This window comes from Streptococcus infantis (assembly GCF_047464715.1).
GTDB lineage: Bacteria > Bacillota > Bacilli > Lactobacillales > Streptococcaceae > Streptococcus > Streptococcus infantis_S.
In genome coordinates this window covers 1-51,775 of sequence record NZ_JASHBJ010000007.1, presented here as the reverse complement: position 1 = coordinate 51,775, position 51,775 = coordinate 1, and the positions used below count along the sequence as shown (strand labels likewise).

Below are 51,775 nucleotides of genomic sequence, written 5' to 3'. Positions count from 1 at the left end.
TTTTGCAATAATCTAAGTAAGTAGAAATAAGTTTATAATCCATGAAAATCTCCTTCATCAATAATCATGCTATTATAAACTTATTTAGGAGCTTTGTATAGTGATAATAAATAGTTATCGGTAGGAGTGGGAAAAATGGATGATAAAACATGCTTTGTAGTTATGGGTTACGGAGTAAAGAAAATTCCTGGGACGTTGGTGAAGCTAAACTTAGATGATATATATTTTACGTTTATAAAGCCAGTTTTATCACGGAATAATTTGAACTCCATTTACTCCACAAATGCATATCGAGGTGATGAAGTTCCTACTTCTGTAGCTATTAATAAAAATTTCATTACATCTATTTTTTTAGCTGATATAGTAATTGCTGATATAAGTACTCTGAATCAAAATGCAATCTATGAGTTAGGACTTCGTCATGCAATGAAACCTAAGTCTACAATTATTCTTTGTGAGGAAATTACGATTCGCAAATATCCATTTTTTGATATCTCAATGAGTCCACAGATAAGATATCATAGGAAGAAAATATTATCGGATGAAAACTATAGAAAATCCGTTCAGGAACAATTGGAAAAAACTTTAATAGCTTGTTTAAATTCTAATCCAGAATACATTGATAGTCCTGTATTTGATTATAATTTATATAGAATTGAACCATTAATTCAATTGTCAAAAAACGAAGATACAGAAGGCGACTCGATAAGGACTATGATTCAAGAAGCTGAAAATTTGAAGGAAAATATGCAGTTTGAAGAAGCCGAGAAAAAGTATCTTCAGATTTTAAACTTATCTTTTGATGAGGACATATTGTCTCAATACATTTTATGTCGCTATAAAAAGGTTATAACCATAGAAAATCTACTTTCGACCTTATCATACATTGATAAAAAAATAGACTTAACCACCTCTACAAATGAAAACTTGCTAGGTATTGTTGCAGCGATAAATAAGCAAATTTTTGCACTTAATAGAGAATGTAAGTTCTTAGAACAAGCTAGAAGATATTACAAAAATGGTTCAAATTTTGAGAGTGGGAATCTATATTGTGCTAGAAATTACTGTGCTCTTTTATTAAAACAATATCGTATATCTAAGGACATCGAATCAGTAAAAGAATACTATTACTCTGCTGTTCATTTTGCTAAAACTTGCTTAACAGAATTACAATTTCTCAAACGAGAGGAAACTGAGCTCGATGATACTTGGTTTAATGAAAATGTTAAAGATTTGACTTTAATTGCATTTGGTACTGACGAATCAATTATTAAATTTAAGCCTATTACAAAAAGGCAAGAAGAGACTGTTACCTCAGGTCGTAAAGAGCTAAAGGAAGATTATTACGAAACTCTAAAAATAATAAAAGGGAAGTGAGTCAATTTACTCACTTCCCTTTTAAAATCTCTTATCTCTTGATAATTTCCAATAATGTAAACCTAGTGGTGTCAAACGACAAGACTTGCTGTTCATAGCAGCAAAATACATGTGTTCCTCCCCAACAGGTTCGATCAAACCAACACTTTCATATAGTTGCAATTCTTTAAATTTGTCTACATTTGTTTGCTGAGCAAACGGCTCTTTATATTCATGAGTAATATCAGGTGTATTGGTAAATTCAAATGATGGGTCTAATTGAAATTCAGAAGTTGGTTCCACAAAGTAATGATGAAGTTTTCGTAATACCTTTTTGGATACTTTAGCTTCAACAGTTCTGATAGGTAAAAATCCTGTAATATTTGTTTTAAATAGTGGTCTTTGTTCCCACACTCCAAGTGACTGATCTACAAAAGAATATAAACTAGCAGGAGTGATATTTCCGCTAACATCTGCTGCTCCACCTTTTAGAGCCTGAATAAGTAATTCAGTAAATACACCATGACCAGTTATTCCGTCTTCAATGGCAACCTCATCTCGATTGCTAGCTGTTAAAATCGTAACGCCTTTTCCAATAATAGCATCCGGGGAATCTATAGCACTAAAATCTCCTAACTTCCCAGAATAACAACAATCTAAAATGATAATTTTATTCCGACTTTTAGAGATATTCGCTAGTCGAAGTATATCATTCATAGAAATTCCCATATCATAGCCATTAAAATCTGGCGTTACAATTTGACCAGCCATCTCATCTGTTCCATGACCTGAGAAATAAAAAAGTGCAATATCAGATTCTCCCTCTTTAAATAAAGAATGAAGGTCCTCCAATAACTCTGCTTTTGTTTGTACATTACGTTTTAGCTTAACACTGAAATTAGGAGAACCATCCTCGTTTGTCTCTAATAATTTCGCTATCTCCTCTGCATCATTTACACATCCTCTTAATGGAGCCTGAGAATATGCATCAATACCAACAATTAATGCCTTATTTTTTAGCATAAATTGTACCTCACAATTGTTTTATCCATGCGCTAATCATTTCCCAATTCCAATCTACTACAGGAATATAGCCACATTCATTTGGAATCGTTACATCACTATGATTTTTATTACCATAAATTGCAAATAGTGGTATCCCCTCATCAGTAGCACAATTCATTTCCCAAATTTGCCCATTGGCTTGCTTGGTATTCTGAGTGATGATAGAAATCATACCATCACAGCCTCTAATCCTTGTTCTACATCTAGTTTTCCATTGTGAATCCCACGGTTGCTTAACAGACATATCCACAAATTCAAATGGGGAGTTCGTATTTCGTGATTGTCCTTTTAGTAAATCTCGAAGATTTTCATCCTCAATTGCAAAGCTTATAAAGATTCTTTTCATCTAAATTCTCCTAAAAATGTACTCTATCTCATTATACCACTTTAGAAAACGCTTTATACTATTTTTCCTTCAATTTTATTAAATGTTTGCTCTAGGGATTTATTCCAACAGTATATTTCTTTTTCTAAAATATTCTCAAAAAAGAAATCAATTTGTGAAGTGTTTTCTAAAGTAAAATCTGATACAGATACAATTTTTTTATCATCCTTTAAAATGCCATCAATACGTAAATTTTTCTGCTTAATAATTAAAATGGGAATATTATTTGAAATTGCCATAGCACCTTCAATTTGACAGAAAGAACTAGTAATCCATTTTCCATCTAATGATTGTTCTTCGGCTTCAAAAAATTTTTTATTCTTAACTGCGCCTTTTTTTAAAATACCGGATTGAATATATGTATGTCCAAAAGCTAAGATGACCATACCGTAACATCTTTTTATCATTTCATTCAAAACAGTTAGAGATTCATATGGTGAATAATCTTTTGCTTGTAATGTTATACTTTCGATATTGTACTTATCTAAGGTACTTTTTAATTTTTCTATAAAGTACTGTTGTTCTTTAGTAAATGGATTAGGTCTACTCAAAAAAACTCTTATTTTTTTATTATTCACGCCAGATTTCTCCTACCGATAACTATTTATTATCACTAGTATACCATAGATTCATATCTCCAATATGTTTTCGATTATACTTTTCTTACTTTTTTATATTCTCAAAAACTTTTTGAACAGCTTCATAGTACTTTTTCTTCAATAACTAAATATGAGGTATTCTATCCATTAGCAACAACGCACCAAAAATGGTGCGTTTTTATTTTTTATGTTATAATAGAAATAAATAAAAGGAGGAGTTACATGATTGGAGAAAATATAAAAACGTTACGTAAAACACATAAATTAACCCAGCCTGAGTTTGCAAAGATTATTGGTATCTCTCGAAATAGCCTAAGTCGTTATGAAAATGGGACAAGTTCAGTTTCAACAGAATTAATAGATCGTATCTGCAAGGAATTTAATGTTTCTTATATCGATATCGTAGGGGAGGAAAAAATGCTTACACTAGTAGAAGATTATCAGTTAACTCTGAAAATTGAAGTGATTAAAGAACGAGGTGCGAATATCTTAGCGCAACTTTATCGTTTTCAAGATGAACAAGGAATTGCATTTGACGATGCTTCTAATCCTTGGGTTCTAATGAGCGATGATCTTTCTGATTTGATTCACACGAAGATTTATCTTGTTGCAACTTTTGAGGATGTGGAGCGATATAATGGCTATTTGGATGGCATTGAACGTATGCTAGAACAAGCTCGTCATCTGGTGGTGGCTTAATGAAACTAGAAGAATTTAGTCAAGATGATTTTGAACGAGCATCCAAACGACTCCTTCGTTCTTTAACTCGTGGTAAAACAAGCTCATCTCAGCCTAAGGCTATCTTGCTCGGTGGACAGAGTGGTGCTGGTAAGACAACGATTCATCGTGTGAAACAAAGGGAATTTCAAGGTAATATCATTATCATTGATGGAGATAGTTATCGCTCTTTTCATCCGAACTACCTTGACCTACAGGAAAAGTATGGCAAAGATAGTGTGAATTATACCAAAGTATTTGCGGGCCAAATGGTTGAATATCTCGTAGATGAATTGAGTAAACAAGGTTATCATTTGTTAATCGAGGGCACCTTGAGAACAACAGAAGTTCCTAGAAAAACGGCACAATTATTGGCAACTAGAGGATATCAAGTCTCACTTGCACTGATTGCGACCAAGCCAGAATTGTCCTATCTCAGTACTTTGATACGTTATGAGGAGCTCCATGCTTTAGACCCTAGTCAAGCTAGAGCGACTCCCAAAGAACACCATGATGGAATTGTAGAACATTTAGTTGATAACTTACGAGAGTTAGAAAATGACAAAATTTTTAATCAAATTCAAATTTATCAAAGAGACCAATCGTGTGTTTATGATTCGGAAATAGATCAAATCTCAGCAGCAGAAGTTTTACAAGAATGCCTCTTCGGAAAATGGAGTAAGGTGGAGGAAGAGATGTTTAAGATGGGACAGGAACGGTTGAGAGAACTGGGGGAAGTGTGACGGTGGGGAATTAATTTTTACATGGATATTTAGTATACAATATGAGGGGGTAGATAATGGAAATGGTAAATACAATTTTAGGAATAGTTGGCTCGTTGTTTGGTATATATGCTACAGCAATTTCTCTTAAAAATAAGAAAGATATTGAAGTAATTATAAAAAATTCTAATAATAGTCAAAATATAGGTAATAATAGTAGTAATAATGTACAAAATATTGGTGATAGGGGGAAATAGATGGCTAATTCTCAGAGTATTGGAAATCATAGCAATAATAATACTCAAAATTTATACATAACAAATATTGAGCAGCGTCCATTGATCCCAACTGTTATTTTTCAGCTTTTAAAATATGTTGAAGGATTTCACTCTCAAAACGATGAAAAGTTTTTACTTGAACAACCAGCTGAATTAAAGGCAAAACTACAATTTAATAATTCTAGGAGATATATTAGATTATTTAAAGAGGGTCTAGGTAACTATATTTCACTAGAAAAGGTACTAAAAGACGAATTCACAGATAGTCAAAGAGTAGTTGAAAATATAAAGAATATTTTTATGGATCATACTCCTATTGATGCAGAAGGAAATCCGACAGTAGGTAATGGTGATGAATGTTTGAAAAAGATGCATGATGATATCAAAGAAAGAATCGCGAGAGATCCTGATTTTTTATCTAGTCAAATTGATGACCTAGAATTGGATAAATTTATTATTGCACTTCTTCAATATGGAGTCATGGAGTGTCAGATATTATTAAATCCAAATATTTATATGGAGGATAATAATGTTATTACTTGATAAAAATGCGGAGCCCAAAAAGACTATTTTTTATATCTCAGCTATTGTACATGGCTTGATCTTAAAGAAGATAGTTAATATAGAAAGTCTTTATATAGAACTTCAAAAAGAAATTGAAGATGAACTAAATTATGATTTTTTTATTTTAGCACTAGATTTTCTTTTTCTATTAGATAAAATAAGAGTTAATAATGAAGGAGATATTGAGAGTGTTCATTAAATGTTTGAGTATTATCAGTAAAAATACTGATGTTGTATTGAGAAAAATAGAATTTAAAAATGGAATTAATTTTATAGTAGATTCGGAGAAGTCTGACAAGCATAATAAAGTTGGAAAAACAACATGCTTAAAACTACTAGATTTAAGTTTAGGGGCAAAAAGTAAAGATGCCATTTTTAAAGATTACGAAACACAGAGTGTTAATGAACAATTAAGATTGTTCATTGAAAATCAAAAAATCTATACTGATATGGTGTTAATAGATGATTTCAACAATCCTTCTAAAGAAGTTTCTATAAAGACAGAGTTGTTTAACAGAGGTAAGCGGTATATTAATGGTGAGCAAACTTCATATGATGAAGTTAACAAATATTTAAATGAATTATTGTTTGAAAATAGTTCTCAAAAGCCAAGTTTTAGAAGCACAATAAAGTCATTTGTACGGATTTTAATGACTAAGGATAATACTCAATTTTTAAAAGTATTAGATAATTTTTCAAATATTTCGGAATATCGTGCTATATATAATTATTTGTTCGATATTTCAGATCCTAAAAACGATTTAGAACTTGGTAAATTAAAACAGGAATTAAAAAAAATAAAAGGTAAGGAAGAGAATTATAAAAAAACAAATACTATAGGTGATGTTGTAAAAATAAAACAAATTAATGTTGCAATTGATAAAGAAATTGATCGGTTAGAAAAAGAAATAAATGATTTAGTGGATAAAAAAGCATTTGAGAAAAATAGAGTTCATATCAACAATATTAGAAAAAAATACGAGGAGATAAGTCGACAATTAAGTAAAATTGATTTTGACATTTTACAGTTACAAAAATATATCAAAGAGGCTGAGGAGAAATCCCAAAGAATAGTTAATCAAGAACTGGCAAAAGACTTTTTTCAAGAGATTTCAGAATTACTACCTAGTATTACTAAAACTTTTTTGGATTTAGTTGAATTTAATTCCCAATTGAGTAGAAATAAATTGTCTTATTTTAATGATAGAATTCAAGAATTGATAAGAGAAAAGGAAAATAAAGAAAATATATTGACGGAATTGACTGAAAAAAATTCAGAATTCATTTCCTTAGTAGAAGAAAATAAAGTAGATTTATATTATGATAAGTTAAATCAACTAAATGAGTTAAAAATAAAAAAAGTACAAAATGATTCAACAATTATTAGCTTAGAAAACATTGAGGAGCAAAAACAGTCTATAGAAAAAAGACTATCTGAACTGGAGATGACTGTTAAAAATAATGAAGTAGAATACCAGAAAAAAATGGATATTTTTAATAGTTATTTTAAGAGCGTTGCAGGTCGAATAAATAAAGAACAGCCTGTCTTACTTTATAATCCCAAGACAGATGAATTTCCAGTTTCAATTGATCAACTATCTGAAGGTACAAGTACAGGGACTAGAAAGTCCCTTATCGCTGCATACGATATTGCTTATCAACTTTTTGCTAGAAAAATTAATAAAGTAACTCCTAAATTTATTGTACATGATGTTCTTGAGAGTATTGAAGGTGATGATATTAGGGCGTTAGTTGACGAAGTGGAAAGTAATCAAATACAATATATTTCAGCGATTTTAAAAGAAAAGTTGGTATCCTCTGGGATGTCATTGGAGGAACAAAACAAAATGATTATTTTGGAACTTTCTATGAAAGATAGATTGTTTGAAAAATGAAGTGAGTTATTAAATGTTCATTGTTAAGTATTTATAATCTAAATCAGATACCTAAGATTTATTCTAAATTTATATCTATTATAAAATGTACAAAACAATAATAATTCAAATGGTGTGAACTTTTTGGTAAAATCTAGCTCAATTCGTGTATTTTTAGGGTAAAATTCACACCATTTAACTGAAAGTTATTCAAATTAGATGAAATTCTGTTTTCTTTAAATGTGGGAAAACATTGATTTTAAGCGGATATTGAAACTTATTCAAATAAAAGTGTTTCCAACCAGGTCTTAAGAAAGCTCGTAAAGCATCACAATTTAGTAAACGTTAATTCGAAAGAATTACGATACTTACAAAGAGCACCTTTCGGGGTGCTCTTTTTTTTGTTAAAAAGTAAGACTTATCACAAAATTTTTCTTGAGTTATTTTTTATCGACAACTTTTCTCAAATATATGAAATTCATTTGAAATAGAAAAGGGCCTATATTTACAATACTTTTCAAAAGCATCTATTAGTTTGACAGTAATCAAAGGAGTGTTATAATAGAAAAAAAGATAGAAATGAGAGATTGAGTGTGGGGAAAAAACTATTAGGTGTAGTTTCAATACTTCTACTAATGCTTTTGCTTATATTTAATGCAAGTAAAAACAACAATAATACCTATGATAATGAATTTTTAACTTCGTTAGCAAAAGGGTTAGATAAACGTTGGGAGTTTGTTGCCAAAAGGGAGTATGATAAAGAATCACTAAAAAACTATAGAATCTGTGTGGATTATGAACTAAATGAACTTAAGAAATATAAAAATCGAGAGTTCGAAAATCCTGAGTTAAAGAAACTAGCTGACACCTATATTGATGTCCTTAAGAATGAAAAGGAAACGGCAATAAATCGAAAATACTTGGATAGAATCTTTAGAAACGAGTGGAACAAACTCCAACATAAACGTTATGAATTACTTTTAGATATTAATTCAATAAGTGAAATCCCTGTTCAAGATAAAAATAGTTTAAATGATATATTGAGATCCGGTGAAGCTGTTAAAGAATTTAATAGAGTTTACGGAATATTAGTAGATACGTTTGATGCAAAAAACTTTGTTGTTGAAGAAGTTGAAAATGGATCAGAAAAAGAGAAACGATACGTGGGGAATTTTGAAAATACTACAGGTCATCGCATCAATTACATAGATATAAATATTTCTTTTTATGATGAAAATGATAAAATTTATTCTGGTTTTAAGTTTGAAACAAGATATTTATGGGAAAATGGAACTAAACAAAGCTTCGAATTCTCGATTCCAGATTCAGACAAGAGGTTCAAATATTTTAAGGTTAATTTGGGTGAAAACAGTTTTAGGTATAAGTAGCCTTCTTGTTTTATTAGCATAAAAATAATATATTTTCAATAGGTCTTAAGAAAGCTCGTAAAGCATCACAATATAGTAAACGTTAATTCGAAAGAATTACGATACTTACAAAGAGCACCTTTCGAGGTGTTCTTTTTTGTACTTTCTTACTAAATTGGTGCAACATGACAAAGTCAGTTGCCTCAAAACGTTAATCAATACGATACTATCAACATTTACAGACATTCAAGAATTTTCTCTTGGATGTCTTTTTGTTTTAAAAATACAAAATTCCCCCAAACAATATATTTAAATCCAATATTTTGTTCCTTGTATGAGTGTAGTATGATATAATTAAATAAGAATAATTTAAAGGAGTTATGAATGAAAATAGGAAAAGGCATAAATTGGCTTTTGATTTTGTTATGTTCCTTAATCCCTATAGTGCTGATAAGTTCTATCTTCTTCTTTTTTAATCATAAGAAGCAAGATGCAGAAGTAGTGAATACTCCTACAACGGAACAGCGTTCTACTACTAGTACGATAACGACTAGTTCACCAAGTACTAGTTCAACGACTTCCCAAGATAGTATTACTACTACCACGGAGGAGGAAAGATTTTCGACACAAGAAGAGAAAACGAATGCTGAATCACAAAAAATAGATGAGCAAGCCATTCTAAATGGAGATTTCTCTACTCTAGTTGGAACGTGGAGAAATGGACTTGGCCAAGAGTTTACATTCGATAAAAATGGATTAGTAAACAGTGGGAACATTGAGAAAGTGAGCATGGGTAGCCATGGAACTATTGAATTCAGTGTTAGATCTGGTTTTACAGGGTATGGAATGAGTGTTTACCCTGCTGGACTTATTATAGATGGGTTAGATTCTGACTTAAGTAAAAACAGGCTTACTGCTGGTCAAGCTGCTCCAACTAAATCAGAACAAGTTTTTTATAAAGTAGACTAAATAATCAACCATCTCAGAATTAATGAGATGGTTTTCTTCTTTATTTGTAAGTCATTATCATTTTATGAAGATGAAGCAAGTGGGTTTAAAAATAGCTTCCATAGGTGTTTCCAGCTTGTTTAGCAAGATGTTGGAATTTATGAGGACCTTGATGGATATTATTTTTCTTCATAGTATGTTGTGTTATAATGTAGATGCGATATGAATAAATTAAGATAGCTCTGTAAATTCTGTAAATATCACTTTGTGTGAACATGACTACATTTGAATTTATAGAATGATAGGAGGTGGTTTACAATGATAAGTTTAGAGTTGATGTCTGAAGAAAATAGCATAGATGTTTATTCTTTTGAAAAAGAAAATAGAGAGTATTTTGAGCGAAGTTTACCTCCTAGACCAGCTCACTATTTTGATTCAGAAAGTTTTAAAGAAATTACAAGGGAATTGTTAAGGGAACAAGAGAATCATGATGTCTACATGCATCTTATTAGAGATACACAAGGTGTTATGGTTGGAAGAATCAATTTAAGTGTTTTAGGGAAGGATAGAAAAACAGCAGAACTTGGATATAGGATTGGAGAAAATGTTACTAATTTAGGATATGCCAGCGAAGCGGTTAAACTCGTTTTAGAAAAGGCCTTTACTACTTATGGTTTACATAAGATTATTGCGGGGACGGCAACGTACAATCTGGCTTCTCAGAGAGTGCTTTTAAAAAATGGTTTTACCTTTAGTAAAATCATAGAAAATGACTTTCAAATGAATAACGAGTGGATTAATACGGCAGTATTTGAGATAAGGAATCTATAGCATCATCATTACCAGCCGTTTGCCAAACCTCAACATTTCTAGTAGACATTCGTCTACTTTTTTTATATAATAAAACTAAACCAAAATGGTTGAATTTTGAAAACAAAGTCAACCTACGATGAAAACATCACGCTAGGAGGTAAAACATGTACCAACCAGAAAAACTCAAAGCTCGGAGAAAAGAGTTAAAGCTAACACAGAAAGAAATTGCAGAGCAGCTTGGCATTAGTTTTCAGGCTTATTCAGCTTGGGAACGCGGAGTCAAGGAGCCTTCTAAAGAGAAGGTTGCTCAACTAGAAGATCTTTTAAAAGTACCAAAAGGCTATTTCACCCAAATCGAAATTGTCCGTCTCTATAATAGCCTCTCGAACCAAGGGAAAGAAAAGGTGGTAGTCTATGCCCGTAATTTGGCTCAAGAAGAACAAGCCAAGAAGGTGACTGCTATTTCAGAAAAACTCTACGAGTATCACGTCTATGAACGCATGTCGGCTGGTATCGGAGCTTCGGTTTATGATGATCGAAACTTTGATACGGTTTACTTCAATGAAGAATTGGCTCACGATTTTGCTTCATGGGTGTCTGGGGATTCTATGGAACCTAAATATCAAAATGGTTCCGTGGCTCTGATTCGAGAGACAGGATTTGATTATGACGGAGCTGTCTATGCAGTGGTTTGCAATAACCAGACCTATATCAAACGGGTCTACCGTGAAGAAGATGGTCTGCGTCTGGTCTCTATCAATCCTAAATACAAGGATATTCACATTTCTTACGAAGAAGATCCGCGAATTGTGGGCATTATCGTAGGTAATTTTGTACCGATGGAGGGATAGTCTATGGGCTACTTTGATTATTCCAGAGAGCCCAAAAGTGATATTGCCTTTGTTGATATGAAGTCCTTTTATGCCAGTGTTGAGTGTGTGGAAAGAGGACTCCATCCCCTCAAAACCTCCCTTTGTGTCATGAGTCGAGCGGATAATTCTGTTGGGCTGATTCTTGCCTCCTCACCTATGTTCAAAAAGGTCTTTGGGAAAGCAAATGTCGGTCGTGCCTATGACCTGCCCTTTGATATCCAGACGCGTAAATTTTCCTACTACAATGCCAAGAAACAAGGCTTGCGGACAGATCCAGCCTATGTGAAATTTATCGAAGATTGGGCCCAAGTAACCGTGATTGTTCCTCCTCGGATGGATAAGTATATCGCAGTTAATATGGAAATCCAAGGAATCTTTCAGAACTATGGCAGTCCAGATGATATTTATCCTTATTCAATTGATGAAGGCTTTATTGACCTAACTAGTTCGCTCAATTATTTTGTCCCAGACCAGCAGATTTCTCGTAAAGATAAGCTGGATATGCTTTCGGCTCGTATTCAGAGGGATATTTGGCGACAGACAGGGATTTACTCGACGGTCGGCATGTCGAATGCCAATCCTCTGCTTGCTAAGTTGGCCTTGGATAATGAAGCCAAGCGAACACCAACCATGCGAGCTAACTGGTCTTACCAAGATGTGGAAGATAAGGTTTGGGGTATTTCCAAGATGACTGACTTCTGGGGGATTGGGCGTCGGATGGAGAAGCGCTTGAATGGTTTGGGGGTTCATTCGATTAAGGAATTGGCTAATAGCAATCCTGATATCCTGAAGAAAGAACTTGGTCAAGCTGGACTGCGCCTGTGGTTTCATGCCAATGGGATAGACGAGAGTAATGTTCATAAACCTTATAAAGCCAAATCTCACGGCTTGGGCAATTCACAAATTTTACCGAGAGATTATGTCAAACAGCGAGATATCGAAATTATACTCCGAGAGATGGCGGAGCAGGTGGCTATCAGACTTCGAAGAGCTAGTAAAAAGGCGACAGTGGTATCTATTCATCTTGGTTTTTCTAAGCAGGAACAAAAACGTTCCATCCATACCCAGATGAAGATTGAGCCGACCAATAACACCAGTATTTTGGTCAGCTATGTGCTGAAATTATTCCATAGTAAATACACTTCTGGTGCTGTTAGGAGTGTTGCCATCAGTTATTCAGGATTTGTGGATGAATCCTTTGCTTTGATTTCCCTTTTTGATGATGTTGACAAAGTAGAAAAAGAAGAAAGACTCCAGACGGCCATTGATTCTATTCGAGAGCAATTCGGATTTACTTCTCTCTTGAAGGCAACTGCCTTAGAAGATGCGTCTAGAAGTATTGCCAGAAGTAAGCTGATCGGAGGGCATTCTGCTGGAGGGTTAGATGGACTAAAATGATTGATCGTTCTTATTTGCCCTTTCAATCCGCGAGGGACTATCAGGATTCAGGGATGCAGAAGTGGATGGGCTTCTTTTTATCAGAGCATACGACTTCGCTCAGTGAGGAAAAAAATCGTGTGGATTTATCGACAGATTTGAATCCAGTCGAGAAGTTATTGCTGCTTTCCCAGCTCTACGTCGGGCGACTAAAAGGTTGCTTTGTATTTCGAGAAAAAGAAGGCAAAAGCAGGATATTTGGTGAAGTAAGAGAATTGTCTCCTCAAGAAATCTCTGTTAGAACTGATGAGGGTTATAGATTGATAAGGGTAGATGATATTCTCGCAATCCAATTATGTCAGGAGGAAGTTCATGACTAGAAAAGAGCTATACGAAAATAAATTGCAGATGGATTATTTTTCAGATGACTATATCCGATTTGAAGAAGATTTCCAAAAATACTCTGCCATGAATGTGCCTCTGACTTTTCTGATTGACGATATTCTGCGAACCATGGCTATCAATCAAAAGAATTACTTTGTCTTGAACAAGGAAAATGCCAAGGACGGTAGGGAACATCGGTTTTATTTTAGGGTGAAGATGGAAAAAGATTGTCCATGTACTCGAACCTATGCTTATCTTGGGCTTATGCGAAATCATCAGTAAAGACTCTCGTATTAGATAGATGTTGTTGCAATAATAACATCGCAGACAACTATCATTTCCAGCCATTCAAGAGCTATTTCTTGAATGGTTTTTTGTTTGCGGTTTAAAAGTAATTGAGCTATACCAATTTTTATTCTTGACAAGTGAAAGAAACAAGTATATACTGTTTTCACTGATTCTAAAAACAGAAAATCAGACTATACCAATTTCGATAAGGAGAAAGCACAGCTTGTCTGTGTCGTATATACTATGTGTGGAATTGTTGGTGTTGTTGGAAACACAAATGCAACTGATATTTTGATTCAAGGACTTGAAAAACTCGAATACCGTGGTTATGATTCGGCTGGAATTTTTGTTCTAGGTGGTGCTGAAAGCCATCTGGTCAAGGCTGTTGGTCGTATTGCAGAATTGTCTGCCAAGACAGCAGACGTTGAGGGGACAACTGGTATTGGACATACTCGTTGGGCGACTCACGGGAAACCAACAGAAGATAATGCTCACCCACACCGCTCTGAGACAGGACGTTTTGTCTTGGTGCACAATGGTGTGATTGAAAACTATCTTGAAATCAAGGAAGAATACCTTGCAGGTCACCACTTCAAGGGACAAACAGATACAGAAATCGCCGTTCACTTGATTGGAAAATTTGTTGAAGAAGACGGATTGTCAGTACTTGAAGCCTTCAAAAAAGCCCTTCACATCATCCGTGGTTCTTATGCCTTTGCTTTGATCGACTCTGAAAATCCAGATGTCATCTATGTGGCCAAAAACAAATCACCACTTTTGATTGGTCTTGGCGATGGCTACAACATGGTTTGCTCAGACGCCATGGCCATGATTCGTGAAACTAACCAATACATGGAAATCCATGACCAAGAATTAGTAATTGTGAAAGCTGATAGTGTCGATGTTCAAGATTATAATGGGAATAGCCGTGAGCGTGCTAGCTATACAGCTGAGCTTGACTTATCTGATATCGGTAAGGGAACATATCCTTACTACATGCTCAAGGAAATCGACGAGCAACCAACAGTTATGCGTAAGCTCATCCAAGCCTACACAGATGAGGCGGGTCAAGTAGTGGTAGACCCAGCTATTATCAAGGCTGTTCAAGACGCAGACCGTATCTACATCCTTGCTGCTGGAACTTCTTACCATGCAGGATTTGCTTCTAAGAAGATGTTGGAAGAATTGACAGATACGCCCGTTGAACTTGGTATTTCATCTGAGTGGGGTTATGGGATGCCACTTCTCAGCAAGAAACCACTTTTCATTTTTATCAGCCAATCTGGTGAAACAGCTGATAGCCGTCAGGTTTTGGTTAAGGCCAATGAAATGGGAATCCCAAGCTTGACAGTGACAAACGTGCCAGGATCAACGCTGTCACGTGAAGCTAACCATACTATGTTGCTTCATGCAGGCCCTGAAATTGCCGTAGCTTCAACCAAGGCCTATACAGCCCAAATCGCAGCCCTTGCCTTCCTTGCAAAAGCAGTTGGTGAAGCAAATGGCAACGAAAAAGCCAAAGATTTTGACCTAGTTCACGAGTTGTCTATCGTAGCCCAGTCTATAGAATCAACTCTTTCAGAGAAAGAAATGATTGACGCTAAGGTTCGTGACCTTCTTGAAACAACACGCAACGCTTTTTATATCGGACGTGGTCAAGATTACTATGTAGCCATGGAAGCCAGTCTCAAGCTCAAAGAGATTTCTTACATCCAATGTGAAGGCTTTGCGGCTGGAGAACTCAAGCATGGAACAATTGCCTTGATTGAAGATGGAACACCTGTTTTGGCCCTCTTGTCAGACCCAGTCCTTGCCAACCACACTCGTGGGAATATCCAAGAAGTGGCAGCTCGTGGTGCTAAGGTCCTCACCATCGCAGAAGAAAATGTTGCCAAATATACAGACGATATCGTTCTTACGACCGTACACCCTTACCTTTCGCCAATCTCAATGGTCGTACCAACGCAACTAGTCGCTTACTTTGCAACCCTACACCGTGGACTCGATGTGGACAAACCACGTAACCTTGCCAAGTCAGTAACGGTAGAATAACAAAAAAGTCTAGTTTAACTAGACTTTTTTTATTATAAATCTTGCATAGAAATTTTATTAAGTTCGTTGACAACTTGTAGAATAGATAGTCGGCTAATGTTCATGATTCGCTTATTATTAATTTCTTTAATATCAAAATTAGTGATAATAGCGTCATAGTCACTTTGCCTAATTTCTTCGATATTTAGGGTTTCTTTATCCCAAGTTTCATACTGGATGTTATTTGCAGTATGGAATTCGTAGAGAGATATCAAGAATTCTGGATGAGCAAAGTCATACTCACTGAGAACTAAGACTTTGACTTTCTTTTTATGTTCAAACAATTGATCTGTAAGCCCCTCTGCGTGGGTAAATAGGGTGTAGATTAGGTGAGAAAGAGCAGGTATCTTCTCCTTTTGTCCCATAATATTCTTATAGCGCATCATTTCAAAGACTGTTGCTTCATAAAAATTAGGGAAGAATTTTTTAATCTTTCCAAGTGTATAGTCTTTATTTTGTGAAATGATCGATTCGGAGTTGATTTCTCTTCGCTCAAGCAAGGCAGTGTTATGCAGATTCCAAATCAAGGTATCCGTATTTGAAAATTGAACACCAAATCTTCGAGTCAAGTTGTCCAGAATGTCTCGTGCAGCATGATAGGACAAATTAACTTTTTCGTCAGATTGACGAGCAGCTAGAAAGTCTTCGACTGTGAAGAAGAGGCTAGGTTCAGCAAATGGACTGAAGATTTGATAGAGATTTTCCGGATTGATATCAATGTTAAGTCCTTGGGCCAATTCTTGTAACTGATGCTGAAAATCGGGTAGTTGGTCGAAAATAGGATTTAACCAGGAAATGTTTTGTTCTGATAACTGAACGAAATATCCTCTCTTCATTCGGTGCAAATCGACTGTAGCCTGTGTTCTGATTTGGTAAAGATTTTGATATTTTGCAGGGAATTTCGCCAAATTGATGAAGAAAGAGACAAAATTATTTATATTTTCTTCCTTAACCTCCTCAAAGGGCCAGTCCAGAAAATTATAAGCTTCGTGGAAAAATTGGGAGAAGAAAAATCGAATATCTTTTTCATCTCCAATGATAGATATTGGGGTTACCTTGAGCTTAAAGCGGTAAGTTCCATCAAGTGTCTTATTGATATCCGCAATTTTCTTTCGCAAGGAAGGAAGGGAAATATCCAGAGACTGGGCAAGATGCTCATAGGTAAAGGGGCTGTCCAAAAGGAAAAATGCTTTTAAAATTTGAAAATATTCAGACGTCTGTAAAAAATATTGGTAAATTCGCTCAATGCCATTATTTTTCGTATTCACCATCATTATCCCCGCAGTTGAGTGTCGAATATCAAAATCAGGAAAGATTTCACGTAATTCTTTGATATCACTTTTAATGATGCGAGCATTGTGTCCAATGGTTTTAGATAAATCATCTAGGTAAATCCAGTCAGGATTTTCAAACAAATATTCTAAAATCTTTAATTGCCTTTGCTCTTTTTGACTGAGTAATTCTCTCATTTTAATAAACTCCCGAAGTAATGTTAGAATAATTAGAAAAGAAGATAGTCGGAAATCGTCAGCATCATAAAATAAAGTCACCCCTTAAGAGAGATTCGAAATCTATCGAAGAGGGGTGATACTTGATAAGAAGTTCTTACTAGTTTTCAATCTACTTACGATATAAACGGTCGTATTGGTAGTATGGATCAAAGGTTACGTTAATTCCCAATTTACGGAGAACATTCTTATCTTCGTCCGTTAAGATGATCGTAGAATGAGCTTCGCTACCTTTGAGATTTCCGAGTTCTTTCATAGCACGGTCTGCATCAGGATTCTGCATAGCTGTAATTGCAAGAGCGATGAGAATTTCGTTAGAATGAAGACGTGGATTGCGACTACCTAAGTGATTGATTTTCAAACCTTGGATTGGTTTCACCACTTCTGGTTCAATTAACTTGGTTTCAGCATCGATATTAGCTGACTTTTTGATTGCATTAATCACAGCAGCAGCTGTTGGACCAAAGAGTTCCGAGTTCTTACCAGTGACAATTTCACCAGAAGGTAACTCAAGTGCTAGAGCAGGTCCATCTGTTTCTTCAGCTTTTTGTCGAGCGGCAACAGCAACCTTACGGTCAGCTGGCGTGATGCCGAGATCATTCATGAGAAGTTCGATTTTCTTGACAGCAGACTCAGCAACTTTTTCGGCTTTAAAGTCGAGAACTGTTTGGTAGTAGCGACGGATAATCTCTTGTTTTGATGCTTCAATTGCAGCATCGTTATCAGTGATTGCAAAACCAACCATATTTACACCCATGTCAGTTGGAGATGCATAAGGAGATTCACCCAAGATACGTTCGAGCATACGCTTGAGAACAGGGAAAATTTCGATATCACGATTGTAGTTGACTGTAGTTTCTCCATAAGTTTGGAGATGGAATGGGTCAATCATATTGACATCGTCAAGGTCTGCAGTAGCAGCTTCATAGGCTAAATTGACTGGGTGATGCAGTGGAAGGTTCCATACTGGGAAGGTTTCAAACTTAGCATAACCAGATTTGATGCCATTCAGTTGGTCGTGGTACATGTTAGACATACAAGTTGCCAACTTACCTGAACCAGGTCCAGGAGCAGTCACGACAATTAAATTGCGACTAGTTTTGATATAGTCATTTTTCCCCATACCTTCAGGTGAGATGATGTGATCCATATCTGTCGGATATCCCTTGATAGGGTAGTGAAGATAAGAGTCAATCCCATTTTTTGCTAATTGATTACGGAAGGTATCTGCAGCAGGTTGACCGGCGTATTGTGTGATAACAACAGAACCAACAAAGATACCAAGTTCGTTAAATTTATCAATCAAACGTAGCACTTCTTGGTCGTATGAAATACCCAAATCACCACGAGCCTTTGAGTGCTCGATATTGCTAGCGTTAATGGCGATAACAACCTCAACTTGTTCTTTCAACTCTTGTAAGAGTTTGATTTTGTTATCCGGCTCATAGCCAGGAAGGACACGGGCAGCGTGGAAGTCCTCCAACATCTTGCCTCCAAACTCCAAGTATAGCTTGCCGTCAAACTGGTTAATACGCTCCAAAATATGGTCGCGTTGTAAGTTTAGATATTTTTCAGAACTAAAAGCTTGTTTTTTCATTTTTTTACCTCTGTTTTCTATTATATAAAAAAAATAAAAGATAAGAAACTACAGAGTAATAAAAGTAAGAAAAAAGATAGAGCAAACGCTTGCACAAATGATGAAAAAAGTCTATGATGGAGTAAAGTTAAGTTAAAAGAGGTGAAAAGATGCAAGAAAAATGGTGGCATAATGCTGTTGTTTATCAAGTTTATCCAAAAAGTTTCAAGGATAGTAATGGAGATGGGATTGGTGATTTACCTGGAATTACTAGCAAGTTAGATTATTTAGCTAAGCTTGGGATCACAGCAATTTGGCTTTCACCAGTTTATGATAGCCCTATGGATGACAATGGTTATGATATTGCCAATTATCAAGACATCGCTTCTATCTTTGGAACCATGGAAGACATGGACCAGCTGATCGCTGAAGCCGAAAAACGAGATATTCGAATCATCATGGACTTGGTTGTCAATCATACCTCAGACGAGCATGCCTGGTTTATCGAAGCGCGTGAAAATCCTCAAAGTCCCGAACGTGATTACTATATTTGGCGAGATAAACCCAATGATTTAACCTCTACTTTTAGTGGTTCTGCATGGGAATATGATGAAAAATCTGGTCAATACTATCTACACTTTTTCAGTAAGAAACAACCAGACCTCAACTGGGAAAACGAAGAGCTCCGTCATAAAATCTATGAGATGATGAATTTCTGGATTGATAAAGGGATTGGCGGATTCCGTATGGATGTCATTGACATGATTGGGAAGATTCCTGATCAGAAGATTGTCAACAATGGTCCCATGCTTCATCCCTATCTCAAGGAAATGAATCAGGCAACTTTTGGCGACAAAGACCTTTTGACAGTAGGGGAGACTTGGGGGGCAAATCCAGAAGAGGCCAAGAAATATTCGAATCCAGAAGGTCAAGAGTTGTCTATGGTCTTCCAGTTTGAACATATCTGTCTTCAGTATCAGGAAGGACAACCTAAGTGGCACTACCAAAAAGATCTGGATGTCTCTAAGTTGAAGACTATTTTTAATAAATGGCAAACAGAACTCGGAGTGGAAGATGGTTGGAATTCCCTCTTCTGGAACAACCATGACCTTCCACGCATTGTTTCCATTTGGGGGGATGAGGAGCAATACCGTGAAAAATCTGCCAAAACCTTTGCAATCTTACTTCATCTTATGAGAGGGACTCCCTATATCTACCAGGGTGAAGAGATTGGGATGACCAACTATCCGTTTGAAACTCTGGACCAAGTAGAAGATATTGAATCCCTCAACTATGCGCGTGAGGCTCTTGAAAAAGGCGTTCCGATTGAAGAAATCATGGACAGCATTCGTGTGATTGGACGTGACAATGCTCGTACGCCAATGCAGTGGGATTCTACAGATTATGCTGGTTTTTCAAGTGCAAAACCTTGGCTATCAGTCAATCCAAACTATGCGAAGATTAATGTAGAAGAGGCTTTAGCAAATCCAGATTCCATCTTCTATACTTATCAAAAACTAGTTCAGATTCGCAAAGAAAACAGCTGGCTGGTTCAAGCTGACTTTGAATTATTAGAAACGGCTGAGAAAGTCTTTGCCTATATCCGTAAGGACGGGGAACGCCGTTTCCTAGTGGTAGCTAACCTCTCAAATCAAGAACAAGAATTTCACTTTAATGGGGTTCTCAAATCAGTCTTGGTTGCTAACACCGATGTTCCAGACAAACTCGAGCAATTAACACTAGCTCCTTGGGATGCCTTCTGCGTCGAATTGGCCAATTAAACCTAAAAAACTCAAGTATCCAAGATGCTTGAGTTTTTTCTAAAATAAGTGTAGGAATTTCTTTAAAAAATATTATTTTGAATTTTCTAAAAAATTGCATGAAAACCCTTGCTTTTATAAAAAAATAGGGTATAATGGTGAAAAATAGTATTTTAAAGGAGAATACCGATGAAATCGAAAAAGTTGCTCGCAGTAGCAGGGATAACGATGAGTGCAGCTCTTCTTTTGGCAGCTTGTGGCAAGACTGAGAAAAAAGCAGACGCTCCAACAACATTTTCATACGTATATGCCATCGATCCATCAACATTGGATTATAGCGTTACAAGTAAAAGTTCAACATCAGACGTCATCGCTAACTTGGTCGACGGACTCTTGGAAAATGACAAATACGGAAACTTGATTCCATCTCTTGCTGAAGACTGGTCGGTTTCACAAGACGGTTTGACCTACACTTACAAGCTACGTAAAGGTGTCAAATGGTATACTTCTGAAGGGGAAGAGTACGCTGAGGTCAAGGCTCAAGACTTTGTGACTGGTTTGAAGCATGCTGCTGATGGTAAGTCAGATGGCCTAACTCTTATCCAAGATTCTATCAAAGGTTTGGCAGAATATGTCAGTGGTGAAAGCAATGACTTCTCAACAGTTGGAGTTAAAGCAATTGACGACTACACTGTTCAATACACCTTGAACCAGCCAGAAAGCTTCTGGAATTCTAAGGTGACAACAGCGACTATGCTCCCAGTTAATGAAGAATTCCTAAATTCTCAAGGGAAAGATTATGGTGCAGCAACACCTTCAGGTATTCTCTATAATGGCCCATATATTTTGAAGAACTTTACTTCAAAATCTGTGATCGAGTACGAAAAAAATCCAAATTATTGGGATAAAGACAATGTTAAGATTGACCACGTCAAACTTACTTTCTACGATGGATCTGACCAAGAATCATTGATTCGTAGTTTCTCATCAGGAGCCTATACAACAGCTCGTCTCTTCCCAACAAGTTCAAACTTTGATTCAACTAAGCAAGAATACGGGGATAAGATTGTCTATAGCCCGCAAGAAGCGACTAGCTATTACTTTACTTTCAACGTGAATCGCCAGTCTTACAATAAAACAGCTAAGACAGATGAAGCACAAAAGACTTCTACAAAAGAAGCACTTCTCAATAAAAACTTCCGCCAGGCAATCAACTTTGCTCTTGACCGTCATTCTTACTCTGCTCAGATGAATGGTGAAGAAGGAGCGGACAAGATTATCCGTACCAGTCTTGTACCTTATGACTATGTTCAGGTCGGTGAAAAGACTTTCGGTGAATTGGCTCAAGAACAATTGGTAACATACGGAGACCAGTGGAAAGATGTAGCTTTGACAGATGGTAAAGACACTCTTTACAATCCAACAAAAGCAAAAGCTGCTTTTGAAAAAGCCAAGTCAGAATTGCAAGCTAAGGGCGTAAGCTTCCCAATCCATTTGGATATTCCAGTTGAACAAACAGATGTCATTGCTGTTCAACAAACCAATTCCCTCAAACAATCTGTCGAAGCAGCGCTTGGAACTGAAAATGTTGTCATCGATGTGCTTCAAATGACAGACAATGAGAAAATGAGTATTACTTCTCAAGCCAAGGTTCCTTCTCAAAAAGACTATGACTTGAATGGAACTGGTTGGGGACCAGACTATCAAGATCCAGCTACCTATCTCAATATCCTAGATGCTAAGAAGGGTTCTGCCCTTAAACACTTGGGTATTACAAAAGGTAAAGATACAGAAGTCATGGCTCAAGTTGGTCTTGATGAGTACAAGAAACTCTTGGATGATGCAACATCAGAAACAACCGACCTTAACAAACGCTATGAAAAATATGCCAAAGCACAGGCTTGGGTATCTGATAGCTCACTCCTCATCCCTGTAGCGTCTTCAGGAGGTTCTCCTACAGTTAGTCGTACAGTACCATTTTCGAAAGCCTACTCTCAAGTTGGTATCAAGGGAGATCCGTTTGTATTTAAAGGTTTAGAGTTGCAAAATGATATTGTGACCACTAAAGAATACGAAGAAGCTCTCAAAAAATGGCAAAAAGAAAAACTTGAAACAAACGCTAAATATCAAAAAGAGTTAGCCAACCACGTTAAATAATCTTAAACAACGATGAAAGAAATCCTGATTTTATGCGGGATTTCTTTCTTTTTTTTCATATACTGACGAGAGGGCGAATAATTAAATAACTTTACTTTTGGGGCGAAATTTGATAGAATAGATACATGTCATAAAACCTAACATATAAGGAGAGAATGAATCATGAAACTCAAAAAACGACTGATTGGAGCGGGGTTGACGCTTGCCGCGGCGGTCTTATTGACAGCGTGTGGGAAGTCAGCATCAGATGCTAAAACCTACTCGTCAACATTTGGTGCCGATCCAACAACCTTCAACTACATTTTGGATTATTCTGGTGACAATACTAATGTTATTACCAACTTGGTAGATGGTTTGCTTGAAAATGACAATTATGGAAATCTCATTCCTGCTCTTGCAGAAGATTGGAGTGTTTCAAAGGATGGTTTGACTTACACTTATAAACTTCGTCAAGATGCTAAATGGTTCACTGCTGATGGGGAAGAATATGCCCCGATTAAAGCACAAGATTTCGTCACAGGTATCAAATACGCAGCGGACAACAAGAGTCAAGCGCTCGATTTGATTCAAAACTCAATCAAGGGCTTGGATGATTATGTCACAGGCGCAAATACCGACTTTTCAAATGTTGGTGTTAAAGCCTTAGATGACCATACTGTCCAATATACCTTGACACGACCAGAACCATTCTGGAACTCTAAAACTACCAATAGTATCTTGTTCCCTGTCAATGAAGAGTTCTTGGCTTCTAAAGGCAAAGAATTTGGAGAATTAAAACCAGATAGCATTCTCTACAGTGGTCCTTATTTGTTAAAAGAATTTACATCAAAATCATCACTTGAGTATATGAAGAACCCTCATTACTACGACCAAGAAAAAGTGACGATTGAAAAGGTAAAACTAGCTTATGTTGATGGTTCTGACCAAGACATGACAATCCGTAATTTCGAAAGCGGAGCCTACTCGTCTGCTGGTGTCTACCCAAATAGTTCAAACTTTGCTAAGACAAAGGAAAAATACAAGGACAATATCGTCTATAGCTTGCAGGATGCGACTTCTTGGTACTATAATTTTAACGTTAATCGTCAAGCTTACAATCATACAGCTAAGACTAGCGATGAGCAAAAACAAGCTACCCAGGCTGCAATTTTAAATAAAAACTTCCGCCAGGCACTCAACTTTGCAATTGACCGTACAGCCTACTCGGCTCAGTCTAATGGAGAGGAAGCGGCTAAAAACACTCTTCGTAACACACTTGTGCCACCAACTTTCGTGCAAGTAGGTGACAAGACTTTTGGTGAAACAGTCGCATCTAAGTTGGTAAACTACGGTACGCAGTGGTCAAATATGAATCTTGAAGATGCTCAAGACGGCTACTTCAATAAAGAAAAAGCACAAGCTCAGTTTGCAGAGGCTAAAAAAGAATTAGAAGCACAAGGTGTGACCTTCCCAATTCATTTGGACTTGCCTGTAGACCAAGTTAACAAAACCTTGCTTCCAAAGATTCATTCGCTTAAACAATCTGTCGAATCAACTCTTGGGGCAGAAAATGTAGTGATTGATGTCGTTCAAATTTCAACAGAAGACTATGCTAATGCGACATTCCAAGCGCCAACCACAGCTGATCATGACTATGACTTGAACTTGGATGGTTGGTCTGCAGACTACCAAGATCCATCGACTTATCTCAATCCTTTCAATGCTGAGGATGGATTCTATCTCAAGATTTTAGGACTTGATCCAAGCAAGGATGCTGATAAGATTACAAATATCGGATTGGACCAATATACTCAAAAATTGAAAGTGGCAGATGCAGAAAATACAGACGTAGCCAAACGTTATGAAAATTATGCAGACGCACAAGCTTGGCTGATTGATAGTTCGCTATTGCTCCCTGTAAATTCAAATGGTGGTGGGGCTTCAGTAACACGTGTGACACCATTTACACGAGCTTACTCACTTGTCGGAATCAAAGGTACTGGAAGTAACTACAAGTACATGAGATTGCAAACTGAAGTAGTAACAACTGCTCAATTTGACGAAGCTAAAGCCAAATGGGAACAAGAACGTAAAAATTCTGTCGAAAAGAGTCAAAAAGAATTCGAAAGTCACGTTAAATAATAAAAAATAGAGCTTTTTAAGAGCTCTATTTTTTATTATAGTTGTGTTTTGGGAGCGCAAAAGGCATCAAAAACAATTATAAACATAAACAACGAAAATACTTTCTTGAAAGTAAACGTTTCCTTGGCTGGTATGGATAGCCTTGAGAGACAATTTATGATATAATTAACTTAAAATGTTTTGTAGAGGTGTTTCATGAAAAGTAGACGCATTAAAAAAGGTAAATCTAGTAAGTTTCAGCAGAGTTTAAATGTAGGTTTGTTGCTAATCTATGCTGTTCTAGCTTCTTTTTTATTGTTTTTGATTTTTAGATATCAGATTTTAGCGGTCAGTTATTTTAATGTTATCTTGGCAGTAGTCTTAGTGCTCGTAGCTTTATTATCCCTGTTGTTGATAGTTAAGCGCAAAGCCAAGATATTCACTTTGATAGTGCTATTGCTCTCTGTCTTATTCAGCTCTGTAGCTTTGGTAGCTGTAAATCGATTTGTAGGACTTGCCAATCAATTCAATGCAACGTCAAATTATTCAAGCTATTCTATGAGTGTGGCGGTACTGGCAGATAGTGAGATCAATAATGTTTCTCAATTATCCAGTGTAACTGCTCCAACAGGAACAGATGGTGAGAATATTCAAAAATTGATAGATGACATTAAAACAACTCAAAGTAAGGAATTGACAGTTGAGGAAGCTTCTTCTTACCTAGCATCCTATAAGAGTTTGATAAATGGAGAAACCAAAGCGATTGTCTTGAATGGCGTTTTTGAAAATCTAATTGAACAGGAATATCCTGACCATGCTAAAAAGATTAAGAAAATCTATACAAAGGACTTGACCAAGAAGGTGGAAGCACCTAAGGTTGCAACAGGAAATTCTTTCAATGTTTATGTCAGCGGGATTGATACCTATGGTCCGATTAGTTCTGTTTCGCGCTCAGATGTCAATATCATCATGACAGTTAATCAGGATACCAAGAAGATTCTTTTGACGACAACTCCTCGAGATGCCTACGTTCCTATCGCAGATGGCGGGAATAACCAAAACGATAAGTTGACGCATGCGGGTATCTATGGTGTAGATGCTTCTATCCATACCTTAGAAAATCTTTATGGTATCGACTTGAACTACTATGCTCGTCTCAATTTCACCTCTTTCTTGAAGTTGATTGACCTTCTTGGAGGCGTTGATGTCTATAATGACCAAGAGTTTACTGCACATACAAATGGCAAACACTACCCGGTTGGAAATATCCATCTTGATTCAGAACTGGCTTTAGGTTTTGTTCGTGAACGCTACTCCTTGACGAACGGTGATGGGGATCGTGGTCGTAACCAACAAAAAGTTATTGCGGCGATTATTCAGAAATTGACCTCGGCGGAAGCCCTGAAAAACTACGATAGCATCATTCAAAGTTTGCAGGATTCGATCCAGACCAATATGCCACCAGAAACAATGGTTAGCCTTGTAAATACTCAGTTGGCAAGCGGTGGAAAATATACCGTTACCAATCAAGATTTGAAAGGGACTGGACGTATGGGTCTTCCGTCTTACGCTATGCCAGATAGCAATCTTTACATGTTAGAAATTGATCCAACGAGCTTGGAGACTGTTAAGGCGGCCATTAAAGATACAATGGAAGGAAAATAAGATGATTGACATTCATTCGCATATTGTTTTCGATGTTGACGATGGGCCTAAAAATCGAGCTGATAGCAAGGCTCTTCTTGAGGAAGCCTATGCACAAGGTGTTCGAACCATTGTTTCGACCTCTCATCGTCGAAAAGGGATGTTTGAAACACCAGAAGATAAAATTGCAGCTAATTTTAGCGAAGTCAAACAGTTGGCTCAAGAAATTGCACCGGATTTGAATATCGTGTACGGAGCTGAGATTTATTTTTCTAGCGATGCTTTAGAAAAACTTGAGCAAAACATCATCCCAAAACTCAATGGAAGTCGTTATGCTTTGATCGAGTTTAGCATGAATACACCCTACAGAGATATTCATAGCGCATTGACCAAAGTTCTCATGTTAGGGATTACACCAGTGGTTGCTCATATTGAACGTTATCACACCTTGGAAAACGATGAGAAAAAAGTTAGAGAGCTCATCAATATGGGCTGCTATATGCAGATTAATAGTTCGAGTGTATTGAAGCCACGTATTTTCGGAGACACCTACAAGTTTATGAAAAAACGTGCTAGGTATTTTTTGGACAAGGGCTTAGTACATGTAGTGGCTAGCGATATGCACAATTTGGATAATCGTCCACCTTATATGAGAGAAGCTTATGAACTCATTGCTAAAAAATATGGACCAGGAAAAGCTCGTGAGCTTTTTATAACAAATCCATCAAAAATTATAAATGATCAACTTATTTAGGAGAAATGATGAAAGAACAAGAAAAATTTGAAATTGATGTATTTCAATTAGTAAAAGTGCTTTGGAAACGAAAATTCCTCATCGCCTTAGTTGCGCTAGTAGCAGGCGTAACAGCGTTTGCTTATAGCTCGTTTGTGATTAAGCCGCAGTACGCTAGTACCACACGCATCTATGTTGTCAATCGTAACCAAGCAGATAAACCAGGTTTGACTAACCAAGATTTGCAGGCAGGTTCATACTTGGTAAAAGACTACCGTGAAATCATCCTCTCACAGGATGTACTTGAAAAAGTGGTGGCTAATCAAAATTTAACCATTGATGCCAAAACTCTTGGAAAAAAAGTTTCAGTAACAGTTCCTGCAGATACTCGTATCGTATCCATTTCAGTTCGAGATGGCAACCCTGAAGAAGCAAGTCGTATCGCCAACGCTCTACGAGAAGTAGCGGCTCAGAAGATTATTTCAGTAACACGAGTGTCAGATGTGACAACACTTGAGGAAGCAAGACCTGCAACATCTCCGTCTTCACCAAATATTCGTCGAAACACAATGATGGCCACTATAGCGGGTGTAGGAATTGTTATAGTTGTTGTGCTTTTAGTCGAATTGTTGGATGATCGAGTGAAACGTCCAGAAGATATCGAAGAAGTTATGCACATCTCACTTTTAGGTGTTATTCCAAACCTTGAGAAATTAAAGTAAAGAGGGAAATATGGCAAAGTTAGAATTATCACAACAACGATTAAACTCTGTAAAAAAAGCTGAAGAGTATTATAACGCTCTACGTACCAATATCCAGTTGAGTGGGGATGGTCTCAAAGTGATTGCACTTTCTTCGGTTCGACCTGGAGAAGGGAAGTCTACCACTTCAACCAATATTGCCTGGGCTTTCGCGCGTGCAGGTTATAAGACACTTCTTATTGATGCCGATATTCGTAATTCAGTTATGTCAGGTGTCTTCAAATCTCGAGAAAAAATTACCGGTTTGACAGACTACTTATCAGGGACTAAAGATTTATCCCACGGTTTGTGCGAAACAAACGTAGAAAACTTGTTTGTCATTCAATCAGGTGCTGTTTCACCAAACCCAACTGCCCTTCTTCAAAGTGAAAAATTTGAAGCAATGATTGAGACCTTGCGTAAATACTTTGACTTTATCATTGTGGATACTGCTCCTATCGGAGTTGTCATTGATGCGGCCATTATCGTACAAAAATGTGATGCCTCAATCTTGGTGACAGAATCGTCAGCAACAAAACGTAGAGAAGTTCAAAAAGCTAAAGATCAGCTAGAGCAAACAGGAACACCATTCTTAGGAGTTATTCTGAATAAATTTAATATTCAACTTGAAAAATATGGTTCCTACGGATCATATGGGAACTATGGTTCCTATGGGAAAAAATAAGAAAAAGTAAATATTAAAAAGAAGATTATATGAAAAGTAGGTGAAGTTTAAGTGGAGATTAGTGAAGTCTTATACAAAAGTTTTAAGCAACTTGCAGACTTTTTGATTGGATTGGTTGGAACTGTTGTATTAGCCTTTCCAGCTTCCTTGATTATTTTCATCATTTATAAAGCAAAAGGATATAAGGGCAGCATTTTCTTTACTCAGTATCGAGTAGGTTTGAATGGAAAAAAATTCAAAATTATTAAGTTTCGTTCAATGGTTGAGAATGCTGAAGAAATTCTCTTGGCCAATAAAGAGCTGCATCAAAAATATATTGACAATAGCTACAAGTTGCCTCCTAACGAAGATCCGCGCTTAACGATTATTGGGAATTTTATTAGAAAAACGAGTATTGATGAATTTCCTCAGTTTATAAATGTTTTGCGAGGTGAAATGAGCTTTATAGGACCTAGACCAATCCTTGATAAGGAATTAGAAGAATATTCCCAAGAGGAACAGGAACTTTTGCTTTCAGTGAAACCAGGGATAACAGGCATGTGGCAAGTTTCTGGGAGAAGTGAAGTCTATTATCCTGAGCGTTGCGAGATGGAGTTGTACTATCCTAGAAATCAATCTTTTAAATTGGATGTAAAGATATTTTTGCTAACCATTAAGCAAGTTTTGTCAGGAAAAGGGGCTCATTAAATAACAGATATGTTTTGTTAGGATTTTATGATCTGTTGATGAGTTTAAAATGGAATTGATACGAAATCAAATACTGGTAGTCATGTTTTAGAATATTCTTCCGAAGTTATATAATCAGAGTAGTCTATTAGGAACATGGCAAAAGAGTCAACTAGTTTCTTAGGTGAACTCTATGAAACTAGGGTGCGAGTGTTTGATTTCTTTTTTAGAGCAAACAGTTCAATCTAAATGAAGGGGGTTAAAATGACAAAGAATTATAAAATTATCGTGGCAACACACAAGCAATTTACCATGCCTGCTGATACTGATCTTTACCTACCTATCCATGTTGGTAGTGAAGGAAAAGAAAAGTTAGGATACCAATGTGATAATGAAGGAGACAATATTTCAAGTTTGAACCCCTATTATTGCGAATTAACTGGACTTTATTGGGCCTGGAAAAATTTAGAATGTGACTATCTCGGTTTGGTACACTATCGTCGCTATTTCACGGCAAAACGTCACTCATATAGTGAAACGATTGATATGAATGATATTATCCTGTCCAAGGCAGAATTGCAAGATTTGTTAGCAGAAAATGATGTGATCGTTCCTAAAAAACGGAAATATTACATTGAAACACTATACTCACACTACGCACATACACATGATGCCATTCATTTAGACGTGACCCGCCAGATTGTTAGCGAGTTGAGACCGGATTATATCGAGGTTTTTGATCGGGTCATGAAACAGCGCAGTGGTTATATGTTCAATATGTTTATCATGTCCAAAGAAAATGTAGCAGCCTATTGTGAATGGTTGTTCCCGATTATCGATGCTCTCTATAAGAGATTGGATATTAGAGATTATTCTGCTTTTGACGCTAGATTATTTGGTCGTGTCAGCGAACGCTTGTTCAATGTTTGGTTGGCAAAGCAAGATTTGCGGGTAAAAGAGATTCCGTTTATCTATATGGAGAAAATTGACTTGATTCAAAAAGGGAAATCCTTCCTACAAGCAAAATTCTTCGGTAAAAAATATGGACAGAGTTTTTAGATAGGGATAAAAGAAAAAGGATGAAATTAGTAGTAAAAATAAAATCTTTGCCGGAGCTAATGGCTCTTGTTGCCTTAGGAATATTTTTAACGGTTTCGATATTAAATGTGACTTTTTATGCTCGATATATGCCTGGAACAGTTTATAAATTAGCGATAGCTTTCTCAATTTTTCTTTTGTTCGTTAAAGAGATGTTTAAAAGAAAGTACGATTATAGAGCGCTCATTGGATTGTTTGCAACAATTTTAATTTATTTTATCGTAGGGAAAATGACAGCTCTCAGTTCAGAGCTTTCTGTAAGTATATTATTTATTTACGCTTTACGAGATGTTCCCTTTAAGAAGGTGGCGCAAACGTCATTAGTCGTTAGTACGTGTTTATTGTTCTTTATTATTGTCAGTGCAAAAGTTGGAATAATAACGAATTATATAGAAGTTTCTGGGTCTCGAGTACGAAGTTATCTAGGATTTCGTTACGCCTTATTCCCATCAATGTTACTGATGGACATAGTCGCTATTGTGTTTTATTTAAAGCAAAACAAAATCCAATATTGGAAATGGCTACTGTTATCCCTTTCTGTGTACTGGGTATACGATCAAACGGATTCTCGTTTAACATTTTTCAGTTCCTGTATATTGTTGGCATGCAGTTTGCTAATAAAATGGTTCCCTGAGCTATTATCTAAACTAGGATATGTTTTTAAAGCTTTTAAATTGACTTTTATTGTAAATGCAATCATTAGTTTTTGGGTCTCATTTACCTATCTCAATTCAGGTTATTCTTTTATTAATGACCTTCTTTTTAAAGTGAATCATATGTTAGGCGGCCGTCTATACTTAGCAAATAAATCTTTAAATCTGTATGGTTTTGGATTGCTAGGACGACCAGTTGAATGGTACGGTAACGGTCTGACTGTTGAGGGAATTAGAAACTATCAAACCTATCTGTATGTGGACAATTTGTATGTCCAAATTTTACAAAGATTTGGCTTACTCATCCTGGGATTGATGCTCTCAGTCCTAACTTTGACTTTGTCTAAAGTAATTAAGAAACGCCAATGGGTTCTTGCTTTTATTTTGATAATGATGAGTTTTCATTCCATGATTGATGATTTGAATTTCTATCTTCATTACAATATTTTTTGGATATTGGTAGGTACTTTAATCTACCCGGATTATCAGTTTTCTGATGAAAGCGATGAAGAGCTAGGGGAACATTCGTTTGAAAAAATCGTATGATGAAATGGTAAGAAGTATTTAATGAGAACTTAAATGAGCATAGACTGGGAAGATGGTTTAATTTCGATTTATAAAAGGAGAAAAGTATGTCAGATATCAAAATCATTCAAGATAAGATTTTATCTATCTTGAAGGAGTTCATTAGTATTTGCGAAGAAAATAATTTGACCTACTATGCTCTAGGTGGGACCTTGTTAGGAGCGGTACGTCATAAAGGTTTCATACCATGGGATGATGATATAGACATTGGTATGCCAAGAGAAGATTATGAAAAGTTTAAAAAAATAGCTTCAAATGTCTTGCCAGAAAACTACAAGTTTTTAAGTGAAGATACATTAAACTATAAAAAAGCTTTCTCTGTGATTCGAGATGATTCTACAAAAATCATCATGAATTATAGTAAAGAAGAATTGGTAGAAAGTTTGTGGATAGACATTTTTCCGCTAGATGGTATGCCATCTAATGCTTTAAAGAAAAAAATTCATTCTTTGAGATACTTGTACGCAAGGATGATGGTTCAACTCTCACAATTCAATAGTTTGGTGAATCAGAAAAAAGAAAATCGGCCATTCATTGAAAAGATAATTATTGCTTTTGCGAATGCTGTTAATATTGAGAAGATTATTTCATTTACTTGGGCACAGAAAAAATATTTACAAACGATAAAAAAATATTCGTTTGATGAAGCTTACGCAGGAAATTTTGCGGGAGCTTACAAATTAAGAGAGATAGTACCGAGTGATTACTTTGGAGAACCGGTCCTATTACAGTTTGAAGATCTTAAACTTTGTTGTCCTTGCAAACACAAAGAATATCTAACAGCCATTTACGGAGTGGATTATATGCAATTGCCACCAGAAGATAAAAGGGCTCTTCACCACTACGAGATTATATCACTTGGTGAAAATGAAGGGGAAGTGTAGTTTAAAGATGAAAAAAATCGCTTTAGTGAAATGGAGTATCGATAGAACAGATGGAGGACTGAAAGTAGCAACCAGCCTTGCAAATGAATTATCAACTATGTATGAAGTTTATCTTCTCTCGATGATTTCTACAGAAAACAATTTCTTCTCGCTGAAACAATCGGTTCGATATCAAAACTTATCATCAAAGAAAATATCAATGAGTAAAAATTTTCTCGAAGCGGTCAAGTTATTGAGAAACTATCTGAAAGAAGAGAACATTGATATTGTTTTTGGAATCGGAATGAGTATGAATACAGTTGGTGTAGCAAGCACAATTGGTTTGAAAACAAAATTTGTTTCCTGCGATCATACAAATTCTATAGTAGATATTAATACTAAAGTTAAGAAGATACAAAGGTATATTGGAGCGAAATTTGCTGATAAACTCGTGACCCTTACTCAAGAAGACCGTGAAAATTATATAAAAAAATACGGTGTTTCTGATGAAAGAATTTGCTACATCTATAATTGGAAAGAGGATGCTCTTTCAGATGTATCCTATAATAAAAAATCAACTAAAATTGTGACAGTTGGTCGCTTTGATTCCCAAAAAGGATATGATTACCTTGTTCAAGTTGCCAAAAAGGTTTTGTCTGAGAAGTCTGACTGGACCTGGGAAATTTACGGTTCCGGCAATCAAGATGAAGTAGACAAAATCAAGGAACTAATCAAGGAAAATAATTTACAGGATAAGTTATTGATTAAAGGACTTGAAAAAAATCAAGATCTAATATATGGGGATAAAGGGATTTATGTCATGACTTCTCGTTACGAAGGCTTGCCCTTGGTATTGTTAGAAGCTCAGCAATACAATCTTCCTATCGTTAGTTTCTGTTGTCCGACGGGGCCTAGTGAGATTGTCGAAGATGGTGTCAATGGATTTTTGGTAGATTGTTATGATACTGATAAGATGAGTGAAAAGCTTCTCAAATTAATGGAAAATGAAAGCTTGCGACATTCTTTTTCAGCACATGCTAAAGACAATATGGATAAATTTGATAAAAATAGAATACTTAATCAGTGGATTGAATTGATTGAAACGATTTAGGAGATAAAATGAAAGATTGTTTGTTAACAATTGTAATGCCCAGTTATAATATTCAGGACTACCTTTCAAAAGGGATTCAATCCTTTCAACAAGTAGACTCAAAGTACAAAGAAAAATTTGAGGTTTTAATTGTAAACGATGGTAGTACAGATGATACAGAAAAAGTAGCAGAAGAAGTTTTGGGGAAAGATCCTCTACTGAATGGACGAGTAATAACAAAAGAAAATGGTGGACATGGTTCAACCATCAATCGTGGTATCCAAGAAGCAAAAGGGAAATTTTTTAAAGTTATTGACGGGGATGATTGGGTTATTCCGTCAGAATTTGAAAAATTTTTGAATAGTCTTGAAACTATCGATACAGAAATGATTATTACTGATTTTACGGAACAACATGTATATAATAGCACCGCTATCCGAAATGATTTTATTGATAAATATGAAGTTGGTAATATTTATATGGGAATTCCTGATGTGCGAATTCCAATGCATTCAGTTACTTATAAAACATCTATCTTATCGAAAAATAACATTCGATTGAGTGAAAAAACTTTTTACGTTGATATGCAGTACACTCTGTTTCCTTTGGAGTATGTTCATAGTTTTGTCTACTGGAATTACGATGTTTATCAATACTATATTGGAAGGCCTGAACAGAGCATGAATATTGAGAGTATGAAGCGGAATGTCCGTCATCATTTGATTGTAACCAATTCTATCCTAGACTACTATTCTAGAATAAAAGATAATAATGTTTTAGAAAAAGTCGTTGCAGCTGTTCTAGAATATTTGATTAGCTTGCAGGTAGATTTGTCCTGGATGGTTGATGGTTCGGAGAAGCTTTCAAGAGAACTATATAGTAAAATCCAACAAAGTTCTTATGACTATATTCCTACGAAAAGATTTGATAAATTATCTTATCTAAACTATAGAACCAACTATATTCTAGGTTTTATTTTTAGTTCGATTTTGAAGAAGTACTCTAAGAAGAAAGAAAAAGAGAGAGGAATTTAGAATGTTTATCAGCATTGTTGTTCCGGTATACAACGTTGCAGATTATTTGCACTATGCGATAGATAGTCTAATGAAACAGACCTATCAAAACTTTGAAGTAATTCTTGTAAATGACGGTTCAACAGACAATTCTCCTGTGTTATGCGAGGATTATGCAAATCGGTATGAAAATATCCATGTTTTTCACAAAGAAAATGGTGGTTTATCTGACGCACGTAACTTTGGAGTTTCTAAAGCGAGTTCAGATTGGATTTTCTTTTTAGATCCAGATGATTATCTTGAATACTACACGCTTGATTTAATAGTGAAAATACAGGAATTGCACCAAGCGGATTTGATTTCAACCAAGGTAAAAGCGACATCTAAATACAATGATTATAGCTCTTATCAATTTAAGGAATCCGATTATAAAGATCTAAACGTACTTACGAAAGAAAAGGCACTTGAACTGATGTTGGATGATAAGATTGCAACTGTTTCTGCTTGTGCCAAACTCTACCATAGAAGTATCCTGGAGACAGTTCCTTTTCCAGTTGGTAAAATTTATGAAGATTTTTATGTTGTAGGGCAACACCTTGCTCTTGCAGATAAAATTGTGATTAGTCCGCTTGAAACATATAATTATTATCGAAGAGAGGGAAGTATTGTCCGTTCAACATTTACTGAAAAAAGGTACGAATTCTTCGATGCTGTTGCTAAAAATGAAGAAGTAGTTAGGAAAGAATATATTCAAAACGAAGAACTGCTCCAATCATTGCAAGCGAAAAAAATATTAGGTGGTTTTGTAGTGATTGGTGCAAAAGCTGACTCAGGCTTAAAAGATTTTTCAAAAGATAAAGAGTTGTTGAAAGTCGAAATGAGTGAGTTGCTAAAAAATAGTAAGCTATCATGGAAAGTAAAACTAAAATACCTTATTTTTATGTTTAGCCCTAAATTGTATTTGTTGCTACGATAGTATCGTGCATAAAACCAATTTAATTTGCAACAAATATCAAAAAAATTGTAGGAAAGAGGAAATATGATAGAAGCTTTTAGAATAATTGCTCATTGTAAGTCTGTTCGGTCACAATTTCTAATTTCACGGATTGATTATAAATAGGACGGATTGACATGAAAGTATTAAAAAACTACGCCTACAATCTTTCTTATCAATTGTTGGTGATTATACTCCCGATTATTACAACTCCCTATGTGACACGGGTTTTTTCTTCGGATGATTTAGGGACGTATGGTTATTTTAATTCCATCGTTACTTACTTCATCCTCTTAGCGACTCTGGGAGTTGCTAACTATGGAACCAAGGTCATTTCAGGGCATCGCAAGGAAATTGAAAAAAACTTTTGGGGAATCTACTCCCTGCAATTAGGTGCAACTCTTCTTTCTCTAACCTTGTATGGCCTTCTTTGTCTGGCTCTTCCCTTTATGCAAAATCCGGTAGCCTACATTCTAGGCTTGAGTTTAGTTTCTAAAGGTTTAGACATCTCTTGGCTCTTTCAAGGGTTGGAGGATTTTCGAAAGATTACTGTTCGAAACATCACGGTTAAAATCGTTGGGGTTACCTCTATCTTTCTCTTTGTCAAGTCTGCAAATGATCTTTACCTCTATGTTTTTTTACTAACCATATTTGAACTTTTGGGACAACTAAGTATGTGGTTGCCTGCTCGAGAGTTTATCGGTAGACCTCATTTTGACATAGAATATGCTAGGCATCATTTGAAACCCGTCATCTTATTGTTCCTTCCGCAAGTGGCGATTTCCTTGTATGTAACGCTAGATCGTACTATGCTTGGAGCCTTAGCTTCTACAAAAGATGTAGGGATTTATGACCAGGCTCTAAAATTAGTAAATATCCTTCTGACCTTGGTAACTTCCTTGGGAAGCGTTATGTTGCCACGTGTTGCGCATTTATTAGCCACAGGTGATCATAAGGCAGTCAATAAGATGCATGAAATGTCCTTCCTCATTTATAATCTAGTCATTTTTCCAATGATGGCAGGGATCTTGATTGTCAATGATGATTTTGTTCAGTTTTTCCTTGGTCAAGATTTTCAGGATGCACGCTATGCAATTGCAATTATGATTTTCCGTATGTTCTTCATCGGTTGGACCAATATTATGGGAATTCAGATATTGATCCCTCATAACCGAAATAAAGAATTCATGATTTCAACCACGGCTCCTGCAATTATCAGTGTAGGATTGAACTTGTTATTCCTTCCTAAGCTTGGTTATATCGGAGCAGCAATTGTTTCTGTCTTAACAGAGGCGCTAGTGTGGGCAATTCAATTGTTCTTTACCCGCAGATATCTAAAAGAAGTTCCTATTATCGGATCTTTGACAAAAATCATCCTAGCATCAGCTATCATGTATGGTCTTTTGCTTGTTTCAAAAATAGTTATTCATTTTTCACCAACCATAAATGTTCTAGTTTTTGCAGTGCTTGGTGGAATTATCTATCTTTTTGCAATTCTATCTTTGAAAGTGATAGATGTGAAAGAATTAAAACAAATCATTGGGAAAAAATAGAATGCATAAAACTCGGAATATTAATTTAGATTTAATAAAAGTGCTAGCATGTATTGGAGTTGTTTTACTTCATACAACAATGATTGGATTTAAAGACACAGGGTCTTGGAATCTTTTGGCGTATTTATATTACTTAGGCACCTACTCTATACCTCTGTTTTTTATGGTCAATGGTTATTTATTGTTAGGGAAGAGGAATATAACCTATTCCTACATACTGCAGAAAGTCAAATGGATTTTAATAATAGTATCATCATGGACTATTATCGTTTGGCTCTTTAAAAGAGACTTTGCAGTTAATCCAATAAAAAAAATTGTAGGCTCTCTATTACAAAAAGGGGATTTTTCTCAGTTTTGGTTTTTTGGCGCACTAATACTTATTTATTTATGCCTACCTATTTTGAATAAAATTCTGAATTCAAAAAGAAGATATTTACACATTCTATCTTGCCTTATCACTATTGGTTTAATTTTTGAGTTAGCAAATATTATACTTCAAATGCCGTTACAGTCATATGTTATACAAACCTTTAGGTTGTGGACGTGGTTTTTCTACTACCTGTTAGGAGGTTTGCTAGCTCAATTTGATAAAGATTTTATAAAAAATGGGTTTAAGAGATGGATCAAAGTAGCTGCAATACTGTCGCTGTTGATTTCACCAGTAATACTATTTTTCTTAGCAAAAACCATTTACCATAATTTTTTTGCTGAATATTTTTATGATATTCTATTTGTAAAAATTGTAAGTTTAGGAATTTTCCTGACGGTATTGACACTCTCTTTGAAAGAAAATAAAAGCAAATGGATTGTTACACTTTCTAATCAAACAATGGGAGTTTTTATAGTACATACTTATGTTATGAAAGTGTTGGAAAAACTACTTGGGTTTAGTTATACAGGTGCATATTTGCTTTTTCCAATATTCACTTTATGTATAAGTTTAATTGTTGTTAGTCTATTAATGAAAATTCCTTATTTTAATCGAATCGTTAAATTATAAGAAGGAGAATAAAATGTACGATTATCTTATCGTTGGTGCAGGTTTGTCTGGAGCAATCTTCGCACACGAAGCTACAAAACGTGGCAAAAAAGTAAAAGTGATTGACAAGCGTGATCACATCGGTGGAAATATCTATTGTGAAAATGTTGAAGGTATCAATGTTCACAAGTACGGTGCTCACATTTTCCATACTTCAAACAAAAAAGTTTGGGACTATGTCAACCAGTTTGCTGAGTTCAATAACTATATCAACTCACCAATTGCCAACTACAAGGGCAGTCTTTACAATCTTCCCTTTAATATGAATACATTCTACGCTATGTGGGGAACCAAGACTCCTCAAGAAGTTAAGGATAAGATTGCTGAGCAAACGGCTGATATGAAAGACGTTGAGCCTAAAAACTTGGAAGAACAAGCTATCAAGTTGATTGGTCCAGATATCTACGAAAAGTTGATTAAGGGCTATACAGAAAAACAATGGGGGCGCTCTGCTACAGACCTTCCTCCATTTATCATCAAACGTCTTCCAGTTCGTTTGACCTTTGATAACAACTACTTTAATGACCGTTACCAAGGAATTCCAATCGGTGGATACAACATCATCATTGAAAACATGCTAGGTGATGTGGAAGTAGAGCTTGGCGTTGATTTCTTTGCTAATCGTGAAGAACTGGAAGCTTCAGCTGAAAAAGTTGTCTTCACGGGGATGATTGACCAGTACTTTGACTATAAACATGGTGAGTTGGAATATCGTAGCCTTCGATTCGAGCATGAAGTTCTAAATGAAGAAAACTATCAAGGGAATGCCGTGGTTAATTACACAGAACGTGAGATTCCTTACACTCGTATCATCGAACACAAGCACTTCGAGTATGGCACCCAACCAAAGACAGTTATCACTCGTGAATACCCAGCTGATTGGAAACGTGGAGATGAACCATATTACCCAATCAACGATGAAAAGAACAACGCCATGTTTGCTAAGTACCAAAAAGAAGCAGCAAAAAATGACAAGGTTATCTTCTGTGGACGTTTGGCAGACTATAAATACTACGACATGCACGTGGTTATAGAACGTGCTTTGGAAGTTGTTGAGAAAGAATTTTCAAAATAAGAAGCTAGTTTCTAGCTTCTTTTTTCTTTAAGAAAAATGAGACACCTTTAATAAGCCAAGATTGTTTAGTGAAAGTTGGTATTACCCTTGTCATGAAAACAAAAATGAAAATAAATGTAATTAAATAAACAAATTTTGGAAAAAACAGGAACTTTCACATCTGTCTTTCAGATTTTCTGACACTTTTACACTGTTTTTCAGAGAAAAAGATAAAAACAATCACTTGTAATGGAATATTAAAATAATTTTAATGAAAAACCTTCGATAAAGTCACAAAAAATTAGGCACGAATCGGATTTTTGTGATATAATATTCTGTGAATAGCTATGCCTTCTTGTAGCTGTTAAAAAATCAAAGTGTGAAACTTGGAAGATAGAGAGGACGCAATGTAATGACTAGAAATGGTTTCTTTACAGGCTTAGATATTGGAACAAGCTCAATTAAAGTGTTAGTTGCTGAGCTTGTAGATGGTGAAGTAAATGTAATCGGTGTTAGTAACGCCAAAAGTAAAGGTGTCAAGGATGGAATTATCGTTGACATCGAGGCCGCAGCAACGGCTATTAAATCTGCTATTTCTCAAGCAGAAGAAAAAGCAGGAATTTCAATCAAATCAGTAAATGTTGGACTTCCAGCAAACTTGCTGCAAGTGGAACCAACTCAGGGAATGATTCCTGTAACATCAGATACAAAAGAAATTACAGATCAAGATGTTGAGAATGTTGTCAAATCAGCTTTGACAAAGAGCATGACACCTGATCGTGAAGTGATTACATTTGTGCCAGAAGAATTTGTAGTAGACGGCTTCCAAGGTATTCGTGACCCTCGTGGTATGATGGGTGTTCGTTTGGAAATGCGTGGACTTCTCTATACAGGTCCAAGAACCATTCTTCACAACCTTCGTAAAACTGTAGAACGTGTTGGAGTTCAAGTCGATAACGTGATTATTTCACCACTTGCAATTGTAAACTCTGTTCTTAACGAAGGCGAACGTGAGTTTGGAGCAACAGTTATCGATATGGGTGGTGGCCAAACAAGCGTTGCTACTATCCGTAATCAAGAGCTTCAATACACAAATGTTTACCAAGAAGGTGGCGATTACGTCACTAAAGACATTTCAAAAGTTCTTAAAACTTCTAAGAAAATTGCAGAAGGTTTGAAACTGAACTATGGTGAAGCTTATCCGCAACTTGCAAGCAAAGAAACTTTCCAAGTTGAAGTGATTGGTGAAGTAGAACCTGTTGAAGTTACAGAAGAATACTTGGCTCAAATTATTTCAGCTAGATTGAAACACATCTTTGAACAAATCAAACAAGATTTGGAAAGAAGACATTTGTTGGATTTGCCTGGGGGTATTGCTCTGATTGGTGGAAACGCTATTCTGCCGGGTATCGTTGAGCTTGCCCAAGAAGTACTTGGGGTTCGTGTAAAACTTTACGTTCCAAACCAAGTGGGTATCCGCAATCCTGCATTTGCTCATGTGATTAGTTTGTCTGAATTTGCTGGAAGCCTTACAGAAATTAATGTTTTGGCTCAAAGAGCTATCAGAGGAGATCAAGTTTTGCGTCAACAACCGATTGATTTCAGAACTTCAAGTCAGGAAAAACCTGCAACTTCTCAACGTTCAGTGTTTGGTACAACTCCAACTGAATCAGCAGAACCAACTTATACTGCTGACTCAGCAACTTCAAATCAATCAGAAGAAAAACCAAAATTGACTGAGCGATTCCGTAGCTTAATCGGAAGCATGTTTGATGAATAGGATAGAGGGATAAAATATGACATTTTCATTTGATACAGCAGCAGCACAAGGTGCAGTAATTAAAGTAATTGGTGTCGGTGGTGGCGGAGGAAACGCCATCAACCGCATGGTTGACGAAGGTGTTTCAGGTGTTGAGTTCATCGCAGCCAACACAGATGTACAAGCCTTGAGCAGTACAAAAGCTGAAACAGTTATCCAACTTGGTCCAAAATTAACTCGTGGGCTTGGTGCTGGAGGACAACCTGAAGTTGGTCGCAAGGCTGCTGAGGAAAGCGAAGAAGTTCTAACTGAAGCTATCAGTGGAGCAGATATGGTCTTCATCACTGCTGGTATGGGTGGTGGATCTGGTACAGGTGCTGCACCAGTTATCGCTCGTATCGCTAAAGGTTTAGGTGCTTTGACTGTCGGTGTTGTGACACGTCCATTCGGTTTCGAAGGAAGCAAACGTGGTCAATTCGCAGTTGAAGGAATCAATGAACTTCGTGAACACGTTGATACTCTCTTGATTATTTCAAACAACAACTTATTAGAAATTGTTGACAAGAAAACTCCTCTTCTTGAAGCTTTGTCTGAAGCAGATAACGTTCTTCGCCAAGGTGTTCAAGGAATTACAGATTTGATTACAAATCCTGGTTTGATCAACTTGGACTTTGCAGACGTGAAGACAGTAATGGCAAACAAAGGAAATGCCCTTATGGGTATCGGTATCGGTAGCGGAGAAGAACGCGTTATTGAAGCGGCTCGTAAAGCTATCTACTCACCACTTCTTGAAACAACTATTGATGGAGCAGAAGATGTTATTGTTAACGTAACTGGTGGTTTGGATATGACTTTGATTGAAGCAGAAGAAGCTTCTGAAATCGTCAACCAAGCTGCTGGACATGGTGTAAACATCTGGCTCGGTACTTCTATTGATGAATCTATGAAAGATGAAATCCGTGTAACTGTTGTTGCAACTGGAGTTCGTCAAGATGCAGTCGAAAAAGTTGTAGCGCCACAACCAAGACAAGCGTCATTCCGTGAACCAGTAAGAACTGCTCACACTCACACTTATGACCGTCATTTTGATTTGGCTGAAACAGCTGAACTTCCAACTCCTTCACAACGTCAAACTGAAGCTCCTAAAGCATCGGCTTTTGGTGATTGGGACTTGAGACGTGATTCAATTGTTCGTCAAGGTGAATCAGTCGTATCTCCAGTTGAACGTTTCGAAGCACCATCTTCTGACGAAGATGAGTTGGAAACACCACCATTCTTTAAAAACCGTTAATAGAGATGGATTTAAAAGAAAATACAAATCAGGTATTTCAACAGGTTACAAAAGCAATTAAAGAAGCCGGCCGTGAAGACGGTTCGGTTTCTGTAATTGCTGTAACAAAATATGTTGATATTGCAACTGCAGCAAATTTGATTGACCAAGGAGTCAAGCACATTGGTGAAAACCGTGTCGACAAATTTCTTGAGAAGTATCATGCTTTAAGTGATAAAGATGTTACTTGGCACTTGATTGGTAGCTTACAAAGAAGAAAAGTCAAGGATATCATTCCTTTTGTTGATTATTTTCACGCTTTAGATTCTTTGAAATTAGCTCAAGAGATTCATAAACGTGCCAATCGTACGGTTAAATGTTTTTTGCAGGTCAATATTTCTGGGGAGGAAAGCAAGCATGGTTTTTCAAAAGAAGAACTATTGACAGTCTTGCCAGACTTGTCTAGCTTGGATAAAATCGAGTATGTTGGTCTCATGACCATGGCTCCCTTTGAAGCCCAAACAGAAGAGTTGCAAAAAATCTTTAAAGAAACGCAAGAGTTGCAACAATACATTCGTGAACAACAACTCCCCAATATGCCAATGACAGAACTAAGTATGGGAATGAGCCGTGACTATAAAGAAGCGATTCAGTGTGGCTCGACTTTCGTTCGAATTGGTACTGCATTTTTTAAATAGGAAATAATCATGTCATTAAAAGATAAATTTGATAAATTTATAGATTACTTTACAGAAGATGGAGATGAAGTTGCTTCAGAAGTTGTCGCTGCACATTCTGAACGTTCACTAGCTTCAGTTCCTCCAAAGAGAGAATTGCCACAGCAAACTGCTGCTCAAGAATCTTCTCCAGTTGAAGCAAAAGAGAAAAATATTACAAAACTTCATGCACGTCAGCAACAACTGGCAATTGAAAGCCATCGCTCTACTGAAAAAGTAACCATCGATGTTCGTTACCCACGCCGTTACGAAGATGCAACAGATATTGTTGATTTGTTAGCTGGAAACGAAAGTATCTTGATTGACTTCCAATATATGACAGAAGTTCAAGCTCGTCGTTGTTTGGATTACTTGGATGGAGCACGTCATGTCCTTGCTGGAGAGTTAAGAAAAGTTGCGAACACAATGTATCTTTTGACACCAGTAGGTGTTGTGGTAAACATTGAAGATATTCGTTTGCCAGAAGAAGCTCAAAGCGAAGAGTATGACTTCGATATGAAGAGAAATAGAGTACGTTAATGTTTCTAATAATTCGTTTTATCCAAAATGCTACAGATATCTATTCACTGATACTTGTAGCTTTTGCTCTATTATCATGGTTTCCAAATGCCTACAACACTCAGTTGGGAAAATTTTTGGAGACCTTGTGTAAACCAATTCTTGAGCCCCTGAAACGTTTACCACTGCAAATTGCAGGCTTGGATTTCTCAGTTTGGATAGCTCTAATTCTCTTGCGCATGATAAGTCGCTATCTCATCAATTTGTTGGTAGTTTTATGAGTAAAGAACTTTACCAACATTTCGCAACAGAAGATATCCCCTTTATCGACAAGGGTTTGGAGTGGTTAGGACAGGTAGAAGAACATTACGCACCGATTTTATCTCCTTTTATCAATCCTCACCAAGTATTTATCTTGGAGACATTGGGAAACAATAGAGGGGTAAAAACCTTTTCTAGTACTCGTTTTGTATCTTCAGAGTATGCTCGGGTCATTCTAGCGCCGGATTATTTTACGCCAACCTTGGAAGATTTTGAAATGACCTTGCTTGAGATCGTGTATCCCAGCAAGTTTCAGCAACTGACCCATTCAAAGATATTGGGTACAGTTCTCAATCGTCTAGGTATTGACCGAAAGTTATTTGGAGACATTCTGGTAACAGAAGAGAAAGCCCAAATTATTGTCGATCGAAGATTTACCACTCTTTTCCAGGATGGAATTCAAAAGATTTCCAAGTTGCCTGTAAGTTTAGTAGAACGTCCTTTTTCAGATAGGATAGAATCTAAAGACGAGTATCAAGAAAAAGAAGTCTTGGTCTCAAGCCTTCGACTAGATACCTTCTTATCTAGTATATTGAGGTTATCACGTTCGCAAACGACAGCTCTGGTTGAAAAGAAGTTGGTTCAAGTCAACTATCATATAGTTGAAAAATCGGACTATCCGGTAAAAATTGGTGATTTAATCAGTGTCAGACGCTTTGGAAGAATTATCTTACTCAAAGAAAATGGCCAAACCAAAAAAGATAAGAAAAAACTAACAGTCCAACTACTATTAAGTAAGTGAGAAAAAATATGTCGATTACACCACAAGATATTGTTGATAAAGTTTTTTCAACAAAATTCCGAGGCTACGATAAGGAAGAAGTTGACGAATTTTTAGATAAGATTTATATTGACTACGAGGAGTTAGTCCGTTGCAAGGATGAGACAGAACGCTATATCAAAAAACTAGAAGAACGTCTTTCCTATTATACGACTGATATTCCTAAGAGAACAGTAACAAACGAGCAAGAACCAGAAGCAATTAATGATTCTATTTTTTATTAAATAAGTGAGGGGAAATATGCCAATTACATCGTTAGAAATTAAGGATAAAACCTTTGGTGTTCAGTTTAGAGGTTTTAACCGTGAAGAAGTTGATGAATTTTTAGATATTGTTGTTCGTGACTATGAAGATTTAGTTCGTAGCAATCATGAAAAAGATCAACATATCAAAAATTTAGAAGAGCGTCTATCTTATTTTGACGAAATCAAAGATTCGTTGAGTCAGTCAGTTTTGATTGCCCAAGACACAGCTGAACGTGTAAAACAAGCTGCGAGTGACCGTTCTAATAACATCATTAAGCAGGCTGAGCAAGATGCTCAACGTTTACTTGATGAAGCTAAGTATAAAGCCAATGAAATTTTGCGACAAGCTACAGATAATGCTAAAAAAGTTGCTGTGGAAACTGAAGAGTTGAAGAACAAGAGTCGCGTCTTCCACCAACGTTTGAAATCAACAATCGAAAGTCAGTTGGCTATTGTTGATTCATCAGATTGGGAAGAAATTTTGCGTCCGACTGCAACTTATCTTCAAACGAGTGACGAAGCTTTCAAGGAAGTTGTCCAAGAGGTTCTAGGTGAAGATGTATCGTCATACCATGAAGAAGAGCCGATTGACATGACTCGTCAATTCTCTCCAGAAGAAGTTGCAGAACTTCAAGCACGTATTGAAGCAGCTAACAAAGAATTGTTGGAAACGCAACAAAATGCTGAAGAGTCAACTGAAACTGAAGTTGAAGTTCAGCCAGTTGCTGAAACTCCTGTTGAACCATCGCATGAGGAAGGACCTCAAGACGATCCTAACACTCAACAAGAGTCAGTTCTAATTTTATAAGAATCTCATTAGAGAACAAGAATTTATCAAACACATTTCTAGCGAGTAGGAGATGGTGGAAGTCCTACAATCCCTGTTGGTAAATTTATCCTCTCTTAGTATCAAATCTGAAAATAGTAAGATTTGACGTTGCCCACGTTACGGGAAAAGAGGGAAAGAGACTAGGTCTTTTTCCGAACAAAGGTGGTACCACGATTTTCGTCCTTTTTGCGAGTCGTGGTTTTTATATTGTCAATTTACATTAAAGGAGTACTAATGAAACTTAAAGAAACCCTTAATCTTGGGAAAACAGAATTTCCAATGCGTGCCGGACTTCCAACTAAAGAGCCAGTTTGGCAAAAAGAGTGGGAAGAAGCAAAACTCTATCAACGTCGTCAAGAGCTAAATGAAGGAAAACCACATTTCACGCTTCATGATGGCCCTCCATACGCTAACGGAAATATCCACGTAGGACATGCCATGAACAAGATTTCGAAAGATATCATTGTTCGTTCTAAGTCTATGTCAGGATTTTACGCACCATATATCCCAGGTTGGGATACACACGGCCTGCCAATCGAGCAAGTCTTGGCTAAACAAGGTGTTAAACGCAAAGAAATGGACTTGGTTGAGTACTTGAAACTTTGCCGTGAATACGCTCTTTCTCAAGTAGATAAACAACGCGAAGACTTCAAACGTTTAGGTGTTTCTGGTGACTGGGAAAATCCATATGTAACTTTGACGCCTGACTATGAAGCAGCGCAAATTCGCGTCTTTGGTGAAATGGCTAACAAGGGCTACATCTACCGTGGAGCTAAGCCAGTTTACTGGTCATGGTCATCTGAGTCAGCTCTTGCTGAAGCGGAAATTGAATACCATGACTTGGTTTCAACTTCTCTTTACTATGCTAATAAGGTTAAAGATGGCAAAGGCGTCCTTGATACAGATACTTACATTGTTGTTTGGACAACAACTCCATTTACCATCACAGCTTCTCGCGGGTTGACTGTTGGTGCAGATATTGGTTATGTCTTGGTGCAACCAGCTGGTGAAGCTCGTAAGTTTGTAGTTGCTTCAGAATTGTTGAACAGTTTGTCTGAGAAATTCGGTTGGTCGGATGTTCAAGTTTTGGCAACTTACCGTGGACGAGAATTGAACCACATCGTAACAGAGCACCCATGGGATACAGCAGTAGATGAACTCGTTATCCTTGGTGACCACGTTACAACAGATTCTGGTACTGGTATCGTCCATACAGCCCCTGGTTTTGGTGAGGATGACTACAATGTCGGTGTCGCCAATGGGCTTGAAGTTGCTGTGACTGTTAACGAACGCGGGATCATGATGGCCAATGCAGGTGCAGAGTTCGAAGGTCAATTTTATGACAAGGTTGTGCCAACAGTTATTGAAAAACTTGGAAATCTTCTTCTTGCTCAAGAAGAAATCTCTCACTCCTACCCATTTGACTGGCGTACGAAAAAACCAATTATCTGGCGCGCGGTACCTCAATGGTTTGCTTCTGTATCTAAATTCCGCCAAGAAATTTTGGACGAAATTGAAAAAGTGAAGTTCCACTCAGAGTGGGGTAAAGTCCGTCTTTACAATATGATTCGTGACCGTGGTGACTGGGTTATCTCTCGCCAACGTGCTTGGGGTGTGCCTCTTCCAATCTTCTATGCAGAAGACGGAACACCAATCATGACAGCTGAAACCATCGAGCATGTAGCTCAACTCTTTGAAGAACATGGTTCAATCATCTGGTGGGAACGTGATGCCAAAGACCTCTTGCCTGAAGGATTTACCCATCCTGGTTCACCAAATGGTGAATTCAAGAAAGAAACAGACATCATGGATGTATGGTTCGACTCAGGTTCATCATGGAATGGTGTCGTGGTTAACCGTCCAGAACTCAAATATCCAGCAGATCTTTATCTTGAAGGGTCAGACCAATATCGTGGTTGGTTCAACTCATCACTCATCACCTCTGTAGCTAACCATGGTGTGGCACCATACAAACAAATTTTGTCACAAGGTTTTGCCCTTGACGGTAAAGGTGAAAAGATGTCTAAATCACTTGGAAATACCATTGCTCCAAGCGATGTTGAAAAACAATTTGGTGCTGAAATCTTGCGTCTCTGGGTAACCAGTGTTGACTCAAGCAACGATGTGCGTATCTCTATGGATATCTTGAGCCAAGTTTCTGAAACTTACCGTAAGATCCGTAACACTCTTCGTTTCTTGATTGCTAACACATCTGACTTTAATCCAGCTGAGGATGCTGTCGCTTATGAAGAACTTCGTTCTGTTGATAAGTACATGACCATCCGCTTTAACCAACTTGTCAAGACCATTCGTGATGCTTATGCAAACTTCGAATTCTTGACAATCTACAAGGCATTGGTGAACTTTATCAACGTTGATCTATCTGCCTTCTACCTTGACTTTGCCAAAGATGTTGTTTACATTGAAGGAGCTAAGTCACTTGAACGCCGTCAAATGCAAACTGTCTTCTATGACATCCTTGTAAAAATTACCAAACTCTTAACACCAATCCTTCCTCACACTGCGGAAGAAATCTGGTCTTACCTCGAGTTTGAAGCGGAAGAATTTGTTCAATTGTCAGAATTACCAGAAGCTCAAACATTTGCTAACCAAGAGGAAATCTTGGATACCTGGTCAGCCTTCATGGACTTCCGTGGCCAAGCTCAAAAAGCTTTGGAAGAAGCGCGTAACGAAAAAGTCATCGGTAAATCTCTGGAAGCTCACTTGACTGTTTATCCAAATGAAGTGGTGAAAACTCTTCTTGGAGCTGTTGATAGCAATGTAGCACAACTCTTGATTGTCTCTGAATTAACCATCGCAGAAGGACCAGCTCCAGAAGGTGCAGTGGCCTTTGAAGATGTGGCCTTCACAGTTGACCGTGCAGCTGGTGAAGTTTGTGACCGTTGTCGTCGTATCGACCCAAGTACAGCAGAACGTAGCTATAATGCGACCGTCTGTGATCACTGTGCAAACATCGTTGAAGAAAACTTTGCGGACGCAGTGGCAGAAGGATTTGAAGCTAAATAATCCAACAAAAATACAGGAAAAATTCCTGTATTTTTTTTAAAAATAAAAACTTTATTAAAAATATGGTATAATATACCTTATTAAAATAAAAGGAGATATTTATGAAGACAAAAACACTAGCACAAGTAGATGGCTTTATTGGTATTATTGCAGGGGCAATTTTAGCTTTCTTACCAATTTTTATGGTATTTCTTGCAGCCATTTCTGAAGACGAAGATGCTGCAGGGCTAATTTTGGGCATTATTTTCATTGTTTTCTCTTTAGTGAAAATTGCAACCCTCATTCTTGGAATCCTCTCACTTGTCTACTATAAGGATGACAATCGTATTTCACTAGCACCATCGATTCTATTTATCGTTGGATCTGTAGTTGCCTTGATTCCTTTCCTTGGGTGGATTGGTGGAATCGTCCTTGTCATTGGTGGAGCTTTGTACCTAGCAAGCTTGAAACAATTTAGAATTGAAGAATAAATTATTTTTAGGGAAGAGTTCAAGAGCTCTTCTCTTTTTCGTTGATTTTAACTAGCATTTTTGTGAAAAATTGTGTAAAATAGAATAGATAAACGAGGGCGACCTCGAAAAATAAAAGGAGAATCCAACTAATGGTAAAATTGGTTTTTGCTCGCCACGGTGAGTCTGAATGGAACAAAGCTAACCTTTTCACAGGATGGGCTGACGTAGATCTTTCTGAAAAAGGTACTCAACAAGCTATCGATGCTGGTAAATTGATCAAAGAAGCTGGTATTGAATTTGACCAAGCTTACACTTCAGTATTGAAACGTGCTATCAAAACAACTAACCTTGCACTTGAAGCATCTGACCAACTTTGGGTTCCAGTTGAAAAATCATGGCGCTTGAACGAACGTCACTACGGTGGTTTGACTGGTAAAAACAAAGCTGAAGCTGCTGAACAATTTGGTGATGAGCAAGTTCACATCTGGCGTCGTTCATACGATGTATTGCCTCCAGCAATGCCTCGTGATGATGAGTACTCAGCTCATACTGACCGTCGTTACGCTTCACTTGATGACTCAGTAATTCCAGATGCTGAAAACTTGAAAGTGACTTTGGAACGCGCTCTTCCATTCTGGGAAGACAAAATCGCTCCAGCACTTAAAGATGGTAAAAACGTATTCGTAGGTGCACACGGTAACTCAATCCGCGCTCTTGTAAAACACATCAAACAATTGTCAGACGACGAAATCATGGATGTGGAAATCCCTAACTTCCCACCATTGGTATTCGAATTTGACGAAAAATTGAACGTAGTTAAAGAATACTACCTTGGAAAATAATGTAAAATAGAGTCTAGGATTATTCCTAGGCTTTTTTATTTTAAAAATAGGGAAATGCAGAGTGCAATTTAACTTGTCAAAGACAAGGATTCTTGTTATAATAGATAGGATGGAGGCGCTATGGCACTTAAAAAAGCAAGTTTAGCCTGTGCGGTTTGTGGTTCAAGAAACTACTCAATTAAAATTAGTGGGAATCCAAAACCGACTCGCTTAGAAGTAAATAAATTTTGTAAACATTGTGGTAAATACACAACACATCGAGAAACGAGATAGGAGATAAGAATGGGTTTTATTAAGGATATCTTTACACTTCTTAAAGATACAACTTGGCCAACTCGAAAACAAAGTTGGGTAGATTTTAAATCTATCATGGAATACACTGCTTTCTTTGTGGTTATCATTTATATTTTTGACCAGTTAATCGTTAGCGGATTGATTCGATTCATTAACATTTTTTAAGATAGTATAAATAGGCTGAAAGAAGTTTACCATTAAGAAAGGAAAAAAGATGGATAGTTTTGATAAAGGATGGTTTGTCCTACAAACATATTCTGGTTATGAAAATAAAGTAAAAGAAAATCTCTTGCAACGTGCACAAACATACAATATGTTGGATAATATCCTACGTGTGGAAATTCCAACTCAAACTGTGCAAGTTGAGAAAAATGGGAAGAAAAAAGAAGTTGAAGAAAATCGCTTCCCAGGATATGTCCTTGTGGAAATGGTTATGACTGATGAAGCTTGGTTTGTAGTTCGTAATACACCAAACGTTACAGGATTTGTCGGCTCACACGGGAACAGATCTAAACCAACTCCACTTTTGGAACAAGAAATCAGAGATATCTTGGTCTCAATGGGACAAACGGTTCAAGAATTCGATATCAATGTTGAAGTTGGTCAAACAGTTCGAATCATTGATGGTGCCTTTACTGATTACACAGGAAAAATTACTGAAATTGATAATAACAAAGTGAAAATGATTATTTCAATGTTTGGTAATGATACAGTAGCAGAAGTAAACTTGAATCAAATCGCTGAATTGTAATATCAGTTACCGATTAACTTGTGAATCTAGAATCCTGTCAACTAATTTTAAAAAACTAGTTGACAAGATTCTAAAAGTAGGTATAATAGAAAGAGTTGACAAGCTCAAGGTCCGTTGGTCAAGGGGTTAAGACACCGCCTTTTCACGGCGGTAACACGGGTTCGAATCCCGTACGGACTATGGGTGTATTGCGGTTGATGGGAACAGGATATAAAAAAAGTTAAAAAAACCTGTTGACAGAGAAAAATGACTGTGATATACTAATATAGTTGTCGCAAGCGCGACAAAGACCTTTGAAAACTGAACAAGACGAACCAATGTGCAGGGCACTATAACTGAAGTTATAGTACTGAACAATGAAAAAACAATAAATCTGTCAGTGACAGAAATGAGTGAGAACTCAAACTTTTAATGAGAGTTTGATCCTGGCTCAGGACGAACGCTGGCGGCGTGCCTAATACATGCAAGTAGAACGCTGAAGCTTGGTGCTTGCACCGAGCGGATGAGTTGCGAACGGGTGAGTAACGCGTAGGTAACCTGCCTGGTAGCGGGGGATAACTATTGGAAACGATAGCTAATACCGCATAACAGTAGATATCGCATGATATCTACTTGAAAGGTGCAATTGCATCACTACCAGATGGACCTGCGTTGTATTAGCTAGTTGGTGAGGTAACGGCTCACCAAGGCAACGATACATAGCCGACCTGAGAGGGTGATCGGCCACACTGGGACTGAGACACGGCCCAGACTCCTAC

General features: G+C 36.7%; 51 protein-coding genes, 1 tRNA gene and 1 rRNA gene. 48 read left to right on the top strand and 5 right to left on the bottom strand.

Annotated features, from left to right (window positions below):
* The first annotated feature begins 135 nt into the window (after positions 1-135).
* On the top strand, positions 136-1,377 hold the full coding sequence (locus tag QM419_RS08660) for a hypothetical protein (RefSeq protein WP_414278506.1): 1,242 nt from the start codon (positions 136-138) through the stop codon (positions 1,375-1,377).
* Between the two features lie 21 nt (positions 1,378-1,398).
* On the opposite strand, the gene QM419_RS08655 is transcribed toward QM419_RS08660, so the two are convergent.
* The 3 genes from QM419_RS08655 to QM419_RS08645 are packed head-to-tail and all read right to left on the bottom strand — an operon-like array spanning position 1,399 to position 3,384.
* On the bottom strand, positions 1,399-2,379 hold the full coding sequence (locus tag QM419_RS08655) for a caspase family protein (RefSeq protein WP_002892291.1): 981 nt from the start codon (positions 2,377-2,379) through the stop codon (positions 1,399-1,401).
* 10 nt (positions 2,380-2,389) lie between these two features.
* A complete protein-coding gene (locus tag QM419_RS08650; protein ID WP_414278505.1) occupies positions 2,390-2,767 on the bottom strand; it encodes a TIR domain-containing protein in 378 nt (125 codons plus the stop codon).
* Positions 2,768-2,820: 53 nt separating this feature from the next.
* Positions 2,821-3,384 (bottom strand): hypothetical protein, encoded by a 564-nt coding sequence (locus tag QM419_RS08645; protein ID WP_414278504.1) that lies wholly within the window; start codon positions 3,382-3,384, stop codon positions 2,821-2,823.
* A gap of 243 nt (positions 3,385-3,627) precedes the next feature.
* Here QM419_RS08645 and pezA point away from each other — a divergent pair, with 243 nt between their 5' ends.
* The 14 genes from pezA (at position 3,628) to glmS (ending at position 15,661) form a co-directional block, all read left to right on the top strand.
* On the top strand, positions 3,628-4,104 hold the full coding sequence (pezA, locus tag QM419_RS08640) for a type II toxin-antitoxin system antitoxin PezA (protein ID WP_414278503.1): 477 nt from the start codon (positions 3,628-3,630) through the stop codon (positions 4,102-4,104).
* Positions 4,104-4,865 carry a type II toxin-antitoxin system toxin PezT gene (gene pezT / locus QM419_RS08635; protein WP_414278502.1) on the top strand — a complete coding sequence of 254 codons (762 nt, stop codon included), beginning with the start codon at positions 4,104-4,106 and terminating at the stop codon, positions 4,863-4,865. The genes pezA and pezT overlap by 1 nt, the downstream gene beginning before the upstream one ends.
* A 56-nt stretch (positions 4,866-4,921) precedes the next feature.
* The gene (locus QM419_RS08630) at positions 4,922-5,101 is read left to right on the top strand and encodes a hypothetical protein (protein ID WP_414278501.1); all 180 of its coding nucleotides are present in this window, start codon (positions 4,922-4,924) and stop codon (positions 5,099-5,101) included.
* A complete protein-coding gene (locus QM419_RS08625; protein WP_303407538.1) occupies positions 5,102-5,665 on the top strand; it encodes a hypothetical protein in 564 nt (187 codons plus the stop codon).
* The gene (locus QM419_RS08620) at positions 5,652-5,885 is read left to right on the top strand and encodes an ABC-three component system middle component 6 (protein ID WP_000925380.1); all 234 of its coding nucleotides are present in this window, start codon (positions 5,652-5,654) and stop codon (positions 5,883-5,885) included. Before QM419_RS08625 ends, QM419_RS08620 begins: the two co-directional genes overlap by 14 nt.
* Entirely contained in the window at positions 5,875-7,581 is a 1,707-nt protein-coding gene (locus QM419_RS08615) for a hypothetical protein (protein WP_414278500.1), read from the top strand. Before QM419_RS08620 ends, QM419_RS08615 begins: the two co-directional genes overlap by 11 nt.
* Before the next feature lie 572 nt (positions 7,582-8,153).
* Positions 8,154-8,948 (top strand): FxLYD domain-containing protein, encoded by a 795-nt coding sequence (locus tag QM419_RS08610; RefSeq protein WP_414278499.1) that lies wholly within the window; start codon positions 8,154-8,156, stop codon positions 8,946-8,948.
* A 363-nt stretch (positions 8,949-9,311) separates the two neighbouring features.
* The gene (locus QM419_RS08605; protein ID WP_414278498.1) at positions 9,312-9,896 is read left to right on the top strand and encodes a DUF6287 domain-containing protein; all 585 of its coding nucleotides are present in this window, start codon (positions 9,312-9,314) and stop codon (positions 9,894-9,896) included.
* A 297-nt stretch (positions 9,897-10,193) separates the two neighbouring features.
* Entirely contained in the window at positions 10,194-10,706 is a 513-nt protein-coding gene (locus tag QM419_RS08600; protein ID WP_178894601.1) for a GNAT family N-acetyltransferase, read from the top strand.
* 146 nt (positions 10,707-10,852) lie between these two features.
* Positions 10,853-11,539, top strand: coding sequence for an XRE family transcriptional regulator (locus QM419_RS08595; protein WP_178894602.1), 687 nt, complete (start codon positions 10,853-10,855; stop codon positions 11,537-11,539).
* Between the two features lie 3 nt (positions 11,540-11,542).
* A complete protein-coding gene (locus QM419_RS08590) occupies positions 11,543-12,958 on the top strand; it encodes a Y-family DNA polymerase (RefSeq protein ID WP_414278497.1) in 1,416 nt (471 codons plus the stop codon).
* Positions 12,955-13,317 carry a hypothetical protein gene (locus QM419_RS08585; RefSeq protein WP_414278496.1) on the top strand — a complete coding sequence of 121 codons (363 nt, stop codon included), beginning with the start codon at positions 12,955-12,957 and terminating at the stop codon, positions 13,315-13,317. The genes QM419_RS08590 and QM419_RS08585 overlap by 4 nt, the downstream gene beginning before the upstream one ends.
* Positions 13,310-13,603: a DUF5960 family protein gene (locus QM419_RS08580; protein WP_414278495.1), complete on the top strand. Its 294-nt coding sequence runs from the start codon at positions 13,310-13,312 to the stop codon at positions 13,601-13,603. Before QM419_RS08585 ends, QM419_RS08580 begins: the two co-directional genes overlap by 8 nt.
* A 249-nt stretch (positions 13,604-13,852) precedes the next feature.
* Positions 13,853-15,661: a glutamine--fructose-6-phosphate transaminase (isomerizing) gene (glmS, locus tag QM419_RS08575; RefSeq protein WP_414278494.1), complete on the top strand. Its 1,809-nt coding sequence runs from the start codon at positions 13,853-13,855 to the stop codon at positions 15,659-15,661.
* Positions 15,662-15,693: 32 nt separating this feature from the next.
* On the opposite strand, the gene QM419_RS08570 is transcribed toward glmS, so the two are convergent.
* Positions 15,694-17,169 (bottom strand): M protein trans-acting positive regulator PRD domain-containing protein, encoded by a 1,476-nt coding sequence (locus QM419_RS08570; RefSeq protein ID WP_414278493.1) that lies wholly within the window; start codon positions 17,167-17,169, stop codon positions 15,694-15,696.
* Between the two features lie 151 nt (positions 17,170-17,320).
* Positions 17,321-18,805: a DUF1846 domain-containing protein gene (locus QM419_RS08565; RefSeq protein ID WP_006149519.1), complete on the bottom strand. Its 1,485-nt coding sequence runs from the start codon at positions 18,803-18,805 to the stop codon at positions 17,321-17,323.
* A 149-nt stretch (positions 18,806-18,954) separates the two neighbouring features.
* On the opposite strand from QM419_RS08565, the gene QM419_RS08560 reads away from it, so the two are divergent.
* The 33 genes from QM419_RS08560 to QM419_RS08400 all read left to right on the top strand — a co-directional run.
* Complete coding sequence (locus QM419_RS08560) at positions 18,955-20,565, top strand: glycoside hydrolase family 13 protein (RefSeq protein ID WP_414278492.1); 1,611 nt, start codon at positions 18,955-18,957, stop codon at positions 20,563-20,565.
* A gap of 168 nt (positions 20,566-20,733) precedes the next feature.
* Positions 20,734-22,701 carry a peptide ABC transporter substrate-binding protein gene (locus tag QM419_RS08555; RefSeq protein WP_414278491.1) on the top strand — a complete coding sequence of 656 codons (1,968 nt, stop codon included), beginning with the start codon at positions 20,734-20,736 and terminating at the stop codon, positions 22,699-22,701.
* A 162-nt stretch (positions 22,702-22,863) separates the two neighbouring features.
* Positions 22,864-24,822 carry a peptide ABC transporter substrate-binding protein gene (locus tag QM419_RS08550; RefSeq protein WP_414278490.1) on the top strand — a complete coding sequence of 653 codons (1,959 nt, stop codon included), beginning with the start codon at positions 22,864-22,866 and terminating at the stop codon, positions 24,820-24,822.
* Between the two features lie 195 nt (positions 24,823-25,017).
* Positions 25,018-26,466 carry an LCP family protein gene (locus QM419_RS08545; RefSeq protein ID WP_414278489.1) on the top strand — a complete coding sequence of 483 codons (1,449 nt, stop codon included), beginning with the start codon at positions 25,018-25,020 and terminating at the stop codon, positions 26,464-26,466.
* A gap of 1 nt (position 26,467) precedes the next feature.
* On the top strand, positions 26,468-27,199 hold the full coding sequence (gene cps4B / locus QM419_RS08540; RefSeq protein WP_414278488.1) for a capsular polysaccharide biosynthesis protein Cps4B: 732 nt from the start codon (positions 26,468-26,470) through the stop codon (positions 27,197-27,199).
* An 8-nt stretch (positions 27,200-27,207) separates the two neighbouring features.
* Positions 27,208-27,900 carry a CspC family polysaccharide chain length determinant protein gene (locus QM419_RS08535; RefSeq protein ID WP_414278487.1) on the top strand — a complete coding sequence of 231 codons (693 nt, stop codon included), beginning with the start codon at positions 27,208-27,210 and terminating at the stop codon, positions 27,898-27,900.
* A 10-nt stretch (positions 27,901-27,910) separates the two neighbouring features.
* Positions 27,911-28,603: a tyrosine-protein kinase gene (locus QM419_RS08530; protein WP_414278486.1), complete on the top strand. Its 693-nt coding sequence runs from the start codon at positions 27,911-27,913 to the stop codon at positions 28,601-28,603.
* Positions 28,604-28,654: 51 nt separating this feature from the next.
* Positions 28,655-29,290 carry a sugar transferase gene (locus tag QM419_RS08525; RefSeq protein WP_414278485.1) on the top strand — a complete coding sequence of 212 codons (636 nt, stop codon included), beginning with the start codon at positions 28,655-28,657 and terminating at the stop codon, positions 29,288-29,290.
* A 243-nt stretch (positions 29,291-29,533) separates the two neighbouring features.
* Entirely contained in the window at positions 29,534-30,328 is a 795-nt protein-coding gene (locus QM419_RS08520; RefSeq protein ID WP_414278484.1) for a DUF4422 domain-containing protein, read from the top strand.
* 20 nt (positions 30,329-30,348) lie between these two features.
* A complete protein-coding gene (locus QM419_RS08515) occupies positions 30,349-31,566 on the top strand; it encodes a polymerase (RefSeq protein ID WP_414278483.1) in 1,218 nt (405 codons plus the stop codon).
* Positions 31,567-31,652: 86 nt separating this feature from the next.
* A complete protein-coding gene (locus tag QM419_RS08510; protein WP_414278482.1) occupies positions 31,653-32,489 on the top strand; it encodes a LicD family protein in 837 nt (278 codons plus the stop codon).
* A 7-nt stretch (positions 32,490-32,496) separates the two neighbouring features.
* Positions 32,497-33,579 carry a glycosyltransferase family 4 protein gene (locus QM419_RS08505; RefSeq protein ID WP_414278481.1) on the top strand — a complete coding sequence of 361 codons (1,083 nt, stop codon included), beginning with the start codon at positions 32,497-32,499 and terminating at the stop codon, positions 33,577-33,579.
* An 8-nt stretch (positions 33,580-33,587) separates the two neighbouring features.
* On the top strand, positions 33,588-34,592 hold the full coding sequence (locus QM419_RS08500; protein WP_414278480.1) for a glycosyltransferase family 2 protein: 1,005 nt from the start codon (positions 33,588-33,590) through the stop codon (positions 34,590-34,592).
* Between the two features lies 1 nt (position 34,593).
* Positions 34,594-35,547, top strand: coding sequence for a glycosyltransferase family 2 protein (locus QM419_RS08495; RefSeq protein WP_254730808.1), 954 nt, complete (start codon positions 34,594-34,596; stop codon positions 35,545-35,547).
* 155 nt (positions 35,548-35,702) lie between these two features.
* Positions 35,703-37,118, top strand: a complete 1,416-nt coding sequence (locus QM419_RS08490; RefSeq protein ID WP_414278479.1) for a flippase — start codon at positions 35,703-35,705, stop codon at positions 37,116-37,118.
* Position 37,119: 1 nt separating this feature from the next.
* Complete coding sequence (locus QM419_RS08485) at positions 37,120-38,118, top strand: acyltransferase (protein ID WP_414278478.1); 999 nt, start codon at positions 37,120-37,122, stop codon at positions 38,116-38,118.
* Between the two features lie 13 nt (positions 38,119-38,131).
* The gene (gene glf, locus QM419_RS08480) at positions 38,132-39,232 is read left to right on the top strand and encodes a UDP-galactopyranose mutase (protein WP_414278477.1); all 1,101 of its coding nucleotides are present in this window, start codon (positions 38,132-38,134) and stop codon (positions 39,230-39,232) included.
* Between the two features lie 391 nt (positions 39,233-39,623).
* Positions 39,624-40,991, top strand: a complete 1,368-nt coding sequence (gene ftsA, locus QM419_RS08475; RefSeq protein ID WP_414278476.1) for a cell division protein FtsA — start codon at positions 39,624-39,626, stop codon at positions 40,989-40,991.
* A gap of 16 nt (positions 40,992-41,007) precedes the next feature.
* Positions 41,008-42,261: a cell division protein FtsZ gene (ftsZ, locus tag QM419_RS08470; protein ID WP_414278475.1), complete on the top strand. Its 1,254-nt coding sequence runs from the start codon at positions 41,008-41,010 to the stop codon at positions 42,259-42,261.
* 5 nt (positions 42,262-42,266) lie between these two features.
* On the top strand, positions 42,267-42,938 hold the full coding sequence (locus tag QM419_RS08465; RefSeq protein ID WP_414278474.1) for a YggS family pyridoxal phosphate-dependent enzyme: 672 nt from the start codon (positions 42,267-42,269) through the stop codon (positions 42,936-42,938).
* A gap of 9 nt (positions 42,939-42,947) precedes the next feature.
* A complete protein-coding gene (locus QM419_RS08460) occupies positions 42,948-43,496 on the top strand; it encodes a cell division protein SepF (RefSeq protein ID WP_414278473.1) in 549 nt (182 codons plus the stop codon).
* Positions 43,496-43,756: a YggT family protein gene (locus tag QM419_RS08455; RefSeq protein ID WP_006153053.1), complete on the top strand. Its 261-nt coding sequence runs from the start codon at positions 43,496-43,498 to the stop codon at positions 43,754-43,756. Before QM419_RS08460 ends, QM419_RS08455 begins: the two co-directional genes overlap by 1 nt.
* The gene (locus QM419_RS08450) at positions 43,753-44,538 is read left to right on the top strand and encodes an RNA-binding protein (protein ID WP_414278472.1); all 786 of its coding nucleotides are present in this window, start codon (positions 43,753-43,755) and stop codon (positions 44,536-44,538) included. Before QM419_RS08455 ends, QM419_RS08450 begins: the two co-directional genes overlap by 4 nt.
* Positions 44,539-44,546: 8 nt before the next feature.
* Positions 44,547-44,801 carry a DivIVA domain-containing protein gene (locus tag QM419_RS08445; RefSeq protein WP_414278471.1) on the top strand — a complete coding sequence of 85 codons (255 nt, stop codon included), beginning with the start codon at positions 44,547-44,549 and terminating at the stop codon, positions 44,799-44,801.
* A 16-nt stretch (positions 44,802-44,817) separates the two neighbouring features.
* Entirely contained in the window at positions 44,818-45,630 is an 813-nt protein-coding gene (locus tag QM419_RS08440; protein ID WP_414278470.1) for a DivIVA domain-containing protein, read from the top strand.
* Positions 45,631-45,885: 255 nt separating this feature from the next.
* Positions 45,886-48,678 (top strand): isoleucine--tRNA ligase, encoded by a 2,793-nt coding sequence (ileS, locus tag QM419_RS08435; protein WP_414278469.1) that lies wholly within the window; start codon positions 45,886-45,888, stop codon positions 48,676-48,678.
* Between the two features lie 101 nt (positions 48,679-48,779).
* A complete protein-coding gene (locus tag QM419_RS08430) occupies positions 48,780-49,148 on the top strand; it encodes a hypothetical protein (protein ID WP_004254107.1) in 369 nt (122 codons plus the stop codon).
* A 131-nt stretch (positions 49,149-49,279) separates the two neighbouring features.
* On the top strand, positions 49,280-49,972 hold the full coding sequence (locus tag QM419_RS08425) for a phosphoglycerate mutase (protein WP_016466134.1): 693 nt from the start codon (positions 49,280-49,282) through the stop codon (positions 49,970-49,972).
* Positions 49,973-50,092: 120 nt separating this feature from the next.
* Entirely contained in the window at positions 50,093-50,245 is a 153-nt protein-coding gene (gene rpmG / locus QM419_RS08420) for a 50S ribosomal protein L33 (protein ID WP_001809375.1), read from the top strand.
* A gap of 9 nt (positions 50,246-50,254) precedes the next feature.
* The gene (gene secE, locus QM419_RS08415; RefSeq protein WP_004254104.1) at positions 50,255-50,431 is read left to right on the top strand and encodes a preprotein translocase subunit SecE; all 177 of its coding nucleotides are present in this window, start codon (positions 50,255-50,257) and stop codon (positions 50,429-50,431) included.
* Positions 50,432-50,480: 49 nt separating this feature from the next.
* Complete coding sequence (gene nusG, locus QM419_RS08410) at positions 50,481-51,017, top strand: transcription termination/antitermination protein NusG (RefSeq protein WP_016466132.1); 537 nt, start codon at positions 50,481-50,483, stop codon at positions 51,015-51,017.
* 108 nt (positions 51,018-51,125) lie between these two features.
* Positions 51,126-51,197 (top strand) — tRNA-Glu (locus QM419_RS08405).
* Positions 51,198-51,424: 227 nt separating this feature from the next.
* Positions 51,425-51,775 (top strand): 16S ribosomal RNA (locus QM419_RS08400); the annotation flags it as partial.

Coding starts and splice junctions, on each gene's coding strand:
- QM419_RS08660 (WP_414278506.1), top strand. CDS start 136: ATGGATGATAAAACATGCTTTGTAGTTATGGGTTACGGAGTAAAGAAA.
- QM419_RS08655 (WP_002892291.1), bottom strand. CDS start 2,379: ATGCTAAAAAATAAGGCATTAATTGTTGGTATTGATGCATATTCTCAG.
- QM419_RS08650 (WP_414278505.1), bottom strand. CDS start 2,767: ATGAAAAGAATCTTTATAAGCTTTGCAATTGAGGATGAAAATCTTCGA.
- pezA (WP_414278503.1), top strand. CDS start 3,628: ATGATTGGAGAAAATATAAAAACGTTACGTAAAACACATAAATTAACC.
- pezT (WP_414278502.1), top strand. CDS start 4,104: ATGAAACTAGAAGAATTTAGTCAAGATGATTTTGAACGAGCATCCAAA.
- QM419_RS08630 (WP_414278501.1), top strand. CDS start 4,922: ATGGAAATGGTAAATACAATTTTAGGAATAGTTGGCTCGTTGTTTGGT.
- QM419_RS08625 (WP_303407538.1), top strand. CDS start 5,102: ATGGCTAATTCTCAGAGTATTGGAAATCATAGCAATAATAATACTCAA.
- QM419_RS08620 (WP_000925380.1), top strand. CDS start 5,652: ATGTTATTACTTGATAAAAATGCGGAGCCCAAAAAGACTATTTTTTAT.
- QM419_RS08605 (WP_414278498.1), top strand. CDS start 9,312: ATGAAAATAGGAAAAGGCATAAATTGGCTTTTGATTTTGTTATGTTCC.
- QM419_RS08600 (WP_178894601.1), top strand. CDS start 10,194: ATGATAAGTTTAGAGTTGATGTCTGAAGAAAATAGCATAGATGTTTAT.
- QM419_RS08595 (WP_178894602.1), top strand. CDS start 10,853: ATGTACCAACCAGAAAAACTCAAAGCTCGGAGAAAAGAGTTAAAGCTA.
- QM419_RS08590 (WP_414278497.1), top strand. CDS start 11,543: ATGGGCTACTTTGATTATTCCAGAGAGCCCAAAAGTGATATTGCCTTT.
- QM419_RS08585 (WP_414278496.1), top strand. CDS start 12,955: ATGATTGATCGTTCTTATTTGCCCTTTCAATCCGCGAGGGACTATCAG.
- QM419_RS08580 (WP_414278495.1), top strand. CDS start 13,310: ATGACTAGAAAAGAGCTATACGAAAATAAATTGCAGATGGATTATTTT.
- glmS (WP_414278494.1), top strand. CDS start 13,853: ATGTGTGGAATTGTTGGTGTTGTTGGAAACACAAATGCAACTGATATT.
- QM419_RS08570 (WP_414278493.1), bottom strand. CDS start 17,169: ATGAGAGAATTACTCAGTCAAAAAGAGCAAAGGCAATTAAAGATTTTA.
- QM419_RS08565 (WP_006149519.1), bottom strand. CDS start 18,805: ATGAAAAAACAAGCTTTTAGTTCTGAAAAATATCTAAACTTACAACGC.
- QM419_RS08560 (WP_414278492.1), top strand. CDS start 18,955: ATGCAAGAAAAATGGTGGCATAATGCTGTTGTTTATCAAGTTTATCCA.
- QM419_RS08555 (WP_414278491.1), top strand. CDS start 20,734: ATGAAATCGAAAAAGTTGCTCGCAGTAGCAGGGATAACGATGAGTGCA.
- QM419_RS08550 (WP_414278490.1), top strand. CDS start 22,864: ATGAAACTCAAAAAACGACTGATTGGAGCGGGGTTGACGCTTGCCGCG.
- QM419_RS08545 (WP_414278489.1), top strand. CDS start 25,018: ATGAAAAGTAGACGCATTAAAAAAGGTAAATCTAGTAAGTTTCAGCAG.
- cps4B (WP_414278488.1), top strand. CDS start 26,468: ATGATTGACATTCATTCGCATATTGTTTTCGATGTTGACGATGGGCCT.
- QM419_RS08535 (WP_414278487.1), top strand. CDS start 27,208: ATGAAAGAACAAGAAAAATTTGAAATTGATGTATTTCAATTAGTAAAA.
- QM419_RS08530 (WP_414278486.1), top strand. CDS start 27,911: ATGGCAAAGTTAGAATTATCACAACAACGATTAAACTCTGTAAAAAAA.
- QM419_RS08520 (WP_414278484.1), top strand. CDS start 29,534: ATGACAAAGAATTATAAAATTATCGTGGCAACACACAAGCAATTTACC.
- QM419_RS08515 (WP_414278483.1), top strand. CDS start 30,349: ATGAAATTAGTAGTAAAAATAAAATCTTTGCCGGAGCTAATGGCTCTT.
- QM419_RS08510 (WP_414278482.1), top strand. CDS start 31,653: ATGTCAGATATCAAAATCATTCAAGATAAGATTTTATCTATCTTGAAG.
- QM419_RS08505 (WP_414278481.1), top strand. CDS start 32,497: ATGAAAAAAATCGCTTTAGTGAAATGGAGTATCGATAGAACAGATGGA.
- QM419_RS08500 (WP_414278480.1), top strand. CDS start 33,588: ATGAAAGATTGTTTGTTAACAATTGTAATGCCCAGTTATAATATTCAG.
- QM419_RS08495 (WP_254730808.1), top strand. CDS start 34,594: ATGTTTATCAGCATTGTTGTTCCGGTATACAACGTTGCAGATTATTTG.
- QM419_RS08490 (WP_414278479.1), top strand. CDS start 35,703: ATGAAAGTATTAAAAAACTACGCCTACAATCTTTCTTATCAATTGTTG.
- QM419_RS08485 (WP_414278478.1), top strand. CDS start 37,120: ATGCATAAAACTCGGAATATTAATTTAGATTTAATAAAAGTGCTAGCA.
- glf (WP_414278477.1), top strand. CDS start 38,132: ATGTACGATTATCTTATCGTTGGTGCAGGTTTGTCTGGAGCAATCTTC.
- ftsA (WP_414278476.1), top strand. CDS start 39,624: ATGACTAGAAATGGTTTCTTTACAGGCTTAGATATTGGAACAAGCTCA.
- ftsZ (WP_414278475.1), top strand. CDS start 41,008: ATGACATTTTCATTTGATACAGCAGCAGCACAAGGTGCAGTAATTAAA.
- QM419_RS08465 (WP_414278474.1), top strand. CDS start 42,267: ATGGATTTAAAAGAAAATACAAATCAGGTATTTCAACAGGTTACAAAA.
- QM419_RS08460 (WP_414278473.1), top strand. CDS start 42,948: ATGTCATTAAAAGATAAATTTGATAAATTTATAGATTACTTTACAGAA.
- QM419_RS08455 (WP_006153053.1), top strand. CDS start 43,496: ATGTTTCTAATAATTCGTTTTATCCAAAATGCTACAGATATCTATTCA.
- QM419_RS08450 (WP_414278472.1), top strand. CDS start 43,753: ATGAGTAAAGAACTTTACCAACATTTCGCAACAGAAGATATCCCCTTT.
- QM419_RS08445 (WP_414278471.1), top strand. CDS start 44,547: ATGTCGATTACACCACAAGATATTGTTGATAAAGTTTTTTCAACAAAA.
- QM419_RS08440 (WP_414278470.1), top strand. CDS start 44,818: ATGCCAATTACATCGTTAGAAATTAAGGATAAAACCTTTGGTGTTCAG.
- ileS (WP_414278469.1), top strand. CDS start 45,886: ATGAAACTTAAAGAAACCCTTAATCTTGGGAAAACAGAATTTCCAATG.
- QM419_RS08430 (WP_004254107.1), top strand. CDS start 48,780: ATGAAGACAAAAACACTAGCACAAGTAGATGGCTTTATTGGTATTATT.
- QM419_RS08425 (WP_016466134.1), top strand. CDS start 49,280: ATGGTAAAATTGGTTTTTGCTCGCCACGGTGAGTCTGAATGGAACAAA.
- rpmG (WP_001809375.1), top strand. CDS start 50,093: ATGGCACTTAAAAAAGCAAGTTTAGCCTGTGCGGTTTGTGGTTCAAGA.
- secE (WP_004254104.1), top strand. CDS start 50,255: ATGGGTTTTATTAAGGATATCTTTACACTTCTTAAAGATACAACTTGG.
- nusG (WP_016466132.1), top strand. CDS start 50,481: ATGGATAGTTTTGATAAAGGATGGTTTGTCCTACAAACATATTCTGGT.